Origin of the sequence: Facklamia sp. P12955, assembly GCF_050409565.1 — a bacterium.
GTDB lineage: Bacteria > Bacillota > Bacilli > Lactobacillales > Aerococcaceae > Facklamia.
In genome coordinates, this window is the sequence record NZ_JBNUPF010000018.1 from 1 (window position 1) to 45964 (window position 45964).

General features: G+C 35.3%; 43 protein-coding genes, 1 tRNA gene and 1 other annotated feature. Of the genes, 37 read left to right on the forward strand and 7 right to left on the reverse strand.

Annotated features, from left to right (window positions below; all coding sequences use genetic code 11):
• Positions 1–568: 568 nt before the first annotated feature.
• From glgB to ACQV2G_RS06220, 10 genes are all read left to right on the forward strand, one after another.
• Entirely contained in the window at positions 569–2503 is a 1935-nt protein-coding gene (gene glgB, locus ACQV2G_RS06175; RefSeq protein WP_428874636.1) for a 1,4-alpha-glucan branching protein GlgB, read from the forward strand.
• A 1-nt stretch (position 2504) separates the two neighbouring features.
• A complete protein-coding gene (locus ACQV2G_RS06180) occupies positions 2505–3641 on the forward strand; it encodes a glucose-1-phosphate adenylyltransferase (protein ID WP_428876375.1) in 1137 nt (378 codons plus the stop codon).
• Positions 3642–4796, forward strand: coding sequence for a glucose-1-phosphate adenylyltransferase subunit GlgD (gene glgD / locus ACQV2G_RS06185; RefSeq protein ID WP_428872924.1), 1155 nt, complete (start codon positions 3642–3644; stop codon positions 4794–4796).
• A 10-nt stretch (positions 4797–4806) separates the two neighbouring features.
• Positions 4807–6258: a glycogen synthase GlgA gene (gene glgA / locus ACQV2G_RS06190; protein WP_428876376.1), complete on the forward strand. Its 1452-nt coding sequence runs from the start codon at positions 4807–4809 to the stop codon at positions 6256–6258.
• 218 nt (positions 6259–6476) lie between these two features.
• Positions 6477–8603: a transglycosylase domain-containing protein gene (locus ACQV2G_RS06195; RefSeq protein WP_428876377.1), complete on the forward strand. Its 2127-nt coding sequence runs from the start codon at positions 6477–6479 to the stop codon at positions 8601–8603.
• Positions 8604–8695: 92 nt separating this feature from the next.
• A complete protein-coding gene (locus tag ACQV2G_RS06200; protein ID WP_428872927.1) occupies positions 8696–9040 on the forward strand; it encodes a YlbF family regulator in 345 nt (114 codons plus the stop codon).
• Positions 9041–9136: 96 nt separating this feature from the next.
• Positions 9137–10405, forward strand: a complete 1269-nt coding sequence (locus ACQV2G_RS06205; protein WP_428872929.1) for a metallophosphoesterase family protein — start codon at positions 9137–9139, stop codon at positions 10403–10405.
• Positions 10395–13214: an AAA family ATPase gene (locus tag ACQV2G_RS06210; protein WP_428876378.1), complete on the forward strand. Its 2820-nt coding sequence runs from the start codon at positions 10395–10397 to the stop codon at positions 13212–13214. The genes ACQV2G_RS06205 and ACQV2G_RS06210 overlap by 11 nt, the downstream gene beginning before the upstream one ends.
• Positions 13215–14162, forward strand: coding sequence for a 3'-5' exoribonuclease YhaM family protein (locus ACQV2G_RS06215; protein ID WP_428876379.1), 948 nt, complete (start codon positions 13215–13217; stop codon positions 14160–14162).
• Positions 14163–14170: 8 nt separating this feature from the next.
• Positions 14171–14824 carry an SRPBCC family protein gene (locus ACQV2G_RS06220; RefSeq protein ID WP_428876381.1) on the forward strand — a complete coding sequence of 218 codons (654 nt, stop codon included), beginning with the start codon at positions 14171–14173 and terminating at the stop codon, positions 14822–14824.
• Positions 14825–14891: 67 nt separating this feature from the next.
• Here the strand turns inward: ACQV2G_RS06220 and ACQV2G_RS06225 are convergent, their stop codons facing one another.
• The 3 genes from ACQV2G_RS06225 to ACQV2G_RS06235 all read right to left on the reverse strand — a co-directional run bounded on the left by ACQV2G_RS06225 (position 14892) and on the right by ACQV2G_RS06235 (position 16829).
• The gene (locus tag ACQV2G_RS06225) at positions 14892–15893 is read right to left on the reverse strand and encodes a peptidylprolyl isomerase (protein ID WP_428876382.1); all 1002 of its coding nucleotides are present in this window, start codon (positions 15891–15893) and stop codon (positions 14892–14894) included.
• 140 nt (positions 15894–16033) lie between these two features.
• Positions 16034–16393, reverse strand: a complete 360-nt coding sequence (locus ACQV2G_RS06230) for a YtxH domain-containing protein (protein WP_428876383.1) — start codon at positions 16391–16393, stop codon at positions 16034–16036.
• 1 nt (position 16394) lies between these two features.
• The gene (locus ACQV2G_RS06235) at positions 16395–16829 is read right to left on the reverse strand and encodes an HIT family protein (RefSeq protein ID WP_428874644.1); all 435 of its coding nucleotides are present in this window, start codon (positions 16827–16829) and stop codon (positions 16395–16397) included.
• Positions 16830–17069: 240 nt separating this feature from the next.
• Between ACQV2G_RS06235 and ACQV2G_RS06240 the strand changes: the two genes are divergently transcribed.
• The 7 genes from ACQV2G_RS06240 to ACQV2G_RS06270 all read left to right on the forward strand — a co-directional run bounded on the left by ACQV2G_RS06240 (position 17070) and on the right by ACQV2G_RS06270 (position 24483).
• Positions 17070–17837 carry a hypothetical protein gene (locus ACQV2G_RS06240; RefSeq protein ID WP_428876384.1) on the forward strand — a complete coding sequence of 256 codons (768 nt, stop codon included), beginning with the start codon at positions 17070–17072 and terminating at the stop codon, positions 17835–17837.
• 120 nt (positions 17838–17957) lie between these two features.
• A tRNA-Arg gene (locus ACQV2G_RS06245) sits at positions 17958–18029 on the forward strand.
• A 653-nt stretch (positions 18030–18682) separates the two neighbouring features.
• Entirely contained in the window at positions 18683–19294 is a 612-nt protein-coding gene (locus tag ACQV2G_RS06250; protein WP_428872939.1) for a 50S ribosomal protein L25, read from the forward strand.
• Between the two features lie 70 nt (positions 19295–19364).
• Positions 19365–20546, forward strand: coding sequence for a tRNA epoxyqueuosine(34) reductase QueG (queG, locus tag ACQV2G_RS06255; RefSeq protein ID WP_428876395.1), 1182 nt, complete (start codon positions 19365–19367; stop codon positions 20544–20546).
• 3 nt (positions 20547–20549) lie between these two features.
• On the forward strand, positions 20550–21077 hold the full coding sequence (gene trmL, locus ACQV2G_RS06260; protein WP_428872940.1) for a tRNA (uridine(34)/cytosine(34)/5-carboxymethylaminomethyluridine(34)-2'-O)-methyltransferase TrmL: 528 nt from the start codon (positions 20550–20552) through the stop codon (positions 21075–21077).
• A 33-nt stretch (positions 21078–21110) separates the two neighbouring features.
• Positions 21111–21334 (forward strand) — a binding site (T-box leader).
• A 41-nt stretch (positions 21335–21375) separates the two neighbouring features.
• Entirely contained in the window at positions 21376–22668 is a 1293-nt protein-coding gene (gene serS / locus ACQV2G_RS06265) for a serine--tRNA ligase (protein ID WP_428876385.1), read from the forward strand.
• 279 nt (positions 22669–22947) lie between these two features.
• Entirely contained in the window at positions 22948–24483 is a 1536-nt protein-coding gene (locus ACQV2G_RS06270) for an ATP-binding cassette domain-containing protein (RefSeq protein ID WP_428874646.1), read from the forward strand.
• 378 nt (positions 24484–24861) lie between these two features.
• Here ACQV2G_RS06270 and ACQV2G_RS06275 read toward each other — a convergent pair whose 3' ends face one another.
• Positions 24862–25677: an undecaprenyl-diphosphate phosphatase gene (locus tag ACQV2G_RS06275; protein ID WP_428873012.1), complete on the reverse strand. Its 816-nt coding sequence runs from the start codon at positions 25675–25677 to the stop codon at positions 24862–24864.
• A 148-nt stretch (positions 25678–25825) separates the two neighbouring features.
• Here ACQV2G_RS06275 and ACQV2G_RS06280 point away from each other — a divergent pair, with 148 nt between their 5' ends.
• Positions 25826–26311: a PTS sugar transporter subunit IIA gene (locus tag ACQV2G_RS06280; protein ID WP_428872944.1), complete on the forward strand. Its 486-nt coding sequence runs from the start codon at positions 25826–25828 to the stop codon at positions 26309–26311.
• Positions 26312–26410: 99 nt separating this feature from the next.
• Here ACQV2G_RS06280 and ACQV2G_RS06285 read toward each other — a convergent pair whose 3' ends face one another.
• Positions 26411–27451, reverse strand: coding sequence for a lactonase family protein (locus tag ACQV2G_RS06285; RefSeq protein WP_428876386.1), 1041 nt, complete (start codon positions 27449–27451; stop codon positions 26411–26413).
• 128 nt (positions 27452–27579) lie between these two features.
• Between ACQV2G_RS06285 and ACQV2G_RS06290 the strand changes: the two genes are divergently transcribed.
• The 4 genes from ACQV2G_RS06290 to ACQV2G_RS06305 all read left to right on the forward strand — a co-directional run bounded on the left by ACQV2G_RS06290 (position 27580) and on the right by ACQV2G_RS06305 (position 30897).
• Positions 27580–28836: an AI-2E family transporter gene (locus ACQV2G_RS06290; RefSeq protein ID WP_428872946.1), complete on the forward strand. Its 1257-nt coding sequence runs from the start codon at positions 27580–27582 to the stop codon at positions 28834–28836.
• Positions 28837–28970: 134 nt separating this feature from the next.
• Complete coding sequence (locus tag ACQV2G_RS06295) at positions 28971–29657, forward strand: DUF554 domain-containing protein (RefSeq protein WP_428876387.1); 687 nt, start codon at positions 28971–28973, stop codon at positions 29655–29657.
• 32 nt (positions 29658–29689) lie between these two features.
• On the forward strand, positions 29690–30310 hold the full coding sequence (locus tag ACQV2G_RS06300; protein WP_428872950.1) for an NADPH-dependent FMN reductase: 621 nt from the start codon (positions 29690–29692) through the stop codon (positions 30308–30310).
• 11 nt (positions 30311–30321) lie between these two features.
• Positions 30322–30897 carry an NADPH-dependent FMN reductase gene (locus tag ACQV2G_RS06305; RefSeq protein ID WP_428872952.1) on the forward strand — a complete coding sequence of 192 codons (576 nt, stop codon included), beginning with the start codon at positions 30322–30324 and terminating at the stop codon, positions 30895–30897.
• A gap of 58 nt (positions 30898–30955) precedes the next feature.
• Here the strand turns inward: ACQV2G_RS06305 and rnhC are convergent, their stop codons facing one another.
• Positions 30956–31894 (reverse strand): ribonuclease HIII, encoded by a 939-nt coding sequence (gene rnhC, locus ACQV2G_RS06310; RefSeq protein ID WP_428876388.1) that lies wholly within the window; start codon positions 31892–31894, stop codon positions 30956–30958.
• Between the two features lie 135 nt (positions 31895–32029).
• Between rnhC and zapA the strand changes: the two genes are divergently transcribed.
• The 15 genes from zapA to ACQV2G_RS06385 all read left to right on the forward strand — a co-directional run bounded on the left by zapA (position 32030) and on the right by ACQV2G_RS06385 (position 45605).
• Entirely contained in the window at positions 32030–32278 is a 249-nt protein-coding gene (zapA, locus tag ACQV2G_RS06315) for a cell division protein ZapA (RefSeq protein ID WP_428872956.1), read from the forward strand.
• Positions 32279–32350: 72 nt separating this feature from the next.
• Complete coding sequence (locus ACQV2G_RS06320; RefSeq protein WP_428872958.1) at positions 32351–32890, forward strand: CvpA family protein; 540 nt, start codon at positions 32351–32353, stop codon at positions 32888–32890.
• Positions 32891–32920: 30 nt separating this feature from the next.
• Positions 32921–35278, forward strand: a complete 2358-nt coding sequence (locus ACQV2G_RS06325; RefSeq protein WP_428876389.1) for an endonuclease MutS2 — start codon at positions 32921–32923, stop codon at positions 35276–35278.
• A gap of 82 nt (positions 35279–35360) precedes the next feature.
• Positions 35361–35672: a thioredoxin gene (gene trxA, locus ACQV2G_RS06330; protein WP_428872961.1), complete on the forward strand. Its 312-nt coding sequence runs from the start codon at positions 35361–35363 to the stop codon at positions 35670–35672.
• 125 nt (positions 35673–35797) lie between these two features.
• The gene (ald, locus tag ACQV2G_RS06335) at positions 35798–36904 is read left to right on the forward strand and encodes an alanine dehydrogenase (RefSeq protein WP_428876390.1); all 1107 of its coding nucleotides are present in this window, start codon (positions 35798–35800) and stop codon (positions 36902–36904) included.
• A 117-nt stretch (positions 36905–37021) separates the two neighbouring features.
• Entirely contained in the window at positions 37022–37915 is an 894-nt protein-coding gene (locus tag ACQV2G_RS06340; RefSeq protein WP_428876391.1) for a bifunctional hydroxymethylpyrimidine kinase/phosphomethylpyrimidine kinase, read from the forward strand.
• A gap of 1 nt (position 37916) precedes the next feature.
• Positions 37917–39665, forward strand: a complete 1749-nt coding sequence (locus ACQV2G_RS06345) for a hypothetical protein (protein ID WP_428876392.1) — start codon at positions 37917–37919, stop codon at positions 39663–39665.
• A 26-nt stretch (positions 39666–39691) separates the two neighbouring features.
• Complete coding sequence (locus tag ACQV2G_RS06350) at positions 39692–40600, forward strand: ABC transporter ATP-binding protein (RefSeq protein ID WP_428876393.1); 909 nt, start codon at positions 39692–39694, stop codon at positions 40598–40600.
• Positions 40593–41936 (forward strand): ABC transporter permease, encoded by a 1344-nt coding sequence (locus tag ACQV2G_RS06355; protein WP_428872969.1) that lies wholly within the window; start codon positions 40593–40595, stop codon positions 41934–41936. The genes ACQV2G_RS06350 and ACQV2G_RS06355 overlap by 8 nt, the downstream gene beginning before the upstream one ends.
• Before the next feature lie 137 nt (positions 41937–42073).
• Positions 42074–42916 (forward strand): glutamate racemase, encoded by an 843-nt coding sequence (gene racE, locus ACQV2G_RS06360; RefSeq protein ID WP_428872971.1) that lies wholly within the window; start codon positions 42074–42076, stop codon positions 42914–42916.
• Complete coding sequence (locus tag ACQV2G_RS06365) at positions 42897–43493, forward strand: XTP/dITP diphosphatase (RefSeq protein ID WP_428872973.1); 597 nt, start codon at positions 42897–42899, stop codon at positions 43491–43493. Before racE ends, ACQV2G_RS06365 begins: the two co-directional genes overlap by 20 nt.
• Positions 43494–43495: 2 nt before the next feature.
• Positions 43496–44023, forward strand: a complete 528-nt coding sequence (locus tag ACQV2G_RS06370) for a metallophosphoesterase (protein ID WP_428876394.1) — start codon at positions 43496–43498, stop codon at positions 44021–44023.
• Positions 44020–44532, forward strand: coding sequence for a cyclic-di-AMP-binding protein CbpB (gene cbpB / locus ACQV2G_RS06375; RefSeq protein WP_428874651.1), 513 nt, complete (start codon positions 44020–44022; stop codon positions 44530–44532). The genes ACQV2G_RS06370 and cbpB overlap by 4 nt, the downstream gene beginning before the upstream one ends.
• Positions 44533–44614: 82 nt before the next feature.
• Complete coding sequence (locus tag ACQV2G_RS06380; protein ID WP_428872979.1) at positions 44615–45169, forward strand: DUF948 domain-containing protein; 555 nt, start codon at positions 44615–44617, stop codon at positions 45167–45169.
• A gap of 1 nt (position 45170) precedes the next feature.
• On the forward strand, positions 45171–45605 hold the full coding sequence (locus tag ACQV2G_RS06385; RefSeq protein ID WP_428872980.1) for a YtxH domain-containing protein: 435 nt from the start codon (positions 45171–45173) through the stop codon (positions 45603–45605).
• A gap of 263 nt (positions 45606–45868) precedes the next feature.
• Here ACQV2G_RS06385 and ACQV2G_RS06390 read toward each other — a convergent pair.
• Positions 45869–45964 (reverse strand): transposase (locus tag ACQV2G_RS06390; RefSeq protein ID WP_428876396.1); only part of this gene is annotated, 96 nt, incomplete at its 5' end.

The window sequence follows — 45964 nt, forward strand, 5'->3', positions numbered from 1 at the left end:
TAGTGGGACATTTTGATTTGTGTTCTCTTGAGACATTATCATTTACGTTTAACAGGATAATAAAAACTTAGCAGTATAAGCTTGTCTATGCTTGTTGCTTATGGTAAGATTTATACTTGCGATGAGTCGAATACAATCTGGTAGATTGGAAGCAAGCTGTCTAGAGCTAAGAGTTCAAGCCAGGAAGGCGACAGAGCAAGTTGGAGCTGTGAACTGCAACTTGCAGTATCTTAGGATATTTTGCGATTCGTGAGTACTAGTTACTCACCGACACTCTTATGGAGTGTCCCTTATAAAAGAGCCTTTAACTTTCTGAAATTCAGTCAGTTAGAGGCTTTTTTGTATGAATTTAAAAAACAAGAGTTTTAGAGCTTAAATTTTTAATATTTATAACTAATTAATTTCAATATTAATGAACATATCATTTTGACTTTAAAATGGGCTTTGTCATGGGATTATTCTTTTAAATTAGAGGGCGTTCCGTTACAATATTGGTAATTGAACAAGTTACCCAATTCACTTAATAGTCCGTCTCAAACTTATCAATTATAAGAATGGAAGGTTGCCAATGACATTTTCCTTGGATCGAAGTAGCTTAAACAAAGAAATAGAAAAGTTTTCAACACAATTGCATGACCAAGCCTATCATTTTTTAGGTGCCAAGCAGGTTCAGTCAAATTCAAAAGGTTATCAGTTTAGTGTATGGGCACCCAATGCTTGGCAGGTATATTTACAAGGCGATTTTTCTAATTGGAAAAATCTATGGATGGAAAAACTTGATGGCGGTGTATGGAGTCTATATGTTGAAAACGCTCAAGCAGGACATTGTTATAAATATGGAATGGATCATGGAAATAATCACATTGAATATAAAATTGATCCTTACGCTATGCGATTTGAAAAACCCCCTCAAGATGCATCGATTATCGAAGATCTCACACCATTCCCATGGAATGATCAAAAGTGGCTAAAAGCACGCAAGGCTAAAGATAAATTTGACAGTCCTTTACAAATTTATGAAGTTCATCAGAGTTCATGGCGACAGCATCCCGATGGAAGATCTTATTCTTTTAAAGAGTTAGCTCACAGTTTAGTTCCTTATGTTAAAGAAATGGGTTATAACTACATTGAGTTTATGCCTCTAACTGCCTTTCCTTATGCTCCTTCTTGGGGCTATCAGGTAACCGGCTATTACGCAGTCGCTGGTCAATATGGAAGTAATGAAGATTTTAAATATTTCGTTAATTATGCTCATCAAGAAGGCATTGGTGTCATTCTTGATTGGGTACCTGGTCATTTCAATCAAAATGCGAATGCTTTGGCATATTTTGATGGTCAGGCTTGTTATGAGTATGCAGATCCTCAACGAGCTAAAAATATTAGCTGGGGTAGTTTAAATTTTGACCTTGGAAAATTACAGGTACAATCTTTTCTAATCTCAAATTTAAATTATTGGCTGTCTGAATTTCATTTGGATGGTATTCGAGCAGATGCTATTTCAAATATTCTTTATCTCGATTTTGATCAAGGTCCCTGGACGCCTAATAAATATGGAGGAAATGACAACCTTGAAGGCTATCATTTCTTACGCATAATGAATCAATGGGTTCAAGATTACTATCCTGAGGTTTATATGATTGCTGAAGAAGCCACTTCATCTAGCGGAATAACTTTGGATATTGCTCATGGAGGATTGGGTTTTGATTATAAATGGAATATGGGTTGGATGAATGATGTCTTACGGTTTTTCCAACTTCCTTACAATCAAAGGCCAGCTCAATTACGTCTCATTACTTTTGTTTTTATGTATCAATTTAAAGAACGTTACTTACTTCCTTTCTCTCATGATGAGGTTGTTCATGGGAAAAAATCCTTGCTAGCTAAAATGCCAGGTAGTCGCTATGATCAATTTGCTGATTTGAGACTTTTACATGCCTATATGTTAGCTCAACCTGGTAAAAAACTTCATTTTATGGGTAATGAATTGGGACAATTTATAGAGTGGCGTTATTATGAAGAATTAGATTGGCAAGGACTAAAGCAAGAATATAATAGTGAATATCAAGCGTTTATGCGAACTATCAATAAGATTGGCTTAAATAGGCCAGAATTTTATCAATTGGATCATCATCCAGAAGGAATAACAGTTTTGGATGCGGATGATTTAGAGAGAGGATTGCTAAGTTTTATTCGTTGGTCTAAAAACAAACAATCATACTCTGTGATAATGATTAATTTTTCAAAAAATCATTATTATGATGTGGAATTAGGTGTCCCTGAAAGTGGAGATTTTCTTGTCTATCTTAATAGTCAAGCAGATCAATTTGCAGGTTATCAACAAAATTGGCAAAAGTTTTACCAAGCAAAAAATAAAAGCTGTTGTAAGCAAGATTATTGTTGTTTGATTGAAGTTCCAGCTTTATCCGTTCAATTTATTGAACATATAAATTTGCATCAAGATAGAAAGGAGAAGGATGCTAAGCAGTTAGTATCCAAACGCTAAAATGAAAGATGAAATGATTGCGATGATACTAGCCGGAGGTCAAGGAAGTAGGTTGGGCGTTTTGACCAAGCAGATTGCTAAGCCCGCAGTGCCATTTGGAGGAAGGTATCGTATTATTGACTTTGCTTTAAGTAACTGTGCAAATTCTAACATTCATAAAGTGGGGGTCATTACTCAGTACCAGCCTCTAGAATTAAATGGTCATATCGCTAATGGGGAGGCTTGGGGCTTTAATGCTAGCGGTGGTGGCACAACTATTTTACAACCTTATTCATCCACTGATGGAGAAAAGTGGTTTAAAGGGACATCAAATGCTATTTATCAGAACATAACCTATATCGATTCTGTTAATCCAGAATATGTTTTAATTTTATCTGGAGATCATATTTATAAAATGGATTATTCAAAGATGTTAGATTTTCATAAAGAAAAAGGCGCTTCTTTAACAGTTGCTGTGAAACCTGTGCCTATCAAAGAAGCGACACGCTTTGGAATTATGAACACAGATAAAAATGATCGTATCGTTGAATTCGAGGAAAAACCTGATCAGCCACAATCAAATTTGGCTTCAATGGGGATCTACATTTTCAATTGGCAGAAATTACGTAACTATTTAATTGAAGATCAAGATCAAGATAATCAATTAGAAGATTTTGGTAAACACGTTATTCCACTTTATTTAGCCAATGATGAAGCATCTTATGCTTATGCCTTTGACGGTTACTGGAAAGATGTGGGAACTATTTCATCCTTATGGGAAGCAAATATGGAGATTTTGAATCAAGAACACCCACTCTATCACTCCAATCCAGATTGGCGTGTCTACTCGAATAATCCGGTTCTACCTCCGCAAGTAGTGACGGATCATGCGGCGATCTATGATTCCTTTGTTACTGATGGATGTTATGTATCAGGAGAAATTCACCGGTCTATTCTTTCCGAAAACGTAAAGGTGGGGCTGGATTCTCAGATTACTGATTCGGTGATCATGGCTAATGCTAGGATTGGAGCATCTTGTCGAATTGAGTATGCAATTGTTGGCGAGAATGCTCGAATAGCAGATGGAGCAATGGTGATTGGAACAGAAAGAGACATTGCAGTTGTCGGTTTTGGCGATCAGATAGAAAGGAAGAATTAAATGGTTCAGCATAAGACTTGTGCAATTTTAAATTTAACAGAAGACAATCAACCTCTATATCCTTTAACTTATAATCGTCCTATCGCAGCTTTGCCATTTGCGAGTCGTTATCGCATTATTGATTTTATTTTATCTTCTCTTTCTTACGCTCAAGTTCAATCGGTGGCTATGTTTATTGGTGAGTCCGGACGCTCTCTGTATGATCATATCCGCTCAGGAGCCTCATGGAATCTTGATTCACGGATTAGAGGAGGTATTTTCACTTTCTCTCAACAAGACTGGAAGGCGCGTTATCATCGAGAGAACGACCATGAAGACTACTATTATAATCATCGAATCTTCTTAGAAAGATCGAAAGCTAAGTATGTCTTTGTATCTGGATCGAAGATTATCGCTAATTTAAATATTAATGACTTACGTCAATCGCACATTAGAAGTAAGAAAGATGTAACTTTAGTTTATAAAAATGTGATTGCATCGACTATAGGGATGGACCATCCCAACGAACGCATCGTTGCGTTTGATGAAGAAAAAAATATCGTCGATCTATTACCTAACTCAGAAAAACCCGCTCTTGCATCCGTTAGTTCCAGCTTAGATATGTATTTTCTATCTGTAGACATTCTTTTAGCTTTAATTGACCGAGCTGATAGAGAAGAGCAGTATCTTGAAATAGATGATCTTATTCAGTTTTATTTATTGGATTATAGCATTCATCCTTATGAATATACTGGTTATACCGCAAATATTAATACGGTAGAAGCCTACTATCAAGCCAATATGGACATGTTAAACCATTTATCCTTTGCAGCTTTATTCCATACGGATCAGGCTGTTCGTACCAAATCCAAAAATGGAATTCCAACCTATTACCATGAGCGTTCCTATGTGCGAAATGCAATTTTAGCAACTGGAACGACCGTTTACGGTGAAGTAATCGACTCTTTAATTAATCGGCGAGTTCAAATTGGGGAGAATGCTAGTGTGAGAAATTCAATTATTCAACAAGGGGTTGAAATTGGAGAGGGAGCCACAGTAGAGTACGCCATTTTAGATAAAAATGTCGTGGTTAAGCCCGGCACAGTGATTCGTGGACGCCCTGATAAATTAATTGTAAAAGCTAAAAATGAAATTGTGGATGCAAGGGTAGATTAGGAGGATTTAAATGAAAATACTTTATGCCTCAGCTGAAGCGGCTCCTTTCTTTAAAACAGGAGGTCTAGGAGATGTCGCTTCTGCATTGCCAAAAGAGTTAGCGAAGGAACCCGATCTTGATGTTCGTGTGGTGCTTCCTTTCTATAGTCAAATGGCTAATGAATATGCGCAACAGCTAGAAGAAATTGCACATTTTCGTTTCCAACTGGGGCAACGAAATGTCTACTGTGGAATTAAGCAATTGAAGGACCATGGAGTAACCTATTACTTCATTGATAATTTGGCTTATTTTGATCGCGCTTCTTTATATGGAGAATGGGATGATGGCGAACGCTTTGCCTATTTTTCAACTGCTATCATTGAAATGCTGGAAGTAATTAATTGGATACCAGAAATTATTCATTGCAATGATTGGCAAACGGCTATGATACCCGCTCTTTTAATCGATCGTTATCACTGGAAGGAATCCTTAAAAAATATTCGAAAAGTACTCACTATTCACAATTTACGTTTTCAAGGGATTTATGATGCATCCATGCTTTCGAATGTCTTTGGCACTGGCTTTAATACCTTTACCGACGATGGTTTGAAGTACCACAACAATATGAATTACCTTAAGGGTGGTATTAACTTTGCCGATCGAGTAACAACGGTCAGTCCGACCTACGCTCAAGAAATATTAACTCCAGAATTTGGTGAAGGTTTAGATGCAGTATTAAGGCGAAATGAATGGAAACTTAAAGGAATTATTAATGGAATCGATCTAGAAATCAATAATCCCAAGACAGACAGCTATTTGCCTTATCATTATGATCAATCAGATCTTTCAAACAAAGCTAAAGTAAAAAGCTACCTTCAAAGGCAACTTACTCTTAAACAAGATAATCAGATCCCTTTAATTGGAATCGTCAGCCGGCTGACAGACCAAAAAGGTTTGCAATTAGTTGAGCAAATTATGGATGATTTACTGCAACAAAATGTTCAAATGGTTATTTTAGGTACTGGAGACCAACACTTTGAAGATTCATTTCGCTATTTCGAGCAGAAATACCCTGATCAACTGAGAGCTTGCATTCAATTTGATCTTGGACTGGCTCAGCAAATATATGCTGCCAGCGATATTTTCTTGATGCCATCTGCTTTTGAACCTTGTGGTCTCTCGCAAATGATTGCCATGCGCTATGGCACACTGCCTCTGGTGCATGAGACAGGAGGCTTAAAAGATACTGTCGAAGCTTATAATAAATATACTGGCCAGGGAACCGGTTTTTCATTTAAAGGTTTTAACCGCGACAATTTACTTTTTACCATTAATATGGCCTTAGATATTTTTATTAATCAAAAGGAAGTTTGGCAGAAGTTAGTGAAGCAAGCCATGGGTAAAGATTTCTCTTGGACTGCACCTGCTAAAGCATATAAAGCTGTTTATGATGAACTTTTAAATACATCTGTCAATTTATAGAATTTAATTAATTTTCAATTATTAGCCTTCTAAAAATGTTTCATTGAGACATCAGTTAGATGGCTATTTGAATACTTAGGCAAAAGTCATACAATCTTTCATAAATTTTCTTAATCATTTAGTATAATTTAATAAAAAGATTGACCTCGGACTTTAGTTGGAAGGCGGTCGATATAATTCTGTCTAGGATAGAATTAACAAAGTAGGTGAATGATTAAATGGAGAAATTTAAAATGCAATCGAGTAAACATAAAATATTTCAAGGGATCAAAAATATTTGGCGCTATTACCGAGGATGGAAGTGGTTAGTGTTTATTGCTTTATCACTTACCTTATTCTTAACCTCTTATTTGGTTTTTATTGCGAAAACGACTGATGTTAAACAACTGCAAGATTCCCTGCAAACAAAAACAGAAATCTATGACAAACAAGATCAATATGTAGGTACACTCTTATCGCAAAAAGGAAGCTATGTGACCTTAGATGAGATATCTCCCTTAATGCAAGAAACAGTTGTTAAAACTGAAGACAAGCGCTTTTATGATCACAATGGATTCGATACAATTGGAATTGGTCGAGCGTTTTTGCGTTTAGTTATTAATCGCAATACTTCTGGTGGGGGAGGCTCCACTTTAACACAGCAATTAGCTAAAAATGCTTTTCTCAGCTTGGATCAAACTTTTCAACGTAAATTAAAAGAATTGTTTCTAGCACTTGAAATTGAGAAAACTTATTCAAAAGATCAAATTCTTGAAATGTATTTAAACAATGCCTACTTTGGTAATGGAGTCTGGGGCATTCAAGATGCGGCTCAAAAATACTTTGGCATTAATGCTTACCAATTAGATCAGAATCAATCAATGGTTCTAACCGGTATCTTAAAAGGTCCTTCCTTATATAATCCAATTGATGATTATCAAGCAGCTATTGACCGACGAAATGTCATTGCTGATCTTTTGGCTGATGAAGGGGTTATCTCATTTTCTAACGCAGAGGATTACAAAGCAATGTCTATACCTCTTTTAGACAATTATGTTCCAGCCAGTTCTGGACATGAATATCCATTTTACTTTGATGCGGTGATCAATGAAGCTATTCGTAAGGTAAACATCCCTGAAGAAGACCTTATGTCCAAGGGCTATCGAATTTATACTAATTTAGATATCAATGCTCAACAAGGTCTTAATAACGCTTATCAAGAGAATGCTTATTTATTTAATGATGGGGCATATGATGCGCCGATTGTTCAAAGCGCAAGTGCGATAGTTGATACTCGTACTGGGGGAATTATGGCAATTTATGGAGGAAGAGGAGAATATGTCTATCGCGGCTTTAACCGTGCTAGCGATATGTATCGTGCTCCTGGATCGACCATTAAGCCCTTAGCAGTTTATTTACCAGCTCTTGAGAATGGATTTAATATGCATTCGATGGTTCCTGATGTTGTTAAGGCTTATGGTAAGGATCAATTTGCTCCAGAAAACTTTAATCGTCAAACGGATCCTAGAGGAGAAGTCCCCTTATACTATGCTTTATCACAAAGTAAAAATACATCCGCTGTTTATTTACTAGATAAATTAGGAATTCAAACCGCAGTCGATAAACTGCATCAATTTGGTATTGAAGTTCCCCAACAAGACCAGCAGTTGACCTTGGCCTTAGGGGCTTTTTCGACAGGAGTAAGCCCTGTGCAATTAGCCTCAGCTTATGCGACTTTTGCTAATAAGGGAATAAGAAATGAATCTTACTTTATTCGACGAATTGAAGATATTTCTGGGAAAGTTGTATATGATAACGAAAAACCTAAACGTCACTTAATCATGACCAAAACGATTGCCGCAGATATGACCAGCATGATGTTAGATACATATGGTGGCAATGGTACTGGATATGGCGCAGGCCCTAATACAGGCTTGATTGCTGGTAAAACAGGAACAACTGAAGTATCAGACGGTTCAACCCAAACGCGAGACCGTTGGATGGTTGGTTATACCCCAGATTTTGCGATAGCGACATGGATTGGTCTGGATGACGTAGAAAGTGCTAATTTGGATGAAATTATGCCAACTGGCATGGGGAGATTATTTAATAGTCAAACTTCTTACATGATGGCATACTCGCTACAAACACCATTTGATGTCAGCTACGCTTCGCAAATGGAAGCTGATACCAATGGTAAAATGGTTGGTGATTGGTTGGAAAATATTGATTTCAACTTTGACGGAGAACTTTTTTCAACACTTAAAGAGAACGGAAGTAATCTTTGGGAAAAGGTTAAATCTTTTAGTAGTGAAAAAACACAAGAGGTTATCAATTGGATCGAAAACTTAGACCTACCTATTTAAAAAACGCCCAATAAAAATGGGTGCTTTCACCTCAGTTTGATTGAAAAAAAGACTAAAAATTGATACTATTATCATATAGAAATGAGGTTATTATGAACATTAATATTTATGATACAGCTAACACTTTAGAACGCGAATTACGACAGTTGCCAGCTTATTTGAATGTAAAATCTGCACTCGAAGAAATAAAGAAAGATCCTGAAAGCAATCAGTTGTTTGAAGAGTTTCGTCAGGTCTCACAGTCACTTCAGACAATGACTGAACAGCCGAGTGAAGAGAAAATCACAGAAGTTCAAAACTTGTATGCAAAAGTAATGGAAAACCCTTCAATTAAGAAGTTAATGGAAAACGAACAACAACTCGGATTTCTAATGGAAGAAATCAATCAAATTATTACCAAGCCACTACAAGACTTATATCAAGCGCCAACTGAATAAATTTGAATTTGGCAACTGGAAGCCATCGAACAATTATCTTTCGAGGTTCTTTCAGTTGCTTTTATCAACCAATTATTTTGGAGAGAGGAGACCGAGATGCGTTTCATGCATTTTGCTGACCTACATTTAGATAGCCCCTTTGCTGGAATGCAAAAACAATACCCTAGCTTACAAGAAGTTCTAATCCAAGCTCCATATAAGGCATTCCATCGAGGCGTTTCATACGCTATTAAAGAAGATGTAGACGCTGTTGTTATTGTAGGAGATATTTATGATACTCAAAAACAAACAATTTATGCTCAACATGCTTTTTTAAAAGAATTAGAACGACTGAAAGCAGCAGAAATCCCAGTGGTTATTTGTCATGGGAATCATGACTTTCTTAATAACCAACGCTTACTGATGCAATATCCTGAAAATGTTTACGTCTTTAAAGATGAGTCGATTGACCATATCGATATAAAGACAAATGATAATCAAACTTGTCGCTTCTATGGTTTTTCTTATAATAAACGTTGGATTCATGAGTCCAAGGCCCAAGAATTCCCTGCAAAAAACAATGAAACGGACTTTACCGTAGGTTTATATCATGGGGAATTGTTAAGTAAGACGCAAAAGGGAAATTATGCTCCTTTTACATTGGAGCAACTAATCTCAAAAAATTATGATTACTGGGCTCTTGGACATATCCATCAGGCAAATACTTTATCCACATTCCCGCTTATTCAATATGCTGGTAGTCCTCAAGGTAGAAATCGCCTGGAGATTGGCGACAAGGGAGCCTATTTAGTCACCTTAGAAGTCGATCAAAAGGTAAAATCTGAATTTATTCATTTAGCTGAAATTGAATGGAGAGATGAAATCATAGAGTGTCAGGAAAACTGGCAAGTTAATGATTTGTTATGGGCGATAGAATCCTTAGTCAATAACTTTAAAGATGAGGTTGATAAGGGCCTACCTTCGAAGATTATTTCTTTAACTTTAAAAAATGCACAACGGTTGCCAATCGATATACAAGAACAAATTGAAAAAGGTGAGGTTGAATCGATCCTCACTGAACCCCAGTCGATCGAAAAATTTGCGATTATTGTTAGGGTAAAGCTTGAGCGTCAAATGGTATTAGATGCCTTCGAATATGATAAAACATTAAAAACTAGCTTCCAAGCGGCTTGTCAAGATATGCAAGAAGGTAAAGCATATCATGAAAGTCTAGCAGAATTATTTGACCACCCAATTATTAAGCAAAGGATGTCAGATTTATCATTGGATGAAGAATTGAAGAAGGAATCTATTCGATCAGCACAAGAGTTAATGATTCAAGCAATCGGATTTGAATTTAAGGAGGCGATTGATAGTGAAGATTAGCACCCTTGATATCTATGGATACGGTAAATGGGTTAATCAACGCTTTGATTTAGATGATCAATTACAGTTGATTTTTGGTCAGAACGAAGCTGGGAAATCAACACTCCAATCTTTTATTCGAAGTATTCTTTTCGGATTTCCTTCTAAACATCGACGGGTCAATCAAATTAATCGCTATGAACCCAAACTTAGTGAAGTATATGGGGGCAGAATTCTTTTAAAAGAAACTAGCCATGGAGATATTTGGGTGGAAAGAACTAATAGAGGTCTAACTTTAACAGATACAAAAGGGCATGAGCTTGAACAACTAGTGTTAGATCAAATCTTAAGTGGATTAGATGAAAACCTCTTTGACTCCTTTTATGCCTTTTCACTGCAAAATTTGCAGGAACTGTCAAATGTTGATGCAGAAAAATTGGGTGATTATTTCCTATCAATCGGAACGGTTGGATCAGATAAATTTCTTTCTGTGGCTAAATATTTCGAAAAAGATCTGGGGCAACTTTATAAATTAAAGGGGAAAAATCCTAAACTTAATCAAGCGTTATTGGAATTTGAAGAACTTAGTCAATCCATTGAGAAAATGAAGCAAAATATGGCGAAGTATGATGACCTGTTCGACCAACAGCAAGCTGAAATAGATCAAATTGAAGGTCTTAATCAGTCTATTCATGATTTAGAAGAAAAGCAAAGACAATTGGATCAGTTGATGACAAGGTTTGATATTTATCAAAAAGACCTCGTCGCTCAAAGAGAGTTAGAGCAATTAGTTTTTACTAAAATGGATAAGGATATGCCAGAAAAATTAGAAGAGGCTGTTCGGACCAAAAATGATAGTCAAAAGACTATACAACAAATGCAAGAGCGTATTCACAATTTAAACAATGAAATGAGTACCCTAACCCGTCTAAATTGGGGAAAAAACCACGAAGACCAAAGGAGACAATGGTCAAGTGATACCGCCCATATTAAAAAGGTGGATTTACGTTTAGAACACGTTTTAGAAAGAATTCAAGAACAAACCAATACTATGGCTCGACTGGCTCGTGAAGGACAGTTTTATCCTGAAAAAGTAAAGAAGTCCTCAGAGTTTGACCGTGAAATCGAGCAAGGTTACGAAATTCAAGCGGCCATAGATGATTTTGAAGGACAAAAAGATTCTATTCAAGCAGAGAGAAAAGTTTTCCTAGATCAGCGAAAAGAATTGCAAACCTACTCTGTCACAGTTAGACAGCAGCACGCAAAACTAGAAAGTATGCGTATGAATGAAAGAGCTCAATTACAACAAGCTACAAATATTAGGCATTATCTTATAGGGGCTCTTTCAATCATTTTAGGACTAGCAATGGGTATTTATCATTTACTTAATCAGACAGGGACGAATTTCCGTTGGATTGCTTTGATTTTAATCGGATTAGGTATACTTTCAACCGCTTATGTCTTCTTTGAGCATCTAAAATATAAAAAGAAATTTCATTCCTCTCCAGCAATTGAGAAAATGGCTGAATTACAAAGAAAAGAGCGCCATTATCAAGATAGAAGTCAAGAACTAGGTCAAGACATCAATCAACGAGAAGCCAATCTTCGATCGGTTGAAGAAGACTTAGTCAGAAAAAGACAAGAGCAGCAACGATGGTTAGTTGCCTTAGGCTTTTATCCAACTGCAGATGCAGAAATTGTTCTTAAATCGAATCCGGTTAAAGAGTACTTTCAAGCTGAAACAATTCGTCAACAATATGAAGAAGAGCGAAATGATCTCAATGTCGAGATTGCCAAATGGCGCAAACAAATCGCTCCACTACTTGAGCGTTTTCCTTTGGGAGATCAAAGTATCAAGGTTCTTATACACCACGTTGAAGAAACTGAAGTTTCAATCGCCCGTCAAGTGGAACGTGGTAAAGCGATGGAGGAACGTATAAGAAATGCTCAAGATATCATTGCTCAAGAGAAAAAACATCTACAAGAGCAGCAAGAAATCATTGAATCAATTTATCAATCAACAAACTCCTTTGACCAAGTTGACTTTAGACAAAAAGTTCAAGCCAATAATCAAATTCAGCAACTCAAAGAAAAACGTCACTTGTATAGTGAGCAGATTAGGGGTTATGAAAATGAGATGTCAGCTATCGAAAGTAAACAGTCATTAATCAATCAATATAATAAGGTTCAAAATGAATTAACGCTTAATAAAAGTCGTGTACAACCTCATCAATATCAGCGTGCAAATATTGAAGTGGCTTTAAATCAGCTTGAGCAAGATGGAAGTTATCAAGTCTTACAACAAAAACTGGAAGATAAGAAAGCAGAAATCATTAAATATGTTCAAGAGTGGAGTAAGAAAAAAATTGCTGTCGATTTAATCTATCAAACATTAAGACAAGGAATGGATAATCCGATTCCTGAAATGAATAAAATGGCTAATGAAATTTTTTCTAAATTAACCTATGGGCGTTATGATCAAATTAAATTGAATAAAACTGGAATCAAAGTTAAACAGTTTTCAGATGTGCTGTTTTCACCTCATGAACTTTCGCAAGGAACCTTGGAGCAATTATATGTCGCTCTACGTTTAGCTTTTATAGTGAATGCCTCTTCAATGGTATCAATGCCTATCATAATCGACGATGCTTTTGTGAACTTCGACGAAATACGTAAAGCAAGCATGTATAAAGTTTTAGAGACCATCAGTCAAAATCATCAAGTTTTATTCTTTACTTTTGATCAAATGGCTGCGGATACATTAGCGATTGATTCGATGATTAACTTAGACGAGCTAATAGAAACGAATTCAACCCAGGAGGAGAGCTAAATGAGTTTATTATATGAGATTAATGAAGGAGACGAATTTGGAATTTATGTTCTTATTAAAGCAGCAGATGTGAGAACCGCTAGAAATGGCAAACCATTTATTGCCTTCCGTTTTCAAGACCGTTCTGGATCTATGGATGGTATGTATTGGTCTGCTACTGAAGAAGAAATTAACAAATTCCAAGTCGGTAAGGTTGTTTTTCTGAGAGCTAATCGGGATACTTATCAAGGAAGTCCTCAAGTAAAAATTAAAGCACTTCGTTTAGCTGAAGAAGGAGAACCCAACGATCCAACACTTTATGTTGAACGAATTTCTATGAAAATTGATGATATAAAAGAACAGATTAATGACGCTTTATTTCTCATTCAAGAACCGAATATTAATCGAATTGTGCGAAAAATTTTGAGTGAACATGAAGACGCTTTTTACAGCTATCCAGCTGCTAAAAGAAACCATCATGCAATGGCAGGCGGTTTAAGTTATCATACTGTTTCTATGTTGAAAATTGCTAGAGCACTTTTGGCTATCTATCCGCAAATAAATTCTAGCTTACTTATTGGTGGACTGATACTTCACGATATCGGCAAAACAATTGAACTATCTGGAGCTATCTCAACCGAATATACTTTTAAAGGTAAAATGTTAGGTCATATCGTCATTATGTCAGAAATGATTGAACAAGTATGTCAACAAATTGGTATTGATCCTAATAAAGAAGCCGTTGTTTTATTAAAGCACGTTGTACTAGCACATCATGGTAAATTGGAATATGGTAGTCCTGTTCAACCGCGTATTCTTGAAGCAGAAATTCTTCACCATATTGATAATTTAGATGCTACTGTTAATATGATTTTGTCTGTTTTAGATAAGACACAAGAAGGTCAAGAAAGTGCTCAAATTTTCCCATTGGATCGTCGTAGTTTTTATAAACCAAATTTCAGAAAGTAGGCAAATAAATGACAGATAATAGCAATCCAAAGAAATGTAATTGCAAAAATCATGGGTCTAATCATGAGAGTCAATGCCAAGTTAATCATTCTAAATCGAACTCTGAGCACTTATGTGGATGCCATCATCATGCAGAACATAACTACCATCATGGATGTGGTTGTCACCATGAACAAGTAAAAAACCCTCAAACTGATCTTGGTTTTTCTCTATTCTTTGAAGGAGAAATTAATGCAACTCCGGAAGCAGTATGGAACCATTGGACTGATAATGAATACTTATCTAAGTGGAAGTCAGATATGAGGATGATTGACTGCAAACCAGGTGGGTCATTTAAAGTAACAAGAAATGGACAAGCGCATCATTTGATGTTAACAGATGTTGAAGAAGGACATTTATTGGCCTATTTATGGAAAAATGACGATATGGTTCTAACAATTGATCCTGGAGAAAATGATACTACGCTCTTTACTTTTGAATATTGGTTTGCTGATAGAGAAGAAGCCAATGCTGAGGATGTAGCTCCATGGATTATAAATCTTTATGAACTTGAACACTTTATTGTTCATAATGAATTAATGGATACTAAAGACTTGCCGAAAGCATTGATGGCAGAAGTTAATAACTTAATTAAAGAGCAAAAATCACGTGAAACGCTTTAATATTTTAATACAGTAAAACAAAAAAGGTTGAGGATTTTCCTCAACCTTTTTATATTTAAAATAGTTTCTATTCGGCTGGCGCTTCTTCAGCAGGAGCCTCTTCAGCAGGAGCCTCTTCAGCAGGAGCCTCTTCAGCAGCAGGTACTTCCTCAGCAGAAGCATCCTCTGGTTGGTCAGCTAAATTGATTAAATCATCCACTGCATTTTTTAATTCAGGATCTTCAATCTTTAAGTCAGAGTTTTTAATAAGCTCTCCGACAATTCCATAGGTAAAGTTAGAGTCAGCATACTTACTTTGTTTATATGCTTCAACTACTTCTTCTTTACTCTCTTCTAATGGTTTCTTTTCACCATTGTTGATTGTTTTAATAACGTGGTAGCCAAATTCAGATTGAACAGGTTCGCTCGTCATTTCTCCATTAGCTAAAGACTTAACTGCTTCTTCAAATTCTGGAACCATTTGTCCTGGCGAGAAAGGGGCTAATAATCCACCATTTTCTGCAGAACCATCTTTAGATAATTCTTGAGCAACGGTATCGAATTCTTCGCCATTATTGATGCGTTCAATAGCATTTAAAGCTTCTTCTTCCGTATCAACTAGAATATGCTGTGCTTCCATCATTGGTTGGTAATCATTATCATAGAAATTTTGAATGGCTTCATCTGACATATCGATGCGACCTTCAACAATTTCTTGTAAAAGATTACGGATATATAATTGGTATTCATATTGTTCAGCGCTACCTAATTGTTGGTAAGATAAGAATTGTTGGAATACCTCTTCTCCACCCAATTCTTGAATTTGTGACTGAACTTCTTCAGCAGCTCTTGTTTTAGCTCCTTCAGCGTCTTCTACATTTTCAATTAAAACAGCTTCAATAATTTTTGAGCGTAGAGCAGTAGAGCCAAATTGTTCTTTCATATCTTGATAAAAATCTTCAGCAGTGATAGTTGTCTCTCCAATAGTGGCAATTACACCCTCTTGAGCTGAAACGCTTGTTAAATTCGGCAATGCAACAAGTGCGACACTTGCTGCTGTTAAAATCCAAGTACGGATTGATTTTTTCATATTAATTTTCACTCCTATAGTTCTACTATAATTTGCTATAACATAAGCATAAATATATCTTAACACTTAATGATTAGAAAAGATAATATAAGCTAGAAATTCTAAAAAACATCATAATTTTTATAAATTAAAACCTGAATTTAATTCTTATATGAGTTTAAATTAGCTGAAGATATTCCCTCAATATCTTCATTTAATTGCTTAACATTTTCTTTAATTCTTCTTATTCTTGGTTCTGTTTCATCCATGACTTTTTGTTTAGTTTGATTGGTTAAATGAGAAATAAAGTCCATAGTTTGCTTAGCTTCTGCAGTCAATGACTGAATAGCTGAATGAAAACGGGCATAGTCTTGATCAACTTGTTGGAAATCAACTTTAAAATCTTTATAAGTCTTTTTTAGTTGATGTCTTGTTTTCTCACCAGATTGTTTAGCATTCATTAACCCCGCTAGTACTCCAAGAGCTAAGCCAGTTAGAAAACCTTGTGGGAAATTTTTCATACTAATCGCCACTTTCTATTGTTTGTTTAATTGATGCTGCCAATTGCTGAAATTCATCCTGAGTGTAACCATCTGAATGGTCTTCAAAATGTAATTTAAATCCTTCTTCTTTATGATAACGTGGAATCAGGTGAATGTGTGAATGGAAAACAGATTGATAGGCGACTTCTCCATTGTTATTGAGAATATTCATGCCCTTAACACCTGGTATGCTTTTTTTAATGGCGTCGGCAATTTTCGGAATTCGACTAAAAACGGTACTTGCTAACTCTGGATCATACTCAAAAATATCTTTAACATGTTTCTTTGGTATGACTAAAGTATGTCCTTTGGTAACTTGAGTGATATCTAAAAAGGCAAAGACCTCATCATCTTCATAGACCTTAGCGCTAGGAACCTCTCCGTTGATAATCTTACAAAAAATACAATTTGTCATTTTTTTCTCTCCTTTAACTTACGTCTTGTCTCTATAGCATATCATAAGGATTTTAGAAAACGCTATTAATAACATCTTAAAATGAGTCTTCATAAAAAATTCATAAGATTAGCGTGTTACAGGCTTAATTTCATTAAATATTCCATTTTAACTCAAGCCTCCTTTAAACTAGCTATGATATAATAGTTATGTTGAAGAAGGATATATTATAGATATAATAACAATTACATGGGAGGTAGAATGAATTTGAATAAAAGTAAATTTCAAAAAATGTACCTGCTCTTAACTCTTTTAGGCATTTTCCTGGTTTTTAATTTAAATCCTTTAGCAATAGTTCACGGCCAAGAGGAAACGACAGAAGAGCAAGTAGGGATAGAGCAAACTGACGAGCCGTCTAGTCAAGAAATTTTTGAAACAAGTAATGAAGCTGTTTTTGACCCTCTACCTGATGTCGGTCTATTTAAGCAACTCATTCCTTATGTGCATTATTTAAATTATCAATACGTGGGAGATGGAAGTGAATACTTTACTAAAGATATCATCATGGAATTCATGCCTGATGCAAATGGAGTTTTTCAAGTCGCAGAGTTTACAGATACAAAAGCCGTAGCCTACGTTTATCAAATTAAGCCCGATGGTCTATATGAACTCGCTTACTTTGATAATTATACGGTAGTGGAAGACCTGAGGTATTCCGCTGATGCTTCAGATGACAATGTTTCACTCATTCTACCTGTAGATATAAGTGAAGGAGCAATTTTTAAATCAGGCTATCAAGAAGAAATTAAGAAAAAAGTAATTGGTAGGGTGGACTCGCTAACAATTGGTCAAGAAATTTATACTGATGTTTTGCTTGTTGAAGAGATGGCAAAGAATAACGGAGATACAATCCGTATCTATTATGCCAATGACGCAGGTTTGATTTTAATTGAGCGTCTTCATCCAGATGGCACAACCACACCAATAATTTACCTTAGGTCTAGACAAGGTTCAATCATGGACCAATAGTGGATAATTTTTACAATCTTATTTTTAGAATAGGACTAGCATCATTAATTGTTAGTCCTTTTTTATTGGCTTATTTCTTGCTTTTAGCAATTTGAGTTTGGTATAATAGGTAATCGTTAGGCCGCCGTAGTGTAATGGATATCACGGAAGATTCCGGTTCTTTCGATGGGGGTTCGATTCCCTCCGGCGGTATTTGTAATAAAGCTAAAGATTTTTAGCAAAAAATCTCATATTTTTTTAAAAAATACTTTTTAGAGAGTTCAGCCAGATTGGCTGTTTTTTATTTTAAATTAGACTAGCTAGAATAAGGGGATTGACTAGACAATCGCACAAGGGTTGACTAAGATTTAACTAGTTAGAAGACAAGCAATTAGAAAGGAAAACTTAGAAAATTAAAAAGCCCATTTTTAAGAGTAAGTTTATTTCTTATTACCATTCTTGTATTAGCTGCTTGTGATAGTACCAATAAAGCAAATATTGCAAGTGATGCTTATAAGATGTCAACTTATACTCTTATTAAGGCTGCTCAAGAAGGTAATCAAGATAAACAAAGTATTGATTTAGATAATCCCTCAAATATTTATGAAAAGGAAAAAAAGCGCTAAAAAGTAACAACAAAAGATAAAACGACTAGTAGAAAAACCACTACCAAAGATAAATAAATTAAGTTTGTAGTTATTTTTTAAAAGAATAAGGGCAAAAAAGAAAATTATATAGAAAAATCACTAAGACTAGTCATAAAACACTGGTATTGTGAGCTGGTTTTTGATATGATAATTTATGTGTAAAAATTTACAGCAAATCTAGCATTCTATATGCAATAAGTTATAAAGGAGCTCTTATATATGGCAATTAGTGCAGAATTAAGAACAAAGACAGGTACCGGTGCTTCTAAACAAGCACGTCGTGAAGGTAAAATTCCAGTAGTTTTATATGGGCAAAAATTAGAAGCAACTTCTTTATTAGTTGATCGTCGCGAATTCGAATCACTTCTAAAAAAAGAAGGATCTAACGCGGTTTTTGATTTAAACTACGACGGTAAAACGCAAAAAGTAATCTTGAAAGACTTTTCTAAAGCAGCTTTAAAAGATATTTTCTATTCAGTTGACCTAGAAGCTATCTCTGCTGATCAGAAGATTATTGTTGAAGTTCCATTAAGCATTATTAACGAAGAAACAGTTAAAATTGGCATTGTGGAACAAACACTTAATACAGTGGAAATCGAAACTAAACCAGACACTATTCCGAACTCATTTGAAATTGATGTTACTGGAATGGAAATTGGTGACACTAAGACAATTGCTGACTTAGCAGTTCCAGCAGGCGTTGAAATCTTAGAAGATTCAACTGAAACAATCGTTTCAGTTTCTGCTCCAACAGAAGAACCAGAAGAAGAGGAAGAAACTGAAGTGATAGAACCTGAAGTAATTGGTGCTAAAGACGAAGAAGAAGAGTAAAAATTTGTATTATGAAGCACTGTAAACGCTTGTCGTTTATGGTGCTTTTTTTAGATAGGAGTTGAACAAACTGATCTCAAAAGAAGAGGCTATTAAAGTCAAATCCATTTTAAAAAAATCGCTGAAAGACTTAGGAGTGGATAAGATCGGTTTTACGACAGCGGAACCTTTTGACCATTTAGAGGAAAGTTTAAGAGAGCAAAAGGCGAAAGGACATACCACTGGTTTTGAACATCCTATCATTGAGGAGAGAATCTATCCTGAAAAAATCTTTGAAGGGGCCCAATCAATTATTTCGATTGCTTTGGCTTATCCTAGTAACTTTAGAAAGGAACCAGCTTCTAATAAAGAAGAACGTCGTGGTAGTTTTGCTCGTGCTTCTTGGGGGGAAGACTACCATCATATTTTATCAGAACGTATGCAGAGGGTTATTGATCTTATCCAAGCAGAAATTCCTGATGCTCGTTTTAAACCGATGGTTGATACGGGGGAATTGATTGATGTGGTTGTGGCTGAAAGAGCTGGATTGGGCTTTATAGGTCGTAATGGTTTGCTGGTCACTAAAGAATTTGGCAGTTACGTTTATTTAGGTGAAATTATCACGAACATTCCTTTTATGCCAGATCAAAGGGTTACATATGGTTGTGGCGATTGTTATCGTTGTGTGACAGCCTGTCCTACTCAAGCTCTTTTTGGTGACGGTAAGATGAATGCGCAGAAATGTTTATCCTATCAGACTCAAACCAAAGGACATTTAGCTGAAGACTATCGCCGAAAAATGACTCATGTCATTTATGGCTGTGATATTTGTCAGATTTCATGTCCTTATAACAAGGGCATTGATTTTCATCATCATCCTGAAATGGAGCCTATCCAAGACGAAGTAAAACCAATATTAAAGAATATGTTATCACTTAGCAATAGAGTCTTTAAACGACAATTTGGACATTTAGCGGGGTCTTGGCGAGGCAAGAAGCCCTTGCAAAGAAATGCAATTATCGCTTTGGCTAATTATCGGGACCGAACAGCCTTGCCGCATCTGCTTGAATTAATTGAAAAAGATCCACGACCAGTGATTCGAGCAACTGCTGCCTATGCTGTTAGTGTAATCCAAAGAGATAAAAATCAAGCGATGATTAGTATGATTTATGACCAACTGCAGAAGGAATCTGAACCAGAAACCATCAAAGAAATGAAAAAAGCTATTGAACGTCTCAAAAATAAAAAAGAGTTAAAGTCTAAAAGGAGTTAAACGATGAAAAACCATATCGTACTTTATGAGCCCCTAATGCCAGCTAATACTGGCAATATTTCGAGAACTTGCGCAGGAACTAATACTAGTTTACATTTGATTGAACCGCTTGGTTTTTCTACTGAGGATAAAATGCTTAAACGAGCAGGGCTAGATTATTGGGAGCATGTCGACATTACTTACCATGACAGTTTACCAGCCTTTATGAAGTTTTTAGGTAATCGTAAATTGTACTTGATTTCTAAATTTGCACCAAGAGTTTATAGCGAAGCTAATTTAGCTGATTCAACGATTGATGAGCAGTTTTTTATCTTTGGTAAGGAAACGACTGGGCTACCTGAAGATTTTATGCAAGCTCATAAAGATCAATCTTTAAGAATCCCGATGAATGATCAGCATATTCGTTCTTTAAATTTATCTAATACGGCTAATATTATTATTTATGAAGCTCTAAGACAACAGAACTATGAAGGATTGGAAGCCATACATCATTATCGTGATACTGAAAAGGCTCAAAGACTTAAATGGTAATAGCTTGACAAATAAAATCTATTTAATATAATAAATTTAATAGTTAGTACGAATAGTATCTGAAATAAGGGTCAAGCAGAAAGTTAGCGGTTGATGAGAGCTAATCACTTATTCAGTGAATCCACGTATTCATTCTGCTTTATGAAAGCTAAGCATAAATAAAGCCGGTCATCGCCGTTATGATACAAGTGTAAGAATTTAAATCAATTCTTAAAAACGGGTGGTACCGCGGAACAAGAGACCTTTTCGTCCCAAATAGACGGAGGTCTCTTTTTTATTACATAAAGGAGGAATTAAGATGTTAGATAGGCGCTATTTGAGAAACCATATGGATGAAGTAGTTGAGCAATTAAGTCATCGCGGAGTAAAAACAGAAATTTTAAATGAATTTAAAGAGTTGGATAAAAAAAGAAGAGCTCTATTAACTCAAGTAGAAGAGAAAAAAGGGGTCCGTAATAAAGTTTCGCAAGAAATTGCCACTATTAAGCGCAATAAAGGAAATGTGGATGAACAGATTCAAGCCATGCAAGTTATAGGGCAAGAAATAGCTGAATTAGATGAGACTTTAAATCAGCTAGACATTGCTTTGGATCAAATTGAACATGGATTACCTAATTTACCTCATGAATCAGTACCAATAGGTGAAGATGAAGAAGATAATGTTGAAAATCGCCGTTGGGGTCAGATTACAGACTTTGATTTCGAACCTTTAAATCATTGGGATATTGCAGAGAATTTAGGCATTCTTGATTTTGAACGAGCAGGCAAAGTATCAGGTTCACGCTTTGTATTCTATAAGGGGTTAGGCGCAAGGTTGGAGCGCGCTATTTATAACTTTATGTTAGATACTCATACGGCTAGAAATGGTTATACCGAAGTTATACCGCCTTATATAGTTAATGAAAAGTCAATGTTTGGAACAGGACAATATCCTAAATTTAAAGAAGATACTTTTGAGTTGAGTGATGATCGTCAATTTGTCTTAATCCCAACAGCGGAAGTTCCTCTAACCAACTACTATCGAGATGAAGTAATTGCAATGGAAGAGTTACCGGTCAAATTTACCGCCATGTCTCCATCATTTAGATCAGAAGCCGGATCAGCCGGTCGTGATACTAGAGGTCTGATTCGTATGCACCAATTTCATAAGGTTGAAATGGTTAAATTTACCCATCCAGAAAGTTCTTATGAAGAATTAGAATTTATGGTCAAAGATGCTGAAGGTATCTTACAAGCTTTAAAACTACCTTATCGGGTAATCACCCTTTGTACTGGAGATATGGGCTTTTCAGCCGCTAAAACATATGATATTGAAGTTTGGGTTCCAGCTCAAGATACCTATCGAGAAATATCTTCTTGCTCTAACACAGAAGCTTTCCAAGCGCGACGCGCCATGATTCGTTACCGCAACGCTGAAGGCAAGTTGAATTATGTTCACACCTTGAATGGATCTGGCTTAGCTGTTGGTCGAACAGTTGTAGCCATCCTAGAAAACTACCAGCAAGCGGACGGCAGTGTTAAAATTCCAGAAGTATTGGTACCTTATATGGGTGGAGTGACTGAAATTACCAAAGAGAATGCAATGGGATAATATACAAAGCTTTTCTTAAATTTTTTTAAGGAAAGCTTTTTGTATAAGTATTTAGAGTGTGAAATTTGAATTTTAAAAAAAGATATGCTTTAATTAAAGTAACTTATTAAGAGGAGTGTTACATTTGAACAATTTCTAAGAAAGCAGCATGAGTAGAAGTGACTTCTATTTAGTGTGAACTTTTTTAGAAAGTATCAAATGTTACATAGGGGATACTTCTATTCTATTCTAAGCTGCTAATAATGGATTTTTGGCACAAGAGTAGAAAGGAGTTTTTTTATGTTACAGGTAAATAGTCTAAGCTTATACCATCGTAAGGATTTCGTTAAAATTATTGATGACTTGTCTTTTATTATTCATCCCGGCGAAAAAGTAGCGATTATTGGCGAAGAAGGTAATGGGAAATCGACTATCTTAAAGTGGTTAATGAATGATGAATCACTTAGTAACTATCTAATTATTAAAGGCGAAAAAATTAATTCTTTCAGTCAAATGGCATACCTCCCTCAACAAATGAAGGAGGAAGATCTTAGTTTAAGTATTGAAAAGTTCTTTTTCGCAAAGGTAGATCCCTTTTTAATGGATTATAATAAAATAATCAAATTTGGAATGAAAATAGGTTTTGATTGGGAGCGACTACATTCTGAACAAATAGTGAGATCCCTCTCAGGTGGTGAAAAAATAAAATTATCACTGTTAAGGATAGCAGCTCAGCAAGCGGATTTAGTTCTACTAGATGAACCATCTAATGATTTAGATATTGATTCAATAAGGTATTTAGAAAAATTTATTAGCGAAAGTAAACAAGCAATATTATTTGTTTCACATGATGAATCGCTACTACAATCAACAGCCACTTCGATTATTCATTTAGAGCGATTGTTGCATAGAAAAGACCCATGTCATACAGTTTCGAAATTAGCTTATAAGGACTATCTTCTATATCGTGATAAGAGGATTGCGAGTCAGCAAAAAGACTTTGAGCAAAATGAAAGAATATATGCTAAAAAGTTTGCTCGTCAACAAAGGCTTGAGTCAGCTTTGCATCATCGTTTAAATCATACTAAGGATTCAGCAAGCGGACGACTACTAGCGAAAAAGATGAAGACCGTTAAGTCATTGGGCAAAAGACTTGAACGCGAACATCAACAAGGAAGTCAGCAAGTGATAATTGAAGACCCAATTAAGATATTTTTTAACCACTCCATTCCAATTGCTGATTCGCGCAAGATTATGGAGGTAAGCAATCTTAATTTAAAGGTTGAAGGTCGTTTACTAGCACCAAACATTAATCTAACGGTTCAAGGACAGGATAAAATAGGAATTGTGGGAGCCAATGGGGTGGGCAAATCAACGCTTTTAAAGCATATGTGGCTTTTATTCAATCAAGATGGTGATAGAGAAGGAATTATACCTGCCTATATGCCTCAAAATCATAGTGAATTCGTTGATACGAATTTGACACCGATTCAATTACTTGCTAAGGAAGGAAGCAGCGAAGAATTAACACAAATAATGACTTTTTTGGCCAGTATGAATTTTCTTCCTGAGGAAATGTCTCACCCTATCAATGAATTATCAGGAGGACAAAAAGCAAAATTATTATTTTTAAAAATGGATTTGATGAGAGCGAATCTTCTTTTCTTAGATGAGCCGACGCGAAATTTTTCTCCGAATTCACAACCAAAAATACGGAAAGTTTTAAGCGAATTTCCAGGAACTATTATTAGCGTCTCCCATGATCGTTTATATTTAAAAGAGGTATGTCATCAACTGTATCTACTTAAACCAGAGGGTCTTAAACTTATTGATTAAATTCAAACGTTTATGAATTTAGTTAATGAGTAGTTTTAAAGCCGAAGTCCAAGCGTGAGACCGAAAGTCTAGCTTTTGGGCTTCCATTGGCTTTGAGTATGATGGACCAACTTAAAAAAATATTATTTATGCGAATCAAAAGAAGATAAAAACAATCATAAAATTGAAATAAAAATAAGTCCTTATACGTAAACAAGTTAGAAGTATATATTTTGTATCTTAAAGCCTGATCTGGCTGAGCCCGATTTGCTTATCGCCAATCACTTCAAGCTGCTTAGAAAACAATAAAATAAGAAAGACAAGCACATATAACATGTACGCATCTTTCTGGTTCAACTTCTTGGGGTCACTATAGGGTCAACTCTTATTTCTTTTAGATTACTTAAATAAATAATACAAAATGACAACGGCACCCAAAATAATACGGTAGTAACCGAAAGGTTTAAAGTCATTCGTTTTGATGAATTTAAGAAGTGAACGGATGACGATTAAGGAAACAAGAAAGGCAACAAACATACCTACCAAGAGGTAAACAAGTTCAGCACTAGTAAAAGCAAAGCCAAAGTCTTTTAACTTAACTAAAGAAGCTCCGAACATAACAGGTATTGACATAAAGAAAGAAAACTCTGTCGCAACTGTTCTTTCCATTCCTAATAAAAGTCCACCGAGGATGGTTGACCCCGACCGTGAAGTACCTGGAATTAAAGACAAGGCCTGAAATAGACCGGTTTTAAAAGCCGTAGGGAAAGAAATCTTTTTAAGAGTATTAACTTGTTTAGCATGACGAGCTGGCTTTTTATTTTCAATCCACAAGAAAGCAAAACCATAAATGATTAAGGCAGCAGCGACCACATAAGGAGTATTAAAATACTCTTCCATGTAATCATTGATCAATAGGCCCAGAACTCCTGCTGGCAGGGTAGCAAAAGCAACTTTAAACCAAATTACCCAGATATTTTTTCTTTCTTGGCTAGACTTTTTAAAATCCAAAGGGTTAAGTTTATTAAAATAAAGGACGACTACAGCTAAAATTGAACCAAATTGTACAACAGTTCGAAACATTTCAACAAAATTTGGATTGAGATTTAATTGAATAAATTCCTCAACTAAAATTAAGTGTCCAGTTGAAGAAATGGGTAACCACTCTGTAATTCCTTGAACAATACTTAAGAAAATAATTTTTAATAATTCCATCCATTCTAGGTTTTGCACTATATATCACCTCGTGATCTTTTTCTCGCTTATTATAGCTAACAATTAAACAAATGTCACTATGTGGTCAATTCTTAAAATAGGAGTCTGTGAAGAAATATGATAAAATGAAGTCAAGAGGAGGAATAAAATGTTTGGGTTATTTAAGAAAAAAGCTAAAAAAATCAGCCTACATGCTGTCTGTGATGGTCAAATAATTCCTTTAGAAGAAGTCAACGATCAAGTTTTTTCTCAGAAAATGATGGGAGATGGCTACGCTATTCAACCGAGTCAATCAACCATCTACTCACCAGTTCAGGGTAAATTAATGAATGTTTTTCCGACTAAACATGCGATGGGAATACAAATAGAAAATTTAGAATTACTACTTCATATGGGATTAGATACGGTGGAATTAGAAGGTAAGCCTTTTAATACTTTGGTTAATGAAGGGGATAACTTAACACCAACCACTGCTGTTTCAGAAGTTGATTATCAAGAAATTGAAGCAGCAGGTAAGGATAATGTGATGTTAGTTATCTTTGTTAATGGTTCAGAGGTCATCGATGAGTTTAAGATTACTGCTAGCGGTTCAGTTACTAAAGGACAAGAAATTGGGTATGTGACATTAAGGTAAAAGGTTATCAAAAAAATGATTAGCAAATTCTATTGAATCTGCTAATCATTTTGATTTTTAACTAATCACTAACTTTTTGAATATATTTTTTAATGAAATTTACTTATTATTTAATGCTAATATACAAACGCATTCAGGAGCATAAGCTTTTGTATCGGTTAAAGAAATTATTCCACTTTCAGAATTTCTCTTAAATAAAGTAAGGTAATCAGAATCTTGATGAGCCACAATCAAATATTTTTCATCATGCGATAAGCAGAAATCTCTTGGAACTTTTCCATATGATGAAATACTTTGTAGAAGGCTTAACTTACCGCTAGTTTTATCCACTCCAAAGAGGGTAATTTGATCTTGATAGCGTGTCGAAACATATAAAAAGTTACCATCTTTTGAAATTCTAATTGCAGCTCCGGTGGCTTCTGGGTGACTATCGGTTGGAATATTATGATAACTTTCAATAATCTCTAAATGGCCATTTTGTTTTAGATGACATAAAATCGTGGTATTATTCAGCTCACCAATAATGTAGATAAATTTCTGATTAGGATGGATTGCTAAATGCCGTGGACCGGTTCCAGCTGGAATATTTAAAGATTGCTCAAGATGGGAGATTGAGCCATTCTCAGCTAAGGAATATACATAAATTTTATCACTACCCAAATCACAAACATAAAGAAACTTATCTTGATTGAAAGTAGAGGTAAAGTGGATACGAGACTGAGTTTGATTAGGATGGACAGATGAACCATCGTGGGCAACAGTCTGTATATGTTTTATTTCATCATCATTTAAGTGATAGATTTCTATAGTGCCTTCATGATAGTTTGATAGGTAGAGGACTTTTTTAGAATCTAAATAGAAAAGATGACATCCTGCTGCTTTGGTGTGATAAAAATAATTTTTTTTAATCCAGGTATCATTATGCTTTTTTTTGTATACTGCCACTCCTGAAAAAGGTTCTTCTTTTTCAATTGTAAATAAATAGCGATTATCTTTTGAGAGGGCAAGATAGGTGGGGTTTTGAATTGTATCGATTAACTCTCTTTCTGTGAAAGTTTCTTTTTGAGAATCAAAAGTGATCGATGTTAATCCTTCATTAACTCGACGGGTATAACCACCTAAAAAATATTTTTCTTTCATAAGATGGACTCCTTTCTTCTTCAAAAGTATTATAGCATAAGGGTAGATTTATATCGTAGTTAAGCCAATCATTTTAATTCTATTTGTGGTATGATTGAGATGAATTCATATAGGATAGGAGGGTATTGATGCGAAAATTAAATCAGTTTTTATTTAAGTCAGAATTCTTGAATGATCGCAATGTTATTCGGCTATTAAAATTTATTTTAATTGTCTTGGCAATCTATGCTTTTACACAAATTTCTTATTTATTTCAACCACTCTTTGATTTCTTGAACTTCTTTGCCTTTCCTTTCATTGGAACGGGCATTATGTACTATCTGTTCTCGCCCTTAGTGGTTAAACTCTCTAGACGCGGTGTAAACCGTCATTTATCAATATGGTTAATTTTTATTGGCCTCTCATTATTAGTAACTTGGGGTGTAGCTACACTCGTGCCGATAGTACAAAGTCAGACGCGCTCATTTATTAATGATTTACCTAAATATGTAGCAGGAATTCAAGATGTATTTAACAAGCTTCCTTTACTACCTGATTTTAATGAAGTCTTTCCTAATCTGGCTAATCAAGAGGGGAGTGTTGATTTAAACGGACTTATCCAGCAAATTCAACCGCTAATTACATCGACTTTTGGTGGATTAGGTAGCGTGATAGGTACAGTTTCAACGGTTGTAACCGGCTTAGTTACTATTCCTGTCTTACTTTATTATCTTTTATTAGAAGGTTATAAGCTATTCCCTAAAATACTTTATTATATTCCTGATCGCTATAGAGAAACGACTAAGACTATGATTTATCAATCTCACTATCAGATTGGTCAATATATTCGTGGCCAAATTATTGTTGCAATTATTGTAGGCATGATTTTCGCTGCTGGTTTTTCCATTATAGGCCTAGACTATGCGATTACTTTAGGAGTACTTGCTACTTTTCTTAATGTCATTCCCTATATTGGGTCAGTCATTGCCGCTATTCCTGCCATAATTATTGGTTTAATTGCCTCTCCTTTTATGTTAATAAAGGTCTTATTGGTTATAGGGATTGAGGCTTTAGTTGAAGGAAGACTTATTCAACCGCAAATTCTTAGCTCGAATTTAAAAATCCATCCAGTTACAATTTTAATTGTTCTGTTAGGAGCGGGGCGCATATTTGGTGTAACGGGTGTGATTCTAGGTGTTCCTGCTTTTGCAGTACTTAAAGTGATCGTAACAGAACTATATCGTATTTACCGCAAACACTCTAATTTATATGGTGATGATTTAAAGAACCAATCGCTTTCTAAAGAAACTTTAATTGATATGTGTTTGGTTGAAGATGGGCAGGATGGTTTTGCTGCAGAAGATCAAGTTGATAAATTACTAAATTCCAATCAATTATTAAAATAAAATTAGTTCTTGGTTTTCTATGGAAAAATCATGAATTTATCTTTATAATAATTAAGTGTCAAGGTGAGATAGTACGCCAGTCAAGCAAGAGTATCCTTTGGATGCTCTTAATTTTATGTGAAGGATTTGTTAAGATGGGTGTAATTATTAATGGTATCGTAATCGTTATATGTAGTTTAATCGGTATGGGTTTAAAGGCAGGAATCCCTGTAAAAATCCATGAGCGATTGATGCATGGTATTGCTTTATGCGTGCTCGCAATTGGAATTGATGGCACCTTAGCTGGAGAAAATACGATTGTTATGATTTTGTCAGTTGTTGTAGGAGCAATGATTGGGGAATCAATTGATATTGATCAAAAGGTAACTTATGGGATTTCATTAATTGAAAAAAAAATATCAAAACCAGGATCTGATAGTCAGTTAGGGCAAGGTTTTATTTCAGCAGCAATGATCTTTTGTATTGGTTCAATGTCTATTTTAGGATCTTTAGAAAGTGGATTAACCGGTGATAATACCACGCTCTATACCAAGTCAATCTTAGATGGCATTACCGCCATTCTATTGAGTTCATCTTTGGGAGCAGGTGTTTTACTATCGGCAATTCCAGTAATAATCATCCAAGGCTTATTAGTAATCTTAGCAGGCTTTTTAGCTCCTATTTTATCAGTAGCAGTGGTAAATGAGATTATTGCAGTAGGATCACTATTATTGATTGGCTTAGGCATGAATATTTTAAATATTACTGAATTAAAGATTTTAAATTATACACCGGCAATCTTTTTACCCCCTATTTTCTTGACGCTATTATCTTTATTCTAATTAGGAATACTATTCTATGGAGGTATAATAATATGAAGAAAATTGTTGGCATCGTTGGAAATAATTCTACGGAATCTACCAATCGTAAGTTATTACAATTTATTCAAAAACATTTTCAAGATAGAGCGAATATCGAATTACTTGAAGTTCGAGGCCTGCCAATCTTTAATAAACCAGCGGATGGGAAATTACCTGAGGTAATCATTGAAATGGCTGAAAAAATTGAGGCAGCCGATGGAGTGGTTATTGCTACTGCAGAGTACGATCATTCTATTCCAGCCGCTTTGACGAACGCTTTATCTTGGTTATCTTATAATATATTTCCTTTTGTGGATAAACCTTTAATGATTGTGGGAACTTCCTATGGTGTTTTAGGGACTTCTAGAGCCCAACAACACCTGCGTTCAATTATGAATGCACCAGTTATTCGTGCAATGCTTATGCCTGGTTGTGAATTTTTAATGGGGAACTCTTTAGAGGCTTTTGATAAAGAAGGGAATTTAGTTTTCCCAGATAAGGTCAATCAGTTAGAAGCTTATTTTAATGATTTTCTTCAATTTATTGGTGTCACAGAACTATTACAAGAAAGGCATCAAGCAAATGTGGATGAAGCTCGCAAGTTCTATCATCAACAGTTCGAAGCTAAAGAGTAAGGGGGGATAATATGAAATTAGTAGGAATCGTAGGCTCTAATGCAGAATTTTCGTCTAATCGTTTATTATTACAGTATATAAAGCGGCACTTTGCTGAATATTTTGAATTAGAAATTCTTGAAATTAACCAAATTCCGATGTTTGATGCTAGTAATGATCAAACAGATCATCCGGCGATTCAGTTATTAAATAAAAAAATACTTCAAGCGGATGGTATATTAATAGCCACCCCAGAACATATCCATACTGTTCCACCTGCTTTAAAATCTACAATTGAATGGCTATCTTATAAAGTTACACCTTTTATTCATAAGCCTGTGTATGTTATTGGAGCATCCTATTTGGAACAAGGGACCTCGCGTGCTCAATTACATATGGATCAAATTTTGGAGTCTCCTAGAGTGGATGCTTATGTCTTCCCTGGAAATGAATTTTTACTAGGTGGTGCTAAAAATAAATTTGATGCTGAAGGGAACATTACCGACCCTAAAACAGTTGACCATTTAGAAAAATGTATAGCTAAATTTATTCGCTATGTAAAATTAATCAATCAACTGGAAAATATTCCTGAAACTACAATTGACTAGATAAATGACCCTCGCATTGACTATAAAAAAGCTGTCGATAAAAATCGGCAGCTTTTTCTTAATGACGATATTTTTTGCTTAACTTTTTAGCTTTTTGTGTGTTAGCAAAATGGAGTTTAGCTGTTTGATTGAGACTTTCAATCCCATAGCGGTCGATTAATTTTGATGCATAAAGATCAACATTTCTGCCTGCCCCTGAAGGTAGTTTGCCGCCAAAAGTTTCACCGAGCGAATGAAGTTTTTTAACAAAGGCATCTCTTGCAATAATGGAAGCACAAGCAACGGCCAGATGAATAGATTCGGCCCTTTTAGCAAAATAGACATGGGCGCGATAAACTTCCTTTTCGTTTTTTAAGTGTTGGTAATAATTCTTTTCTGACGTAAATTGATCAATTATTACTCCATCAAGTTGCTTTTTCTGTTCAGGAGATAGTTTTTTATATAGTTCTTTAATAGTAAAGTTATGTAATCTCGCCTTAAGTCCGTTAGCATTATATTTTTTAATCATTTGATTGTATTTTTGTGGATTAGCAATTGTTAAATGATAATCAACTGAGTGTATGAGATTAGCCGCAATGCTTTCGATTTCATGATCAGATAAATTTTTAGAATCTTTTACGCCAAGTTCTTTAATTAATTCTTGTTTTTCAAAAGGAAGATAGACTGCACATACAGTCAAGGGTCCAAAGTAAGATCCGTTTCCCACTTCATCCGACCCAATTAAATTCTTAAATTGAATCCGGTCAGGTAAATGAGTGTTGTTTTCGAGAAAATTCGTGTGGATTGATTGAGGCAAGTCTTTAGCCCATATTCGCGCTTCTTCTTCAGCTGCTTTTCCTTGAAAGAGGACTTTGCCAGATTTATAAGCTGTAATGGTTACATAAGCTAATTTAGCTCTAAAGAGGCTATAGGGAACGGGGTCAATTAAGTGTCTTTGGTAATTTTCTTCCATAACTTTAAGAGTTGCTGGTTTTACTTCGAGAGTGACGCTGTTCATTTATATCCCACCTTTTATGAATTGGCTATCATAATTATCAGTTTACCATCTTCTTTAATATTCGTATAGGAAAGGTGCATTATAGAGGGACTTTTGGTAAAATAGTGGGAGAATCAAGCTTAAAGAGGAGATTACATGGAAGAGAAGAACCGTTATAAGGCATTGATTGAAGGCAGAGTCTATACCATTGTGGGTCATCGTTCGAGAGAGCACATGGATGCAGTTGTTCAATTACTGACTCAACAATTACAACAATTAAAAGAACTTGATCCCAATTTGACTCAAGAAGATCGCGCTATTTTGATGGCAATTAATGCTATTTCAGACCAGATTACAAAAGAAGAAAAAATTGCAGCGCTAGAGAAAAGACTAGGCTTAGGCTAATTTTTAAAGAAATAGAATGATTATGAATTTTTTGAACAGGACTAATGAGGAAATCATTAGAGGGGGTACTTTATGTTAAGTGTTATTGTAATTTTAATTTTGGCCTTCGCCTTTTACTCTGGCTATCGGTCAGGAATGATTATGCAGATTGTAAGATTGTTAGGTTATATTATTACCTATATCATTGCTACACAATATTTTGATGTTTTGAGCAAGTGGGTGGAGATGATTATACCATTTCCAGCTGTCCAACCAGATAGTCAACTCGCTCTATATACGGAAGCTCAAACTTTTCTACTCGATCAAACTTTCTATAAATTGATTACTTTTCTAATTATCTGGTTAATCGGCTGGTTGTTAACGAATGTATTATCCATTTTATTTACCAAAGTAACTTATTATAGTGTTTTAAATATTAGTAATCGGTTAATTGGTGGTGTACTCAATTTCGCTGTTGTCTATTTTATCGTATTTATGGTTTTATACTTATTATCGTTAATTCCTATAGAATTTATCCAACAGCAATTTGTTAACAACCCATTGATTTTTAGAATGGTGGATTCCACGCCTATTTTGACCGACTTTGTAGGGAAGTTTGGCTTGGGATCCTAATGATTATTAATAGGAAAGGGGGAATCTTTGATGACTAATAGTAAAACTTTGGAGAAATTAGAGTATCATAAAATTATTCAGCAAGTCTCCCACTTTGCAAATACCGAGATGGCTAAATCTAAGATTCTCAAAATGCAGCCATCCACCGATTTGGAAACAATTCAAAAATGGCAAGAGGAAGTGGAAGAAAATTTAGCAATTCTTCAACAAGGTAAGAACATACCTATTCCTCGCTTAGTAGCGTTAAGTATGGCCTTTAGACGGCTGGAGATTTCAGCTGCTTTAAACCCTAAGGAGTTAGGACAAATTGGCCGCCTATTGACTACTACCAATCAAGTAACACAATTTTTTGCTGATTTAGAAGCTGAAGAAAAAATCTATCCTTCATTGAAGTATTGGGTGGATCAATGCGTGAGTCTTCCACAAGTTATCAAAGAAATACAATCAACGGTAAGTGATGAGGGGGCGGTTTTAAATTCCGCATCCACTCAATTGGCAGCTATTAGAAAAAATCAAAGTCAAACAGAAAATCAAATCCGCAACCAACTGAATCAATTACTAAAAACTAAAGGGAATCAGTTGAGCGATCGCTTAATAACTATCAGGAACGATCGTTATGTTCTACCCGTTAAGGCGGAGTATAAAGGTCAATTTGGTGGTACCATTCATGATCAGTCAGCAACTGGTCAGACAGTCTTTATGGAACCGAAGGTTGTTGTGGAGTTAAATAATCGCTTAGCCCAATTGGAGATAGATGAGCGTACCGAAATGGAAAGAATTCTTCTTGAAATATCTTTAATGATTGCGCCTTATGTTGAAGAAATTAAACATAATCAATCCATGATTGCCCAATTAGATTTTATTCAATCTAAAGCTGAGTATGCTAAAGCGATTAAGGCGACAAAGCCTGTTTTTTCAATTGATAACCAAGTAGCTCTATGGCAAGCCAGACATCCTTTAATTGATTCGGACGATATTGTAGCAAATGATATATTAATTGGTGAAAACTATCATATTCTCTTAATCACAGGTCCTAACACCGGTGGTAAGACGATTATTTTAAAAACGATTGGTCTCATTCAATTAATGGGACAATCAGGACTTCATGTTCCTTGCGATTCTGGTTCTCAATTAGGCGTTTTCCAATCGATTTATGCTGATATTGGAGATGAGCAGTCCATTGAGCAGTCTCTTTCTACCTTCTCCAGTCATATGACGAATATTGTGAATATAGTCGAAGAAGCAGACTATCAATCCCTCGTTTTATTTGATGAACTCGGTTCTGGAACTGATCCGCAAGAAGGTGCAGCCTTAGCTATTTCTATTTTAGATTATTTAAGGAAAGTAGGGGCTACTGTTTTAGCAACAACTCATTATCCGGAATTAAAAGTTTATGCCCATGAACGAGCAAAAACAATTAATGCCTCTATGGAATTTGATGTTCAGACCTTATCGCCAACTTATCGCTTAATGATAGGTGTACCTGGTCGGTCCAATGCTATTGAAATCTCAAGAAGATTAGGCTTGAGACAAGATATATTGGAGGGGGCTCAAGAAGGAATTTCACAAGATAGTCAATCTTTGAACGAAATGGTTGCTAAATTAGAGCGTGAAAGAAGAGAAAGTGAGCTAAAAAATAAAGAAGCTCAAGCTTTCTTAGAAAAAGCAGAACTCTTATGGCAAGATTTACGAACTGAATATGACCGCTATCTTGAGCAAAAGCATGACTTAGTTGAAAAAGCTAAGCGTCAGACTAATGAGAAAGTGGAACAAGCTCAAAAAGAGGCGGAAGAATTGCTGCAAGAAATTCGAGACTTACAGTTAGTCCAAGGACAAAATCAAACCATTAAAGAACATGTTTTAATCGACAAGAAAAAGGCTTTTGATCAATTAAAACAACCAGAAAACTTGAAAAAGAATAAAGTCTTAAAACGGGTTAAAAAGTCTAAAAAGATTCAGGTGGGCGATGATGTCGAGGTCTTATCCTATGGACAAAGAGGAACTGTGCTTGAACAAGTTGAAAAAAATGAGTATGTTGTTCAAATGGGCATTATTAAGATGAAGATTGCGGCTGACGAGCTAAAACCGATTGGTAAGGTTGAGCCTAAGCAGAAGGTTAATGTACAAAGGCAAGCTGGATCTAAGGTAAAAACGACTTTAGATATACGTGGTTTGAGGTACGAAGAAGCGATGAGTAAGTTGAAACAGTATTTAGACCAAGCTCTTCTATCCAACCATTCACTGGTCACCATTATCCATGGTAAGGGTACAGGAGCATTGAGACAGGGTGTCAAAGATCAATTAAGCAATCATCCTCATGTCGATCACTTCGAATACTCCCCACCAAACGCTGGAGGAGATGGTTCAACAAGGGTTTACTTCGATTAGTTAGTAAGCATATAAATGGTCAAAGACCTTTTTGATGTGCTAAGATACATCTATCAACGTGATTAGTGAAAGGGGCTTTAAGATGGTTAAGGCAATTACAGATTCAGAATTTCAAACGAAAACAGCACAAGGAGTAAGCATTGTAGATTTTTGGGCACCATGGTGTGGACCGTGTCGCATGCAATCTCCAATTATTGATGAATTATCAGAAGAGATGGAAGGACAAGTAAATTTCTTCAAGATGAATGTCGATGAAGAAACTAAAATAGCCGGTGAATTCGGTATTATGTCCATTCCAACCATGGTTATAAAAAAAGATGGACAGGTTGTAGAAAAACTTGTCGGTTTTCATGATAAAGATCGTTTGACTGAGGTGCTTAAAAAGCATATTTAGAATAACTAAGAAAAGGGCCCAACTTCAGAAGCTGGGCCCTTTAAATTTTAAGATATAATCATATAATTTATTTGTGATGAAAAGAGCATGTGGTATAATAAAAAAAACAAAGGAGGGATTTATTAATGAAAATTGGAGTACCTAGAGAATTGAAAGCAAATGAAGATCGTGTAGGACTCACCCCTAATAATATTAAAGAACTTGTTTCAGCTGGAAATGAGATAATTGTTGAAAAAGAGGCTGGATTGGGTTCAGGGTTTACTGATCATGAATATATTGATGCTGGAGCAAGTATCGTTGAAACAGCTGCAGAAGTTTGGAAAGCAGAAATGGTTATTAAAGTGAAAGAGCCAGTTAAAGAGGAATATGACTATTTTTATGAAGGACTTATTCTATTTACCTATTTACATCTTGCTCCTGAACTAGAATTAACACAAGCCTTGCTCGATAAGGGTGTAATTGGAGTAGCCTATGAAACGGTTGCCGATAAGGGGACACTTCCTTTATTAACACCCATGTCTGAAGTAGCCGGTCGAATGGCTGTTCAAATCGGAGCGCGTTTATTAGAAAAGAACCACGGTGGTCCAGGTATTTTATTTGGTGGTGTACCAGGTGTTCGTCGTGCCAATGTGACAGTGATTGGTGGAGGGGTTGTCGGTTTTAATACCGCTAAATTGGCTTACGGTTTAGGTGCTAATGTGACAATTCTTGATATTAATCCACAACGTTTGGCTGAGATTGAAAATATTCTTGGTAATGGTGTACAGACATTGATGTCGAATGAAACAAACATTCATAAAGCTGTGATCGATTCAGACGTAGTTGTCGGATCAGTTTTAATAGCTGGACGCCGTGCACCAGTTCTTGTTAAAGAAGAAACCATTCAAGAAATGAGACCAGGTTCCGTTTTAATTGATATTGCAGTTGACCAAGGTGGAAACTTTGAGACAACTAAACCAACTACTCATAAGGAACCGATTTTCCTTAAACATGATATTATTCATTATGCAGTGGCTAATATTCCAGGAGCTGTCCCAAGAACTTCCACCATTGCTTTGACCAATGCTACTTTACAATATGCTAAAGAAATTGCTAGGGAAGGCATTAAAGAAGCTGCCAAGCAAAATGATGCGATTTTATTAGGTATCAATACTTATCTTGGACATCTAACATCCATTGCCGTGGCTGAATCGCAAGACAGAGAGTTTTTTGATATTGAAACAGTTTTATAAACAAGATAAACCACTCACCCTAGCAGAGACATTGTCTCTGCTATTTTTTTAGTATGAATTATCTTTATTTATTTGCTTAAAAGAGGTACTATGATTATATAAATGTAGGGGGTTCTTATGTTTTCACTTAATCGCAATAATTATTCAAATACTATTTTAGTTGTTAATGATATTCCTGGTGCCGGAAGAGTAGCGGGTTCAATTAATTTGCCAGTTTTAGCTGCTGCCCAATTAGAAGCTACTATTTTGCCAACTTTAATCCTTTCTTCGCATGCTGGAGAAAAAGGGGATTTAGTTCGTTATTCCATGGGAAATGCTTATCAAGAAATGCTGCACCATTGGCAGCAAGTTGACTATCATTTTGATGCAATTTTAACGGGTTATTTTGCTGATACTCAGCAGATAGATGATTTGAAAACCTATCTTTTAAAAGAAAAAGAAATCAATCCAAACATTGCATTATATATGGATCCGATTATGGGGGACCATGGTCAGTTCTATGCTGGTTTTGATCAAGACGTCGCTCATTATTTGCGTGAATTAATACCGTATGCAGAATTAGTCATGCCCAATCTAACAGAAGCTTGTTTGATTTTAGGACGAGACTACAAAGAGGACTTCAGATTAAATGAGATTGCTGATATCGCCGATGAATTATTAACTTTAGGTTGTAAAAATGTCATTATTACAGGAGCTAAAGATGATCGAAGTGATAATAATCGCTTAGGTTTCTACTATGCCAGCCAATCGGGTGAAAAAGGACTTGTAGTTCACGAGTATTTTGATGGTTACATATTTGGAACTGGAGACACTGTTGCTTCAATCATTACTGCCAGTCGAATCGCTGGTGACAGCTTGAAAGACTCTGTTAGATTGACAGCAGATATTATTGAGAAAATGATTCCTTTTTCTATTAGTCAAAATGAAAGTAATGTGGGTCCTATTCATTTTGAGCCTTTTATAAAAGAAATTTCTACATATTTCAGTCAGAAAAAAGAAAGTGGGTTTTAAATTGATTATTAAAGATGTGACACCTGAAAAAACGATTAATAAAAAAGCCAACAAGCGTTCATTTAATCCAAACTATTTGTATGTATTATTAGCATTGGCTATCTTTGTTTATTATTATCTCACACTACCACCTATCCATTACGCTTCTTATCAAAGCTGGTTTTTTCTTCTATTAATTGTGGCCGGTGTTTTTGCCATCGAATTGATTAAAGATTCCAATCAGTGGTTCAAGCAGATCAAGAATAATCCTAATCAAGTTACTGAGATTAAATTCGGCAAATTGCCAAAGAAATACCGCTTGTTCTATTGGCCGGTTGTTATTGTCTTATTAGTAGGATTAATTGGGAAGTTTGTTTTTTCTCCTTTCTTTATGGCAAAAGATTATGGTCAAATGATCTCACCAGTCAATAAAGATTTCGAGACCACTTTTCCTGAAGTTAATATTGATAATGTGCCATTAGTGGATCGAGATACAGCAGTGCGCCTTGGAGATCGCTATTTAGGAGCTTTAACTGAGCTTGTTTCTCAATTTGAAGTATCGGATGAATATACCCAAATCAATATTGAAGCAGAACCCTACCGGGTAACTCCCTTGAAGTATGCAGGACTGTTTAAGTGGTTAAACAACTTTTCAGAAGGAATCCCACATTATCTTCAAGTTGATAATGTTACTGGAAAAGTGGAAGTAAAAACACCTGAAAAACCGATTAGATATTCTTATTCAGATCATTTCGGTCGGAATATTTCTAGACATTTAAGATTCAATTATCCATTCAGTATTTTTGAAAGCCCTGACTTTGAAATCGATGATGAGGGCAATCCTTATTATATAGCTACTAGCTATGGACGAAATTTCTTTCTTAATGAGCCAGAACCTAATGGTTTAATTATTGTTAATGCGATGACAGGAGAACACCAAAAATACTCCATGGATGAGATCCCATCTTGGGTAGACCGCGTTTATTCTGCTGACTTAATCATGCACCAGTTAGACCAAAACGGTAAATATAAAAATGGTTTTTGGAACTCAGTTTTTGCCAAAGAAGGCGTAACAGAAACCTCCAAAGGTTATAATTATCTACCAATGAATGATGATATTTACCTCTATACTGGTATCACTTCTGTTGTATCAGATGAATCAAACATTGGCTTTGTATTAGTTAATCTAAGAACCAAAGAAGCTACTATGTACAATTTATCTGCTGCCGAAGAGTTCTCTGCTATGGCTTCAGCTGAAGGGTCTGTTCAAGAAAAAGGATATATTGCAACATTCCCTCTCTTGATTAACTTACAAGGCAATCCTATGTATATTTTAACTTTAAAAGACTCTTCCGGTCTTATTAAAAATTATAGCTTAGTAGATGTTCAAGATTATCAGAAAGTCTACATTGCTAGCAATATGACTCAGCTTATCCAAAAGTATGGGGAAGATAATCCTGTGGTTTTAGAGGCAATCAATGAGGACACATTAGAAAAAGTAACCGGAAAAGTTGAAAAAATCCAAGCTGTTATAAAAGAGGGGGAAACTTTCTATTATTTCATGTTAGATGGTAATGTTTATCAAGTGCCTGCAAAATTGAATGATTACCTACCATTTGTAGAAGAAGGACAAACAATCACGCTTAAATTAGATGATCGATCAAACATTCATTTAGTCGATTTGACGGAAATATTTGGCGACAAAGCGGCTCAAGAAGAAGTGATTCCAACCAGTGAAGATACTGATCCGCTGCTAGACAATGTGAAATAATCATAAAAAGTTAAGAGGAGGATATAATGTTAGAAGTAAAAAACCTATCCAAGAAATTTGGTAGTTTTCAAGCTGTAAAGAATGTTTCTTTTGACATTGAATCGGGAACGATTATGGGATTTATTGGTCCAAATGGATCAGGGAAAACAACTGTTTTTCGAATGATTTTAGATTTCTTAAATCCTGAACCTGGGGGACTAGTTACTTGGAATCAAAAGCCGATTAATAATCAATTATATGATTTAGTTGGTTACTTACCAGAAGAACGTGGTCTTTATGAAAAGATGACTATTGAAGAACAAATTGTCTATTTCGCTAGCCTTAGAGGAATGAAACACCTTGATATTATCACTCAAATAGATGAATGGATGGATAAATTTGCCGTAAAAGGTAAACGAAAAGATAAGATTAATACGCTTTCTAAAGGAAACCAGCAAAAAATACAATTGATTGCTACATTAATCCATCGACCTAAATTAGTTATTTTAGATGAGCCATTCTCCGGCCTAGATCCAGTCAATGCTGACCTTTTAAAACAAGGCATCTTAGAATTAAAAGAAGGTGGATCGAGCATTATCTTTTCTAGTCATAATATGGAAAATGTGTCACAAATATGTGATAAGTTAGCCATGATTCTTGATGGTGAGCAAGTTCTTTACGGTTCGATTAATGAAGTTAGAGAACAGTTTGGACGTATTCGCATTTATATTGAAAGTAAAAAGTGGAATGAAGCTAGCCTGCTAGAAATTGAAGGGGTAGATTCGGTAGTTCGTACCAGCCCTGATCATTACACCTTAAATCTTAGCGATGAATCATTTGGTCCTAGCATCTTCCAAACAATCACTCAAGGACAATTTATCCCAATGTTCTCTCAACAACCACCGACCTTAGAGGAAATATTTAAGTTGAAAGTAGGTGACCGAATTCATGAATAAAATGTGGCTTGTAGCAAAAGAGGTTTATCGGAAAAATGTGAAGTCTTGGGCTTTTTTCTGGATGATAGCAGGCCCCATTATTATGGGGTTGGTTATTTTAGCAATCGGTTATTTTATTTATCTTGACCAATCCAGCTCTTCAGTCGGCAATGTTGGAATTGTATCTGAAAATGCAGAGATTAATCAATTGATTGCTGCAATAGAAGATGAAAATGACTACCAATTTGACTTAAATGAAAAGCAAGCTGAAGAAGCCTTATTTGCAGAAGAAATTGATGGTTATTTAGTTGTTGAAGGCGAAAATGTAGATCTTAATGCTAAGTTCTATCGCCATAATTCAGGCAAGAATATTGCCACTTATAATATCGAAGAAGTACTTTCAGAATATCGCATTCAAAAACAAGCAGAAGCATTTAATTTAAAACAAGAAGAAGTGAATCAATTAAAAGATAGTGCTGTTGACATTGAAACTATTCGCATCCAACCAGACGATGATGGCGCTGTTACAGAGGTTTCAGAAAATGATCCAGTAACTGCCGCTAAAATTGGAGTGGCTTATGTAGTGTGTTTTGTGGTTTTAATGTTTATTATGAGTTACGTATCCATAGTCTCTCAAGAAATTGCGGCAGAGAAGGGCTCTAAAATCATGGAAATTATTCTCTCCAGTATCACCGCTACCCAGCATTTTTTAGGTAAGCTGATTGGAGTGGGCTTGGTAATTCTTACTCAATTAGTCATATATGGTATACTAGGAGTTATTATTTCCTATGTATCCGGCTTAGTATTAGCCCAATTTTTTGTAAACTCATCTGAAAATATGGAAAATATTCAAGCTGGCACACAAGCCATGAGCGAAAGTTTTGATCCGGCCATAATCAGCGATTATATTTCACAAGCTAGACCGGTGATATTATATGGAATATTGTTTGCTGTTATAGGAATGGCAATTTATTCAATACTTGCAGCTTTCTTAGGTTCATTAGTTTCTAAAACTGAAGACGTCAATAAAATGATCACCCCAATCACCTTATTAGCAGTAGCAGGCTTTTATATTGCCTTATACGGTATGCAGTCACCTAACTCAGCCATTGTTCGTTTAGGCTCCTATTTCCCATTATTTACGCCTTTTATTATGCCTTTCCGTTTGGCTAATGACACAGTTGCCACTAGTGAAATATGGTTATCGGTATTAGTTGCGATTGTTTTCTTAGCCTTATCGATTTGGTTATCGGTTGTGTTCTATAAATCAAATGTTCTAGTTTATAGTGAAAAAGGATTAATTGGTAGTTTTAAAAAGTCCTTTGCTATATGGAAAAACGAGAAAAAAGTTAATTAATTTTAAAACAAGGCCTTGCAAACAACTTCAGTAGGTTGTTAATTAAGGGCCTTGTTTTTTAGTAAATAACAAGATGACTTCCATTCTTTTTTTGCATAGATATGTTAAAATAATAATTGTGAAGTGAGGAGAATTTTATGAAAGACTTACCCATCGGTTTTATTGATTCTGGATTCGGCGGATTAACAGTTGTTAAACAGAGTTTAAAACAACTTCCTAATGAATCCGTTCTTTTTATTGGTGATAATGCTCGTTGTCCATATGGTCCGCGTCCGTTAAATGAAGTTAAGAAGTATATTTGGCAACTCAGCAATTTCTTGCGTGAAAAAGGCATTAAAATGCTTGTGATTGCTTGTAATACTGGGACTGCTGCAGCTTTAGAAGATTTGAAGCGAACTTTACCCATACCTGTTGTTGGCGTAATTGAACCCGGTAGTCGAGCTGCCATTATCCAAACTAATAATAAAAAAATCGGTGTGATTGGAACGATCGGAACTATTCAGAGTAAAATTTATGAAAAAACGATTATCAATAAAAAAAATGATGTGGTCGTAGAAGGACTTGCATGTCCGTCTTTTGTTGAAATGGTAGAGACTGGCCAAATTTATAGTAGCCAAGCTAAAGAAAAAGTGTCGCAAGAACTTTCCCCGCTATTAAAAAAAGAAATTGACACATTAGTACTTGGGTGTACCCACTATCCAATCATGCGCGGTTTAATTCAAGAAGTAGTTGGTCCTAAGGTTCATCTGATTGATTCAGGAGTTGAAACAATTAATGATGTTAGTATGCTGTTGGATTATTTTAACTTAAGTCGAACAGCAAATGATGCCTTACAACAATCTCCTACACAAACTTTCTATACAACAGGAGACATCGAACACTTTGATCGAATGGCTAGCGACTGGCTAGCTCGAAAAGATCTTGATGTCAGAAAATGTGAAATTAAAGGAGAAGTAATTTATGAAACTGATTATAGCTAGTCATAATCCAGGAAAAATAGCAGAGTTTAAAGCTCTTTTTGAAGCTTTTGATTTACAAGTTCAATCTTTGCTTGATTATCCTGAAATTCCAGAAGTAGAAGAAACAGGTACAACATTTGAGGAGAATGCACGTTTAAAAGCAGAAACAATCGCTAAGGAAATGAACTGCTTAGCCCTATCAGATGATTCAGGCTTATGTGTTCCAGCACTGAATAATGAGCCGGGTGTCTATTCGGCTCGCTATGCTGGAGAAGAAAAAAATGACGAAAGAAACCGTTTGAAACTTTTAGAAAATTTGAAAGAATTTAACGGTGATCAACGAAAAGCCTATTTCACAACCGTTATCGTATTAGCAGATCCACAAAAAGATTCATTAGTTGTTGAAGGTAATGTAGAAGGAATCATTACCAAAGAGCCTATCGGTGAGGGTGGCTTTGGTTATGATTCACTATTTTACTATCCTCAAGATCAACAAACCTTTGCTCAAATCTCTGCGGAACGTAAGAACCAAATTTCTCACAGAGGCCAAGCAGTGGAGAAGTTAAAAGAAAAACTAAATGATTGGTTGGAGGGATAGAGATGAAATTGTTAGTATTAAGTGACAATCATGGAAATTACTCTATTGTAAAAAACATCATTCAGCAGTTTAAGGATAAAGTAGATTATATTATTCATTGTGGTGATTCAGAATTTTCATTTGATGATCCTATTTGGCAGGCTGTCGATGTTAAAGTAGCAGGAAATATGGATTTTTCTCCAGGCTATCCATCTAGCGAAATTTTATCGACCCCTAAGGGAAAAATTTTGATTACTCATGGCCATTTGTATCAAGTAAATCAAGGAAACATTAATCTTTTAGAATTAGCTTTACAAAAGAATGCCAAATATGTTTTCCACGGCCATACACATCGCCTATATGCTGAAATGAAGCGAGGAATCTTATTTATGAACCCTGGTTCCATTGCAAAAGCAAGGGGCGAAATTCAAGAAAAAACATTTTCTATAGTTGAAATTTCCGATGACTTTATTAAGGTTGATTATTATAATTCACATGCAATACAGTTAGAAGATTTGTCTTATTATTTTAAACTAGATGGAGCTGATTGATCTTGATAGATCCTAACTTATCAAAAAATATTGTTGAAAATCTAAAAGAAGTTATTATCCCGGCTGATAATGTAGTCTATCTTTATGACTTTAATTCATTAATTCACGGCTTATTAGTCCTTAATCAAGTCGACTATTCGATGATTCCTGTGGTCAATCAAAATGGTCAAATAGTGGGCTTAGTAAGTATTAACATGATTGTTAAAGAAGCTATTACTTTAGAAGACATAGACTTTGACAACCTTAATTATAAATTAATTAAGCATTTAGACTTAAGGAAACCAGAATTTATAACAATGAACGAAAAGCTCGAATCAATTTTGCATAAACTGGTAGATAATAATTTTTTATGTGTGGTTGAAAACCATATAGAAAAGAAATTCATTGGTATTATTACTCGAAATATGATTTTAAAACGAATAAATGCTTTCTTGCATCGTACAAGTTTAAAAGAGTTAAGGGTTTCAAACTTCCAACAAGGGCGTGAGAAAAAATTAATAAATAAATAGCTCATTTCTAAGCCCTTATCTTTGAGTTAAATGCGCTTTCATGATATATTTAAGCTAGTAACTTAGCAAAGGAGGATTAGATATGACAATTGGTCAAATTGCAGCCATGATTGCAGCTTTAGCCTTTGCAATTCTCGTTGTATTCTTATCGATGACCTTGATGAAAATTGGTGAAATTCTGACAAATCTGAAGGAAACGGTGAGCAAATTAAATAATACCATTGATGTGGTGACTAAAGATGTTGACCATCTATCAATTGAGGTAGAAGGTTTACTGAACAAGTCAAATACACTTGTAGATGATTTAAATGCTAAATTAGGAAAAACCGATCCGTTATTTACTGCTATCGGTGATGTCGGAACATCCGTTTCTGAATTAAATGACTCGACTAAAGAAATGACATCGAACTTTGTTTCAAATATGCTTAAGAAAAACAAGAAAAAATCACCAATTGATTCAATTCAAAAAGCATCGCGAATGGTAAATCGTTTCAAAGTGAAGCCACAAGCCAAAAATTCAGAGATTTTGGCTAAGGATCCAGCTAAACAGGAAAAGAGAAGCTTAGATTCCTTTATTCAAGGAAAACCTTCTAAAACAGCTGGTGAGATTTCAATTAATTTAAAGGAGGCAAAATAATATGAAAAATAATGATGGATTTTTAGCGGGAGCTTTATTAGGCGCTCTTATTGGAGGGGCAGCTGCTCTTTTATATGCTCCTAAATCAGGTAGAGAGTTACGTGAAGATTTAAATGAAGAATTAGATTATTGGATTGATCGGGCTAATGATTATACAGACTATGCCGTGGAAAGAGGTGTAGAGATGTATGACGCAGCTTCTGATGCGAGTGAAGATTTCCGTGTAAATCTTAAAACTTCAGCTGATCATATTAAACGTTCTGCTGAAGAATTAAAGAAAGAAGCAAGCAAAGAATGGGATCATGTAAAAGAAGACCTCAGTCAATCTAAAGACATCTTGAGTGCCAAAATTGAAGATATTGAAGTTGATACAAAAGAAGAACTAAAAGATGTGAAAAAAGAAGTCGAGAAGCAAACAGATGAACTACTAAAATAAATTTAGAGGCTGGACAAAAGGCCTCTTCACCCGCTACATAAAACGCAGCGAGCTTAGAATGGAAAGGTGTTTTTCGTTCTAAGCTCGCTGCTTTGCATATTTGCTTGATTATTGGCCATTAATACCAGTCTTACAATAGTCTTCACCTTATCTCTAAGGCGAAGAAGGAGCTTAAATTTGTCGGCTCTTTGTCAAATAGGGTTGATGAGTAGGTGAGGTAACCGACTGGTTACTTCACCTCTTTTTTTACAGATCAACAATTATTATAAGCGCATCATCAATAAAATTCTATTTTTAAAATGTAAATAATTACGATAGCCATAGGCATTTCGTTTCAGCACCTTGATTTTATTGTTTAG

Coding starts and splice junctions, on each gene's coding strand:
- ACQV2G_RS06355 (WP_428872969.1), top strand. CDS start 40,593: ATGAATAAAATGTGGCTTGTAGCAAAAGAGGTTTATCGGAAAAATGTG.
- ACQV2G_RS06280 (WP_428872944.1), top strand. CDS start 25,826: ATGTTTGGGTTATTTAAGAAAAAAGCTAAAAAAATCAGCCTACATGCT.
- ACQV2G_RS06370 (WP_428876394.1), top strand. CDS start 43,496: ATGAAATTGTTAGTATTAAGTGACAATCATGGAAATTACTCTATTGTA.
- ACQV2G_RS06215 (WP_428876379.1), top strand. CDS start 13,215: ATGAGTTTATTATATGAGATTAATGAAGGAGACGAATTTGGAATTTAT.
- racE (WP_428872971.1), top strand. CDS start 42,074: ATGAAAGACTTACCCATCGGTTTTATTGATTCTGGATTCGGCGGATTA.
- ACQV2G_RS06225 (WP_428876382.1), bottom strand. CDS start 15,893: ATGAAAAAATCAATCCGTACTTGGATTTTAACAGCAGCAAGTGTCGCA.
- ACQV2G_RS06250 (WP_428872939.1), top strand. CDS start 18,683: ATGGCAATTAGTGCAGAATTAAGAACAAAGACAGGTACCGGTGCTTCT.
- ACQV2G_RS06295 (WP_428876387.1), top strand. CDS start 28,971: ATGGGTGTAATTATTAATGGTATCGTAATCGTTATATGTAGTTTAATC.
- ACQV2G_RS06230 (WP_428876383.1), bottom strand. CDS start 16,393: ATGAAAAATTTCCCACAAGGTTTTCTAACTGGCTTAGCTCTTGGAGTA.
- ACQV2G_RS06305 (WP_428872952.1), top strand. CDS start 30,322: ATGAAATTAGTAGGAATCGTAGGCTCTAATGCAGAATTTTCGTCTAAT.
- ACQV2G_RS06365 (WP_428872973.1), top strand. CDS start 42,897: ATGAAACTGATTATAGCTAGTCATAATCCAGGAAAAATAGCAGAGTTT.
- ACQV2G_RS06195 (WP_428876377.1), top strand. CDS start 6,477: ATGGAGAAATTTAAAATGCAATCGAGTAAACATAAAATATTTCAAGGG.
- ACQV2G_RS06350 (WP_428876393.1), top strand. CDS start 39,692: ATGTTAGAAGTAAAAAACCTATCCAAGAAATTTGGTAGTTTTCAAGCT.
- ACQV2G_RS06380 (WP_428872979.1), top strand. CDS start 44,615: ATGACAATTGGTCAAATTGCAGCCATGATTGCAGCTTTAGCCTTTGCA.
- ACQV2G_RS06290 (WP_428872946.1), top strand. CDS start 27,580: ATGCGAAAATTAAATCAGTTTTTATTTAAGTCAGAATTCTTGAATGAT.
- ACQV2G_RS06340 (WP_428876391.1), top strand. CDS start 37,022: ATGTTTTCACTTAATCGCAATAATTATTCAAATACTATTTTAGTTGTT.
- ACQV2G_RS06180 (WP_428876375.1), top strand. CDS start 2,505: ATGAAAGATGAAATGATTGCGATGATACTAGCCGGAGGTCAAGGAAGT.
- ACQV2G_RS06275 (WP_428873012.1), bottom strand. CDS start 25,677: ATGGAATTATTAAAAATTATTTTCTTAAGTATTGTTCAAGGAATTACA.
- rnhC (WP_428876388.1), bottom strand. CDS start 31,894: ATGAACAGCGTCACTCTCGAAGTAAAACCAGCAACTCTTAAAGTTATG.
- ACQV2G_RS06320 (WP_428872958.1), top strand. CDS start 32,351: ATGTTAAGTGTTATTGTAATTTTAATTTTGGCCTTCGCCTTTTACTCT.
- ACQV2G_RS06235 (WP_428874644.1), bottom strand. CDS start 16,829: ATGACAAATTGTATTTTTTGTAAGATTATCAACGGAGAGGTTCCTAGC.
- ACQV2G_RS06325 (WP_428876389.1), top strand. CDS start 32,921: ATGACTAATAGTAAAACTTTGGAGAAATTAGAGTATCATAAAATTATT.
- trxA (WP_428872961.1), top strand. CDS start 35,361: ATGGTTAAGGCAATTACAGATTCAGAATTTCAAACGAAAACAGCACAA.
- ACQV2G_RS06385 (WP_428872980.1), top strand. CDS start 45,171: ATGAAAAATAATGATGGATTTTTAGCGGGAGCTTTATTAGGCGCTCTT.
- ACQV2G_RS06285 (WP_428876386.1), bottom strand. CDS start 27,451: ATGAAAGAAAAATATTTTTTAGGTGGTTATACCCGTCGAGTTAATGAA.
- serS (WP_428876385.1), top strand. CDS start 21,376: ATGTTAGATAGGCGCTATTTGAGAAACCATATGGATGAAGTAGTTGAG.
- ACQV2G_RS06220 (WP_428876381.1), top strand. CDS start 14,171: ATGACAGATAATAGCAATCCAAAGAAATGTAATTGCAAAAATCATGGG.
- ACQV2G_RS06270 (WP_428874646.1), top strand. CDS start 22,948: ATGTTACAGGTAAATAGTCTAAGCTTATACCATCGTAAGGATTTCGTT.
- trmL (WP_428872940.1), top strand. CDS start 20,550: ATGAAAAACCATATCGTACTTTATGAGCCCCTAATGCCAGCTAATACT.
- glgB (WP_428874636.1), top strand. CDS start 569: ATGACATTTTCCTTGGATCGAAGTAGCTTAAACAAAGAAATAGAAAAG.
- ACQV2G_RS06200 (WP_428872927.1), top strand. CDS start 8,696: ATGAACATTAATATTTATGATACAGCTAACACTTTAGAACGCGAATTA.
- glgA (WP_428876376.1), top strand. CDS start 4,807: ATGAAAATACTTTATGCCTCAGCTGAAGCGGCTCCTTTCTTTAAAACA.
- glgD (WP_428872924.1), top strand. CDS start 3,642: ATGGTTCAGCATAAGACTTGTGCAATTTTAAATTTAACAGAAGACAAT.
- ACQV2G_RS06300 (WP_428872950.1), top strand. CDS start 29,690: ATGAAGAAAATTGTTGGCATCGTTGGAAATAATTCTACGGAATCTACC.
- ACQV2G_RS06240 (WP_428876384.1), top strand. CDS start 17,070: ATGAATTTGAATAAAAGTAAATTTCAAAAAATGTACCTGCTCTTAACT.
- zapA (WP_428872956.1), top strand. CDS start 32,030: ATGGAAGAGAAGAACCGTTATAAGGCATTGATTGAAGGCAGAGTCTAT.
- ald (WP_428876390.1), top strand. CDS start 35,798: ATGAAAATTGGAGTACCTAGAGAATTGAAAGCAAATGAAGATCGTGTA.
- ACQV2G_RS06205 (WP_428872929.1), top strand. CDS start 9,137: ATGCGTTTCATGCATTTTGCTGACCTACATTTAGATAGCCCCTTTGCT.